Source organism: Marinobacter sp. B-21 (assembly GCF_056857895.1).
The window spans coordinates 56,538-114,208 of the sequence record NZ_JBSXNZ010000089.1; the positions used below are offsets into that span (position 1 = coordinate 56,538).

Below are 57,671 nucleotides of genomic sequence, written 5' to 3' on the forward strand. Positions count from 1 at the left end.
GAAGATACACCACCCTCCCGGGCGTGCATGATCGTGAAAACACTGCTGGAATCCAGCAACACTCACCTGGCCCTGGCCGCCCAGGCCAACAGCATTCTTGCTGCCATCGAGCAGTCCATTACGGAACTGCTGGAACAGGCCAGGGCAAGGGGCGAGCTGGTGCAATCGGTGGATTGCCGGCGCCTTGCCCGGCTGCTTCAGGCCCAGATTATGGGGCTCCGATCCATGGGTGAGCGCAAGCTTGAGGCCCAGACCATAAAGGAGCTCGGCGACGACATGGCAGCTATTCTGGACTGTTACCGCACCCACCACTAGGTTTACCGGCCCCGGGGGCGGGGCGGGGCTGAAGGTAGCGACACTGCGGTAGCATTAGCACCCTATCTTTCATCGGTTCCCCAGTGAGGACAGCCAAGCGTTTTGCCTGCAGAGCGCTTGGCTTTCTTCACTTACAGGTCTGATTGCTATGGACAAACTTCATCATATTGTTGTGGTTGGCGGCGGCGCTGGTGGTCTTGAGCTGGTAACCAGCCTGGGCGACAAACTGGGAAAGAAGCGCAGGGCCAGAATTACCCTGGTGGATGCCGGGCTCACCCATGTCTGGAAACCCCTCCTTCACGAAGTCGCCTCCGGTTCCCTGGACGCCAACGCCAACGAGATCAACTACCGCGCCCATGCCAGGAAGCATTACTACGAATTCCAGCTCGGGCGCATGAGCGGGCTGGACCGCACCGCCAAAAAACTGGTCATTGCTCCGTTTCACGACGAAGAAGGCGCAGAAGTGGTGCCCGAGCGCCACATCAGCTACGACACCCTGGTCATCGCCGTGGGCAGCACCGCCAATGATTTCGGTACGCCCGGCGCCCAGGACAACTGTCTGTTCCTCGACAGCCTGAAACAGGCCAGGCGCTTCCACAAGCTCATGCTCAATGCCTTCCTGCGCAAGAATCACAAGGCACTGCAAGGTGCAGAGCACACCCTGAACATCAGTATTATCGGCGCCGGCGCCACCGGAGTGGAACTGGCGGCAGAACTTCGCCTGGCGTCCCGGGAGCTGCCGGTGTACGGAATGAATCACCTGCAGGCATCCGACGTCTCGATCAGTGTGATCGAAGCCGCTGACCGCATCCTGCCGGCACTGCCAGCCCGGCTCTCGGCCGCGGCCACGCGAGAGCTGGAGCACCAGAATGTACAGGTACTCACCGGCCAGCCGGTCAGCGAGGTCCGGGAGGCCAGCATTATCATGAAGGACGGCACCGAGCTGCCCGCCGAGATGACCATCTGGGCAGCCGGAATCAAGGCCCCGGCGTTCCTGGCCGAGCTGGACGGCCTGGAGGTGAACCGCAGCAACCAGTTGGTGGTGGAGCAGACCCTGCAGACTACCCAGGACACCGATGTCTTCGCCCTCGGTGACTGCGCCGCCTGCCCGCAACCGGATTCAGACCGGCCGGTACCGCCCCGGGCCCAGGCTGCCCACCAGCAAGCCGACACCCTGTTCAAGACCCTGTGCAACCGGCTTGAGAACGGCGAAGCTGTGCCATTCGTTTACAACGATCATGGTTCACTGATCAACTTCAGCCGCTATACCACCGTTGGCAACCTCATGGGCAATCTGTCAGGCCGCAGCATGTATATTGAAGGCAAGGTTGCGCGCCTGTTTTATTTGTCGCTTTACCGGATGCACCAGGTGGCGCTGCACGGCATGCTCCGCACCGGCATCATCTGGCTGATGGACAAAATCAGCCGTGCCATGCACCCGCGTCTCAAACTACACTAGAAAGGAAACCGGCCGGAGAGGCAATGGAGCGGGTGAAGGGAATCGAACCCTCGTATGCAGCTTGGGAAGCTGCCGTTCTACCATTGAACTACACCCGCAAAACAATGGCCGCGTGAGCAATATAAGCGGTCAGCCCGGTTATGGGCAAGGATTCTGTCTGGAGAATAAATGGACCCCACCCTGACCCTGCTCGGTGCCCTGATGCTGGTCATCAGCATTGTGCTCAGCCCGCTTTCCAGCCGGGTGGGTATGCCTGTGCTGCTGATATTCCTGATCGTGGGCATGATGATGGGCGAGGACGGCCCGGGCGGAATCGAGTTCAATGATTTTGAACTGGCGTTCGTGATTGCCAACCTGGCCTTGGGCGTCATCCTGCTGGATGGCGGCATGCGTACCCGTTCAGAAACCTTTCGGGTAGGTCTGAAACCCGCCCTGGTGCTGGCAACGCTGGGGGTGGCCATGACAGCCGCGGGCGCTGCCGTTGTCGCCTGGTGGGTATTTGACCTGCACTGGCTGACTGCGTTGCTGATCGGTGCCATCATTTCCTCCACCGATGCCGCCGCCGTTTTCTCCCTGCTTCAGGGCCGCGGCCTGCACCTGAATGAGCGGGTCAGCGCCACCCTGGAAATTGAATCCGGCAGCAACGATCCAATGGCCATTTTTCTGACCCTGATGCTGGTTACCCTGATTGGCAATACCGGCGACCAGGCCGGCTGGGCAGCGCTGACCATGCTGGTCAAACAGTTCGGAATTGGAGGTATAGCGGGCATTCTTGGCGGCTTTGCCGTAGTGGAGCTGGCCAACCGCATTCGCCTGACACCCTCTTTATATCCGCTGCTGGTGGCCGCTGCCGGCATTTCGGTATTTTCCGCCACCAACGCCCTGGGAGGCAGTGGCTTCCTGGCGATTTACCTGACAGGTGTGGTGATCGGCAACCGCCATGTACGGATGATGCCGATGATCCTGCAGGTCCACGATGGCCTCGCCTGGCTGGCACAGCTTTGCCTGTTCCTGATGCTCGGCTTGCTGGTCAATCCGTCCGATCTGATTCCGCTGGCCGGTGGTGGCCTGGTGCTGGCACTCGCCCTGATCTTTGTCATTCGCCCACTCACGGTTATGCTCACGCTCTGGCCGTTTGCCTTTAACCGGCGGGAGCTGATTTTTATCAGCTGGGTTGGCCTGCGCGGGGCGGTTCCGATCGTCCTGGCCCTGTTCCCGATCATCGCGGACCTGCCGGAGGCGCAGCTGGTGTTCCATGCGGCCTTCTTCATTGTCCTTGTTTCCCTGCTGGTTCAGGGAACCACCATGGCGCCCCTGGCCCGTAAACTGCGCCTGGAGGTTCCTGCCGGAGAGGACCCCTATCGCCGGCTGCCCCTGGATGCCCCTGCGGCGGGTGATCACGAACTGATGCTGTTTCCCCTGCGCGGCAAGAGCTGGGAGACACCGCGCCGTCTGAGCCAGCTGCGATTTCCGGAAAACACGGCGGTGGCCGGTGTTTTCCGCAATCGGGTCTGCCTGCAACCAAAAGGGGATCTGGAAGTGGCCAGTGGCGATATGGTGGCGATGTTTGCCACGCCCGGCGTGTTGCCGGAGCTCGGTAAGGCACTCAGCGGCCGCCATGCCCCCAAATACCTTGCCGAGCGGGCATTCTTTGGTGATTTCGTTCTCAATGGCGATGCCCTGCTGGGGGACGTGGAGCAGGTCTACGGCATCGAGTTCGACGAACTGCCCCCGGAACTGTCCCTGGCCGAGTGCTTCACCAGACGGACCAAGGGGCACCCGGTTGTTGGGGATATCGTAACCCTTGGGCCGGTTACACTGGTTGCCAGGGCTACCAGTGCCGACCAGGTGACCAAGGTGGGTCTTAAAATGGACAGTTCACAAAACAGCTGAGGGACGACCCGGATAGCTAAAAAAGTTAACAAAACCCCTTAACAGATCGCTGACAGGCTATGGTATAAAACGCCTGTACAAAGATTAATCATTGGTAAGTTAACGATATGCTGATTACTCGCGCTGCTTTCTACGCCTTGGTCCTGTTCTGGCTGGCAATGACACCTCAGGCTATGGCCACGGAGTTGCTGGCCAAAGCCGACCCCCGGATGCCTGCAGAAACCGCATACACCCCCGTCGATATTCAGGATGTCAGCAAGGTCGTGGTTCGCAAGGGTGAACGGCGCCTTTACCTCATGAGCGGGGATCAGGTGGTGCGCAGTTATCGCATTTCCCTGGGCGACAACCCGGAAGGCCATAAGCTGTATGAGGGTGACGAACGGACCCCGGAGGGCGACTACACCCTGGACTGGCGCAACGCCGAAAGCGATTTCTACAGATCCATCCACATTTCCTACCCCAGCGAGCGGGACCGGGAGCTGGCTTCTGCCTGGGGGCTGGATCCCGGTGGCAGCATCATGATTCACGGCTTGCCGAACGGCGAGGAAGACATGGCGTTTGCCTACCGCGGCCTGGACTGGACCGACGGCTGCATCGCCGTTACCAACGAAGAGATAGACGAAATCTGGCAACTCGTGTCCAACGGCACCCCGATCAGCATTCATCCCTGAAGAAAGTCTGGCAACAGCATTAAGTTGTTGTCATAAGCTAAGAATATTTACCTATCCTGAGTTAACATTTTGCCTTACAGTGTTTTACACTGTTTAACGACTCCGGTAGTCGTTGCCTATTGCACCTATCGGGCAGGTTGACAGGAAGTCGTCTATACTGACTTTCGGATCACAGGAAATAACTCGACCAATAAGGGGATTTACAATGCGTAAACTGACGATCGCCGGGCTTGCACTGGCCACTGTTCTGACTGCAGGCTGTGCCACGACGGATCAGGGTGCCGTCGACGAAGCAAATGCAACAGCAAGCTCCGCTGAGAGCACTGCTAAAAATGCACTGAGCACCGCGAACAGCGCTGCCGGCACTGCCCGCTCTGCCCAGCAGACTGCGCAAGAAGCACTGGCGGCAGCCAAGGCAGCTCAAAGGGCTGCTGACGAAGCCAACGAGCGTGCCAAGCGTATGCTCGAGCGCTCAAGCATGAAGTAAGGCTCACGCCGATGATGCTGAAAAGGCCGGGTTTTCCGGCCTTTTTTATGCCTCGGCGTCCGGGTTTTCCGGAGTCACCGATTTGTTCTCCTTCAGGAACGTTGTCATCAGTTCCATCGGCAGCGGAAACACGATGGTGGCCGTATTGGTATTACTCATGTCCGCCAGCGTCTGCAAGTACCGGAGCTGCATCGACCCCGAATTCGCTGACATCACATCCGCCGCTTCTACCAGTTTCTTCGACGCCTGCAATTCGCCTTCGGCGTGAATGACCTTGGCCCGCCGCTCACGCTCGGCCTCTGCCTGACGGGCGATAGCACGAATCATGGATTCGTTCAGGTCCACATGCTTGATTTCCACATTGGCCACCTTGATGCCCCACTCCTCCGTCTGGGAATCGATGATCTCCTGAATGTCCGAATTCAGCTTGTCCCGCTCCGAGAGCATTTCATCCAGATCATGCTTGCCCAGCACCGAACGCAGTGTCGTTTGCGCCAGCTGGCTGGTGGCCGAGTCGAAATCCTCAACCCGGATGATCGCTCGCTCCGGATCCACTACCCGATAATAGAGCACGGCATTTACCCGAACCGTGACGTTATCCTTGGAAATCACGTCCTGACTGGGCACATCCAGTACAATGACCCGCAGGTCAACCCGCACCATCTGTTGTATACCCGGGATTATGATGATCAGGCCCGGGCCTTTCACCCCCTGAAACCGGCCCAGAAAAAACACCACACCACGCTGATATTCCGGCAGTATCTTGATGGCCGAGCCGAGAATCAGTAATAACACCACGATAGGTGCAAGGTAAGGAATCAGTTCGCCAATCATACGGCCTCCTTGTTTTGCCGTTAGACTCTGTTTGCCGGATCAGCCGTTTTCCGGGATGACCCTGACGGTTACCGTTAAACCCTCGATTGCTGCAACACGGACCCGGTCGCCCTCTTTGACGGGCTCCTCGCTTATGGCATTCCACCGCTCACCGCTGAGTCTGACGTGCCCCCGGTAGTGACCATGTTCTCCTGAAAAATCGTCCAGCGACACGCCCTCCTCGTGGGTTAACTGCTCGGTGCCACTGACCGGAGACCTGCGGCGCAGACCAATGAACCGGGTGACCGTCCAGAGGATAAACCCGGCCGCAACCACGGCGGTGCCGCCAATGGTCGGCAGGGAGATATCCCGGTGGCTGCCATCCATCAGGATGACCGATCCGGTCACGAAGGCGACAATCCCGCCGACACCCAGTATTCCGAAACTCGGCACAAAGGCCTCACCCACGATAAACGCCAACCCGAGCAGAATCAGCGCCAGACCGGCGTAATTCACCGACAGCACCTGGAAGGCGAAGAGTGCAAGAATCAGACTGATGGCGCCAATCACGCCGGGCACCACGGCACCGGGATTGGCCAGTTCGAAAATAATGCCGTAAAACCCGATAATCATCAGGAAATAGGCGACGTTCGGATCGGTGATCACGGACAGCAGGCGGGTGCGCCAGTCTGGCTGGGAGCGGACAATTTCAAGATTTGCGGTTGCCAGCGTCATGTCTCCCGACGCCATGCCAACCTGACGGCCGTCGACTTGCTGAAGCAGATCCCGGAGATTCGGAGAAACCACGTCTATGACGTTCTTCTCAAGCGCTTCGGCGGCACCAAGATTCACCGCTTCCCGCACCGCCTCTTCTGCCCAGTCGGCATTGCGGCCGTGGCGCTCTGCGAGCCCGCGAATGTAACTGACGGCATCTTCCAGCACCTTGCGCTCCATGGCGGTGGTGCCACGACGTTTGTTGCTCTCTTCCCCGGCATTTTCTTCGGCAGCAGGCGACTCAGCTCCGGACTCAGCGCCCTCCTTGGCATCAGCGTCTTTGGGTGCAGGTTCACTGGCCGGCTCCTGACTTCCCGGCAGGCCGCCCATCTGCACCGGGGTTGCCGAGCCCAGGTTGGTTGCCGGTGCCATGGCGGCGATGTGACTGCCATACAGAATGTAGGTGCCGGCGCTGGCTGCCCGGGCGCCCTGGGGAGAAACATAGGTAGCCACGGGCACTTCGGAGGCAAGGATGACCTTGATGATGTCCCGCATGGAGTTCATCAGGCCGCCGGGTGTGTCCATTTCGATAATAACGAGGCCGGCGCCTTCGGACTCAGCCCGGCGGATGCCTCGGGTGACATAGTCCATGGTCGCGGGGCCGATGGCGCCCTCAACGGTGAGTACCAGGGCGATGCCGGACGACTTCTGCTGGGCAAAGACCTGGTGCGCCAGAGAAGCCAGTGCCAGAAGCACACCGGTCAACAGCACCAGGGCCCAGAGCCGCAGACGGGCGGGATTCTGTGATCGCATGGCACGGTGTACCTGCATAACGCCTCCCCGGATGCGGAAGAAATTCAGAATATTCGGGCGAGCACCGAAACCGGCAGACGCCGAAGCAAAAATCCGATCGGAGTCCAGGGCCAGGTGGGCACAAAACACTCGTCCTTACCCGACTCAATCGCCTTGACCATGGCCCTGCATCCTGTTTTTGCATCAACAATAAAGGGCGTGTTGCGGACCTTCTCGTTGATCTCGGTTCGAATATACCCTGGGTACAGTGTAGTCACCTTTATCGGGGATTTCGCTTTCGCGAGGTCCACGCGCAACCCCTCGGACAGAGCCGCAATACCAGCCTTGGTTGCCGCGTAGGTGGTAACATTCCCTGGCAGGCCCCGCACGGCTGTTACTGAAGATACGGTGACCAGATGGCCCCGGTTCTGTTCCCGGAAGAGCTCCATGGCCGCTTCCATCTGGGCGAGGGCCGCCACGAAATTGGTCTCCGCCGTCTGCCGGTTGGCATCGAACTTGCCGGTGCCCAATGGCTGCCCCTTACCGATTCCGGCGTTGACAATAATCCGCTCCAGGCTACCGAACTCGTCACGAAACGCCCTGAATACCGAAAACACCTGATCATGATCGTTCACATCCAGAGCCCGAAGACTCACCGTGATGCCTGGGTACTCCCGGCCAAGTTCCTCCCTGAGCTTCTCCAGGCGATCGGTGCGCCGGGCGCACAGGGCCAGATTGTCGCCGCGGGCCGCGAATTCGCGTGCCATGCCTTCCCCCAGGCCGGAACTGGCGCCGGTAATCAGAATGGTTTGACTCATGGACACTCCCTGTTTTTCATTATTGTGGGGAACTGGACTGGCCGCAAGCTCCCCCTCAGAAGTAAAGCCGCTGTTCCGGTTCGCTCTCGGATTCGGGCGTTTTCTCGTCAACGGTCCTGTCCGCAGCCATCCGGGTAACCCGTTCACCAATCATGGTGGGCAGGCCATCGGCCTGATCCACGGCAAGCTCAATGGCGCTGCGCTTCACCTCTACCCCCGGATGGTTTGCCCGGAAAGACTCAACTTCGGCAAATACCTGCTGCCACAAACGGTCCCGGTCCTGACTATTGTAGTCCTCATGGGGGCGGTGCACTTCGAGCCAGACCTCGCCATCGGAAAACCCGATCTTGACGGCATCATGCACTACCTGAACCGGCGTGCCTTTTTCAACCTGGTAAACGAACCTTGAAATGTCTTCGTTATACATCCGGAAACAACCGTGGCTAACGGGCATACCCACACCAAACTTTTTGTTGGTGCCGTGAATCAGATAACCCTTCTCACTCAGCAACAGGGCATGAGTACCCAGGGGATTCCCCGGACCAGGGGGAATCATTCGGGGCAGATAATCACCAGATGCCTCGTACTCGGCCCGGATACTGGCCGGCGGATACCAGGCAGGGGATTCCAGAGGCATGGTCACTTCCGCATCGGTCAGGGGTGAGGGATTTTCCGCGGTACCAACTCCGACCGGGTAAACCTGCACGCCCTGGTCGGTAAAATAATAGAGGCGATATTCGGCCAGATTAATGACAATCCCCTCACGCCGGGCATCCGGCAAAACGTACCGGCGCGGCAGGGTAATGGTGGTGCCTTCGCCGGGCAGCCAGGGGTCAACGCCGGGGTTGGCCTTCACCAGCTCCAGATACCCCATAGCCAAGCGGTTACCAATAGCCGCAAAGGTATCCTCGTAACTGGTTTCATAGACTCCCAACTGTCCCGCCAGGTCACCCTGGACCGGGAAGGTCGGAACACGGGGGCTTCGGTCCGGCGCTTCCGGGCTTTCGGGATCGCCGGCATTCTCTCCACCCTGTGCAGACACACCTTCTGCAGGTTCCGCAGCCTGAAGTGCCGGTAGCATCAGGAACTGCGCCAGGAAAAACACCACTAGAGATCTCAACCACATAAACAAAGTTCCGAAAGCATCAGGGGCACCCGGGTAATGACAGCAGGTACCTTCAGGAGTTCACGTAGGTCAGGAGTTCACGTAGGTCGCCCATACCGTGACTACAGCAAGCGCAATAAACAGAACGCCCGCACCAGTTCGCGCCGTGGCCAGGGGCAACCGTTCCGTCAGCCAACGCCCCGTCATAATAACCGGTATGCTGGCCAGCAGCATCCCCACCGTGACTCCCGGGATAACCCAGCGGGTCTTGCTGACACGAGCAGCGAGCACAACCGTCGCCACCTGGGCCTTGTCACCGGTTTCCGCTATGGCAACTAAACCCGCATCCGCCATACCGGTATCGCCGCGACCGCCACAAACACCGCCACCAGCCACCAGGCCGAATGGAAGGCGTTGACCGTGGGCATTCCCGCACTGTGTTCACCAAACTCAATGGTCAGCGCCACCAAGTTGACGCCGAAGGCGCCGCCCAGCTGTCGCATGAAATTGAGAGTACTGGAACCGGCACCCAGCTCCTGCGGTTCCAGCGGATTCAGGGCACCCGTTGACAGTGCCGGAAGCATAAAGCCGATACCGATCCGGCCCAGCACTGCCCATAGGGCCAGCCAGCCAAAGGCCAGATCCAGATCCGAAAGGGCGAACAGCGCCGCCGACAGGGCAAATACTGCAATGCCGAAGATAACCAGCTTGCGGGCGCTCTGCTTGTCCGCCAGACGGCCCGCCAGGGGGAAAATCATGCCCAGGACAATGCCGGCCGGCAACATCAGCAACCCGGCTTCTGTCGCCGTGAACCCCAGGGCGGTCTGTACAAACAGGGGAATCAGGTAGGTGGATCCGAACAGGGCAAGGCCCAGTGCCATAGCACCCAGACAGGCATAGAGAAAGGCCGGCTTGCGCAACAGGCTAATGTTCACCAACGGGTGCCGGATGCGCCGCTCCCGGAAGATGAAGAGCGACAGGGTTGCTATCGCCAACAGTGCCTCAGCCACGAGCCATGCCTGCTGTCCGTCCGCCTGCTGCAGCCTGTTCAGGGTGTCGAGTGACAGTGCGATGGTAAACCCGAGCAACGCCAGGCCGGGAAGATCAAAGGGGTAGGGAGCCGGCCGCGACACTGGCAGAGGCAGAAAGCGCCATGCCATCAGGACACCCACAAGCGTCACCGGAGCCGGGGCAAACATCACGTATCGCCAGCTCAGCTGATCAACCAGAAAGCCGCCCAGTACCGGACCCAGAGCCGGCGCCAGGATCACGCCCATGCCATAGATGCCCATGGCCTGACCACGCCGGTTCCGGGGAAAAATACGGAACACCAGGTACATCCCCATGGGTTGCATCAGACCGGCCATGGCGCCCTGACCAATCCGCGCGACAATCAATTGCTCCGGCGAGCTGGCGAACCCACCGGCAAGGGAAATCAGCGTGAACAGGAACATGGCCGTGGCCAGGGTTTTTCGAACCCCGAAATGATCCAGCAACCAGGAAGAGGCGAGCATGGTGGTGGTCATGGCGGCGATGAATCCGGTTGCCAGCCAGTGCACCTGGCCCTGACGGATACCGAACTCCACCATGATGTCGTGAAGCGCCACGTTGACCACAGTGGCGCTGAGAACAGTGGCCATGGTGCCCGTAACCACCGTAGCCAGTGCCAGCCAACGCCAGCGATCCCCGTAGCGGGCCTTCAGGCCCTCAACCGAGTTATCAGCCAAGGATTACTTCTGCTTTTCAGCGTTTTCCAGGATCTTGTGGAAAACCTTGACGGTACACTCGATCTCTTCGTCGCTGATGCCCTCAAGCATTTCCTCCCGAAGTACCTCGGCTCGCCCGGAAAGCTCATCCATAAAGGCACGGCCGGCGTCCGTCAGGTGCAGGCGGCGGGCCCGGCGATCGTTCGGGCAGGGCCGGCGTTCAATCAGCCCCTGCTGTTCCAGGCTGTCCAGCAGCCGAACCAGGGTCGGATTCTCGATAGCCATGAGGCTGGCCAGTTCACGCTGGGTCAGGCCTTCACCGCCCTTCTCCAGATACACCATGGTGCTCCACCGTGCCTGGGTTACGCCAAGATCCTTCAGGCGCTCATCCAGCATTTTTCTCCAGCGGCGGGTAACCCGGGCTACCGCAAAAGGAAACTGCTCTCTCATTTGTCGTCACTCCGTTCAAAAAGGGACAAGGTCAAGCCTTCGGAAAGACCGGCAATCAGCCAATAAGCCACATATCGGAAAGTTACCAATAGTATGCTAATCATTGAAATAAAAACAGATGTGGAAGTAAAAACAAAATCGGGGAAAACCGAGAGCTGCGTCAGCCGGCCTGACGCAGCTCGTCCTGCATCTCATCGACTTCAGGAGACTGGTGGAACTCGCTATTCCGTGGATCCAGCTCGGTAAGCACCGGAGACGTTTCCGGCATGGCCGGCACAAAGTGCTCCTGATCTTTCACCGCAACATCCTCGGTATGACTGATCCGATAGCTGGTGATAACCGCCAGCACCAGAAGGAAGCCGGCATTGCCCAGAAACAGCCCTTTCGGCCCAAGCAGATTGATCAGTTCGGCCATGGCGACCGGCCCGATGACACTGCCAACACCGTAGCTGAGCAGCAGCGTGGCGCTGGCAGCAACAATGCGGGTACTCTCCATGCGGTCATTGGTGATGGCCACCGCAATCGGATACAGGGTGGCAGACAGGCCGGTAAACAAGCCCACCAGCAGGGTCAGCAACCAAGGGTTAGACGCCCCCAGAACCCCGATACCGCCGGCCGCGGAGGCCGCAAACACAGCCACCCAGAACATCACCCGACGACGTTCAAACCGGTCACAGAGCCGGCCCAGTGGCCAGGCCAGTATCATCGCGGCCACGATGGCACTGGCCATGAAGGTGGATGTCCTGGCAAGGTCCAGCCCGACCAGCGTGGCGTAAACCGGGCCGAGGGCATAAAAGCCGCCAATCATGATGCCACAGACCAAAGCACCGGCGACGCCGGTAAAGGACTCACGGGCCAGAGTAAAGATGGAGATACGCTGAACCTGTTCAATCACCGGTGCTTCCATACGGGTCATCGCCAGCGGAACCAGGGCCAGCGTCAACAGAATCGCTGCAATCGAGAATGGCATGAAGTTGGCCGGGTCGCCGATGTTGACGATCAACTGGCCACCGGCGGCTGAGAGGTAAAATACTATCTGGTAAACGGCAAACAGCGCGCCCCGGTTGGCGTTGGTTGCCCGGCTGGAAAACCAGCTCTCGATAACAACCAGAACCCCGGCAATGCTGAAACCGGAAAGCACTCGCAGTGCCGCCCAGAAAATCTCGGAAATGGCCATCGGATAGAGCAGGGAAGTCACGGCAGCAATCGCAGCCAGCACCGCAAAGGCACGGATGTGGCCAACACGACCTATAATCCGGTGGACGTATAGGGTGCCAAGCACAAAACCGATGGAGTAACAGACCAGAATCCAGCCGATAATATCTGGCGATATGGCCTCAATGCTGAGGCGGATACCCAACAGGGTCATCAGGAACGCATTACCGCTGACCAGCAGAATGATACTCAGAATCAGGGCAGACAGGGAGGCGACCATTCGGGTCATTACAGCAGCTCCGGGCGTTACAGGATGTTTTCGGGGTGATGGAACTCAAAGTAGCAGCAAGCACCGGACCTTGCCGGCTACGTATTAGATCAGGAGCCTGAAGTAAAACCACTAAGCACTTCCCGAAACCCGTTAACTGCGTCACAAAAACCCGCAAAGGCCGCTATATTGCTGTTTAACAGAGTTTTACATTAATGTGCCGTAACAGACCCTGCGTGTCGGAGCGGGTAACATGAAATCAAGCTATTCATTGGATCATGAGCGCCTGGTTATGAAAAAAACGGACTGGCCCATCCGCTGGGATCTGCTGCTTCGCTACCGACTGATTGAAACCATTGCCCTGTGGGAAGGTCGCCTGACCACCAACCACATCTGCCACAGCTTTGGCATTGGTCGTCAGCAAGCATCCAAGGACATCAATACCTACCTGCGTGAGCTGGCACCCGGCAATCTGGTTTACGATCGCCATCTGAAGGGCTATGTGCCAGCCGCGAAATTTCGGCCGGTGGTTACCCGGGGACTGGTGAACGAGTATCTGGACCTGCTTGCCCGCCAGCAGAGCCTGAGCAGCACCTTCAAGTCCCTGAACATCGGCCTGCCCGACAGTACGGTTGTCCAGGGCCCCAACCGGGTGATTGCGCCTGAAACCATGCGGACGGTGGTCGCGGCAACGCGGCAAGGCCGACAATTGCGGGCCAGCTACGCGTCCCTGAGCCGGCCTGAAGCCGTGGAAAGCATCCTTGAACCACACACCCTGGTTTGTGCCGGCAACAGCTGGCACCTGAGGGCCTGGTGCGATTCAAACCGGGAATTCCGCGACTTCGCCCTGAGCCGCTTCCGCACTTCCCCGGAAGCTCTGAGACCACGGGCAAAACATACTCGCGAGCAGGACGACGACTGGAACCGCGAAGTCACCCTGGTGGTGACACCGGATCAGCGCCTGACCGAGGCCCAGCAACAGATTATCGCCAGGGATTACGGCATGGAACGTGGCCGGCTGGAGATCGATACCCGCGCTGCGCTCGCACCCTACGTGCTGTCACGCCTGGGGATTACCTTCGATAACCAGCACCCGGACCCTCTGGTACAACAGCTTGAACTGGCCAACCCGGATCAGCTTGGTTTCGGCAGCAAACGCGAGCAGGCGCTCAAAGCCGTCGCCGGCCTCTGCTAGACTCCCGGTGTGAGCTCCAAAACCCGGTTTCTTCCCTTCCTCAGTTTTCTGGTTCTGCCGTTGCTGCCAATGGCAACAACGGCAGAACCAGGCTGTGGTGAACCGGCCACAGCTATTTCTGCTGTCCAGGGCGATGGCCCTGCCTCTGCCCTCACCGGCCAGACGGTGACGGTGGAGGGTATTCTTACCCTGGACTCCCGCTCAAAAGGCGGGTTCGGCGGCTTCTATCTTCAGCAGGCAGACCACCAGACCGACAACAACCCGGCCACCTCTGAAGCGGTTTTCGTCTATACCAACCGGGATACCGGAAAACCCGGCATGCGTCTGCGAGTAACCGGCAAGGTCAGGGAATTCCACGGACTGACCGAACTGGTCGCCGTACAGAACCTCCGGATATGCGGCCAGGAAGCGCAGCCAGAGCCGGCCACCATCGAGCTGCCCTGGTCCAGGGACCCCGAGAGTCTGGAAAACATGAGGGTGACCTTCCGCTACCCCCTGACAGTGGTGGACAACTACAACCTCACAAAATACGGCGAACTGGCATTGGCGGCATCGGATCAGGTCCAGCCCACCGAATACCTGGCCCCCGGGCAGCGGGCGCACCGACGGTCTGCCAGCCATCGGCAAAGCCGGGTGTTGCTGGATGACAACCGCTCCCAACGGGACCCCAGGCCGGTCCCCTGGCCGCCAACCGGCCTGTCGCCATCAGCCACCGTGCGGGCCGGTGATCAGATCGACCGACTCGCTGGCATCCTCGATTTCCGCTTTGATGCCTGGCGAATCCAGCCGGTGACTGAGCCCCGATTCGTCGTGACCAACCCGCGCAAAAAGGCGCCCCCACGTCCGCCAGGCGATGCTGTGCGGGTGATGGCCCTGAATCTCGGAAACTTCTTCAACGGAAATGGCCAGGGCGCTGGCTTTCCCACCCCGCGAGGCGCTGAAACCAGGGCTGAGTTTCGCCAACAGCGACAGCGTCTGATTCAGACTCTTCAGGCGCCAGACCCGGACATCCTGGCGGTTGCCGAACTGGAAAATGACGGTTATGCCGCCGCCAGCACAATCGCCGGGCTGGCCCGTTTTCTCGGGAGTCAATGGGAATTTGTCAGCACCCCGGGTAACGACGGTGGCGACGAAATCCGTACCGCCTTGCTATACCGCCGCGACCGGATAACACCAATCGGTTTACCCGAACGCCTGACCGACGGTGTCTTTCGATCCGGAGGCCGCCCCCCTCTGGCACAGGATTTTCGCCGTGTTGACGGTGAGCAGACAGTCAGGGTTGTTGTCCCTCACCTGAAATCGAAATCCTGCCGGGGCGCCGTGGGCGAAGATCAGGATCAATCCGACGGGCAGGGTTGCTATACCAGCCGGCGGGTTGCCGAAGCCAGGGCCCTGGCCAACTGGCCCGGTGCCTTTTCCCGGGACACCCGATCCGCCGGAACCCTGATTGTCGGCGACCTCAACAGTTACGCCCGTGAACATCCGCTTTCCGTTCTAACCAGGGCCGGCTTTACCAGCATGGTGCACCAGTTCCACCCCTGCACTCGCGCGACCTGCCCCCACTACACCTATCGTTACAAGGGTGAGAAAGGCACCCTGGATTACGCCCTGGCCTCCAAAAGCCTCCGACCACTGGTACTCCAGGCACAGACCTGGCTGATCAATGCCGATGAGCCCCGGGCGCTCGGCTATCAGGGCATTTCCCAATCCGATCAGCAAGGGCCCTGGCGATCCTCCGACCACAACCCGGTGATTATCGACCTCAGGCTCTGAGAACTGTCCCCCGGGTCAACGCTACCGATTGCCCGTCCGCCGGACCAGACCGGCAGTTGGCCTTTCGGGCCATTTTAATCCGTCAGCGAAGTCATGGGGGAATGCATCGGGAGTCGCCATAATCGGACACGCTATGCGATCCGCTAAATAACAACAACAGAACCCGACGAGGAAACCCCATGCGCGCCTCAGTATCAACGGCACAGGATCTTGGCATGCCGGCCATTTACCTGCACCTTCTGGCCGAACTGCTGAACACCATTGGTGTTGATGAGCAGGACCTTCTGCTCCGGGTCGGGCTGGACCCGGCCAGGCTGAAATCCACTGAACTCCGGGTCAGCCAGACCCAAGCCAGCGAGTTTGTCACCCGGGCCATCATCGAAAGCGGAGAGCCGGGACTCGGCATCATGCTCGCCCGGAAACTGAAGCTTCCGCTCCATGGTGCCCTGGGTACCGCCGTCATGAGCAGTCGCACCCTGGGTGACGCCATGGAGCTGATGACCCGGTACCTCACCCTGCGGGTACCTCACCTCCAGATCAGCAAACGCGAAAACGCCAACCTCGTCTGGTACATCGTGACCTGCGATATCGATCTCGGGCCGCTGCACGGCTTCATTATGGATGCCATGCTGTTCGGTTGCGTGTCCATGGGAGCCCAGTTGACCGGATCGGTCGTTGACGGCTTGCGGATCCTTCGACGGTGCCCGGAACCCGCTTATTTTCAGCGGTTTCGCTCACAGATACCGGTACCGGTGGAGTTTGGTGCCACCGACAACGCCCTGGTGATTCCCGTCTCCCGGCTGAGCCTGCCGGTGCGGTTCACCGACGACCAGCTGGCTGCTTCCTCCCGGGCCCAATGCGAAGAGGCGTTACGGCAGCTGACCGAGGACGCCGGATTCGCCTGTCGGGTACGGCGGGTTATTGAAACCAGCCATCCCTTTCCACCGAAACTCGCCCGGGTTGCCGGCACCCTGTTTATCTCCGAACGGACACTCAAGCGCCGGTTACAGGAGGAAGAGGCCAGCTTTCAGCAGCTGGTGGATCAGGTCCGCCTGGAGCGGGCGGGCGACCTGCTACGAAACACCACCATGAACCTGAGCCAGATTGCCGATGCCTTGGGTTACGCCGATGCCGCCAATTTCACCCGGGCCTTCAAGCGCTGGACCAATACCAGCCCAAGCCATTACCGAAACGCTTCGAGGACACCTGGCTCCGTGCCAGCGCCAACAGACCGGATACTGACAGCCGGGTAGTCAGTCGATACCGATGATCTTGTGCATTTGCAGGGTCAGACGCCATTGCGGGTGGGCCAGACAGTAATCCGTGGCAAGGCGGGTATTGCTTTGCCTGACGCCGTCAACACCACCTTCCGGCGCTGACGGCGATGCCATCGGGGAAAGAAAATAGTGACTGGCCCGAATGTGCAGGAACCGCTCCGGCGTGGCCAGAGGCTGCGGATACACCAGTTTCAGCTCGTCACAGGTTTCGATAACCACCGGCGCATCCGCCTTCGGGCTGACACACAGCCAGTCAATGCCAGCGGGGGCCGGCAGGGTGCCGTTGGTTTCCACACCGACTTCGAAACCCTCCCGGTGGAACGCCTCGATCGCGGCCGTGTCCAGTTGCAACAAGGGTTCGCCGCCGGTACAAACCACATAGGGTTTACCGGGCGCATCCGGCCAGAGGCTGCGAATGTGCCCGGCCAGGGCTTTCGGTGAGTCAAACCGGCCACCGTTCTGGCCATCGGTGCCAACAAAATCCGTGTCACAGAAATGACAGACCGCACTGGCGCGGTCTTTCTCCCGCCCGGTCCACAGGTTGCACTTGCTGAACCGGCAGAAGACAGCGGCCCGGCCGGCCTGGGCGCCTTCACCCTGCAAGGTATAAAAGGCTTCCTTGACCCGGTACATCAGCAGTTATCCTCGTACTCGATTGGATCTGGAACACCATTGGCAGCAAACGCCTCAAGCCGCTCCACACAGGAGCCACAGCGGCCACAGGCGCGCTCGCGACCGTTGTAGCAGGTCCAGGTCTGTGCATAATCCAGCCCCAGACGGAGGCCTTCGGCCAGGATCCGGCCCTTATCCATAGCCATGAAGGGCGCTTCGATGCCCACAGGCTCATAGTTGGCCACACGGCACACCGCGTCCATCCTTGCCACAAATTCAGGGCGGCAATCCGGGTAGATGGCATGATCACCACCATGGGCACCGTACCATACAGCCCTGGCACCCACCGTTACCGCGTATCCGGTGGCCAGGGACAGCAGGATCATGTTGCGGTTGGGCACCACGGTGGCCTTCATGCTGTCTTCTTGATAGTGACCTTCGGGCACCTCGAGTTCCGAGGTCAGCGCCGAGCCGGCCATCACCTCGCTCATGGCCCGGATATCAATCACCTTGTGGGGAATGTCGTGGGCTTCACACACTGAACGGGCACACTCCAGTTCGCGGACGTGTCGCTGCCCGTAATTGAAAGACAGGGCATGAACCCGGTAACCACGATTTCTGGCCAGGTGTAGCAGCGTGTAGGAGTCCATGCCTCCGGAATAGATTACAACCACGGTGTCAGTCATTCGGGCTCCCCGTATGGTGCGATTCGAGTTCGGCTGGTTTACTGTCGGGCCCGTTCCTGTTGCTGTCATCGGGCTTTTACAATGAATGGACATATTGTAACAGTACAGGCTCAGGTTGGGTTCGCGTCTCGGGTTCGGGGCGGGTAAACTCGGCTAAAAACAACTCATCATCTACACTGATCCCATGACTACTATCCGCCCGGCATTTATCGATTTCGAGGCATCCAGTCTTGATCTGATCGCAAGCTACCCGATTGAGGTAGGCATCTGTATGCCGGACGGCACCCTGCACAGCTGGCTGATCTGTCCCTACGTTCTGTGGCAAGACTGGTCGGAGAGCGCTGAACAGATTCACGGCATTTCCCGCCAGACGCTTGAGGCAGAGGGCATTGCGGCCAGTGAAGTGGCTCGGGCCCTGAATGAGCTGCTACCGGAACAGGTATTTTGCGATGCCTGGACCTTCGACAGTTTCTGGCTGCACCGGTTATTCAGGGCAGCCCGTATCAGGCCCGCTTTCCAGCTTGAATCTATCTCGGCGCTGCTGAACTCGCAGCAGCTACGGCAGTGGTCCGCCATGCGCCAGCAGGTGATTTCAGAACTCGGCTTGCCAGTGCACCGGGCGGCCAATGACGCCCTGATCCTCCACAAAACCTGGGAACGGATCGCCCTGCCAGAAGACTCCGCGATGCCACTGGCCGGCCACAGCCGCCAGGCCTGATCGTTTTATCGCCAGAGATGGGTCGGAAATCTGTACGAAGTAGTGGCTACGAGGTTTCCACTACGTTTTCACTACGTAAAAAAAACGCAGCCATAGAGGCTGCGTATAAAGGAGAGATCCATCGACTGCCTGGCGCGGCAGGCAGCCGGGATTGCACAACGTAAAACACGTGACGCTGGGAATTATGCCAACCGCCCATGGCGCCGTCTGTAGGGGTTTGCCGAAGATGCCGGCCTATTGCAAACGGCCCGTTAGCCTATACACTGATAGTCGAACCGAAACACAAGAGCCGGTATGACCAGAATGATTCCACAACTCATTGCTTACACAGCCGCAGGTTGCCATGCAGGGCAGTCTGTTCGCGCGATGGTGAACGACATCTGACGGCTTTCGGTCAGTCCCGGGAGCCTCTGTAGCGACCGGGTCAGCTTCTCCGCAAAACCCCGGTCGCCCTCGGCACCGGGGTTTTGTTTTTGCAGCCGCAAAACGACAAGGAGAACATCATGAAAAGACATCCGACAACACGAGCAGCGAACCAGCCCATGAACAATCGCCAGGGGCCGATCAAGCCTCCGGAGAAGCTGCCGCTGCTGGATGCGATCTGCCAAAAACTGAATCAGCGCGTCAACCTGGATGATGAGCAGCGGGTGCTGGGTGTGTACGAGCGTGGCTGGATCTTCAACGGCGTTCTGGGCAATCTGGACGGTGCCGAGGCCCGTTACGTCAGGGCACTGGCTAATCGCTATAACTCCTGGATTGCGCGTCAGGTCGCCTGACCGCCGTCTTCAGGGTTGGAACGTACAGGGCCTGAACCGGTCAATGGCGCCGGTTCAGGCCCTGCATCATGGCCATGTCTCCCCCGTGGACCATGGCGTAGTTGTTCACCACATCATGAATCTTTTCCTGGGAGTAGGGCTTCACCACATAACCGTTGGCGCCAGCACTGATGGCCCGCTGGATGCTTTCAATGGAATCATCGGCTGTCACCAGCACGATATGCTGCTGCTCCCGGCTGCGCTTGAACTCCAACATCAGCTCGTGGCCATCGCCGTCAGGCAGGCCCAGATCCAGCAGAATGATCTGAAACTCCTGGGCTTCAAAAGCCGCCCTGGCTGAGCCCGCATCCATACATTCGGCTACCTGCGTTGCCCCGGCCTTGTAGAGCATTTCCACCAGCCGCTCTCTCATCACCGGCTCGTCTTCTACTACCAACACTCTCAGATCTGTCATGGGTTGCTCCTGTCATACTGTTGGGTCGTTGCCCGTGCGCCGGGGCAGATCCAGTGGCGCAGGGCGGGGCTGGTCCGGCTCCCTGAGATCCGAGCTGGCCGATACCTCCTGCGGCCCGGTCAGTGATTCCTCCATACCAAATCGGGTCAGGATATTGCTGATGCTCACCGCCGTGGTGTACAGGGAGATGGCGATGATCAGGAGGATCGGCTGAACAAAGGTGACAAAGCCGGGCACATCGGAACTTCCCAGTATACTCAATATCAGAATGATTGCCGGGCCCAGCACCACAAACAGGGTCAGCGCGATAAAGAAAACGATGCGTTCCTTGTAGCGCCCCAGGTCCCGGTTGGTAACCAGCCCGAGCACAAACTTGCCAATGGCAAGACCGGCCAGAATGGCCGCCGCAATACTCAGATCCGGCCGGAGCAGGGTTTCGTAGAGCCGGCCTTCCCACAGCCGCTGCATACCAATGATCAGAAAGGGAAACAGGACGAACAGGATGTCTGCATAGGTCCCGTACATCATGCTGAGGGAATGGTGCTCTCGGCGTTCCGGCAGTTCACTCATTGCGTTGTTCCTGTTGGTTGTTCACGGGTCGAATCAGCCCGGGGCCTCCGAAGCCGTCAGGGCGCGGTCTATCATTTCACCGAGCCCTTCCAGTTCGCTGCGAACCCGATCCCAGTCCGGGTCAGTGGCTTTCAGAAGGTCTTCAAGCCTGCCCGCCTGGCGGGTCATCAGAGGATAGCCCATTGCCCCTGCTGTTCCCTTAATCTGATGGGCTTCCGTTCTTAAGACTTCCCGATCGCCATGGGCCAGCGCCTCTTCCATCCTATGCCGGCGATCCGCCAGACTGTCAAGAAACCGGGCTACCAGGCCGGCAACCTCGGCCTCCTCACCGGCCTCCGTAACGGAGGCCGGGCTGGCAACCAGCAGTCGTTCCAGCAACGATCGGAGATGCGACTGATCAATAGGCTTGTTCAAAACCCCATCACAACCGGCATCAAGCAGAGCATCCGTTTCCTGCTGATCGCCGGCGGTAAAGGCAATCACCGGCCGCCGGAACCCCGCCTGGCGGAGCAGCGCGGTGGCGGCAACGCCATCCATGCCAGGCATATGGCGATCCATCAGGACCAGATGGATCGTGTCTGAAAGCGCCGTCCGGACCGCTTCATCCCCACTGGTAACGGCCACCACGTCCACCCCTTCACGGCGCAGCATACGCTCCACCAGCTGGCGGTTTTCCTCGTTGTCTTCCGCCACCAGCACCTTGCCCTGATAACGCCGCGCGGGCCGTTGCGCACTGTCCGGGCTGACCACAAGATACTTGGCCAGGGTTTCGAAAAACCGCTGTTTGTCAATGGGCTTGGCCAGATGCTCATTACAGCCCGCCAGCCGGTAATCGGCAATATCCTCAGACATCACATTGGCAGTGAGGGCAATAACCGGCGTATTCACGCCGGCTTCGCGCAACGCCGCAGTCGCATCCCGACCATTCATGACCGGCATCTGGATATCCATAAGAATCAGATCGAAAGGTTCACGAATGGCCAGCTCCAGTGCTTCGGCGCCATTGGCCACATGCACCAGCTCTGCCCCGGTGCGAGACACCAGCAGGGACACCAGGCGCCGGTTAACGTCGTTGTCTTCGGCACACAGGATTCGGCCAGAGAGTCGCGGCGCCACCACCATGGGTATGGCTCTGCGACGCTGACTCAGCTCCGAGGCATCCCGCAGGAAATGCACCTGCTCCAGTGATCCGGTACGGATCGAAAGCTCAAACTCACTGCCCTCGCCATAGGTACTGTCTACCCGGATACTGCCCCCTAACATTTCCGCCAGACGTCGGGAGATGCTAAGCCCCAACCCGGTTCCACCGTATTGTCTGGAAATGGCGGCACTACCCTGGGCGAAGGGATCAAACAGCCGGCCCAACTGCTCCGGCTTCATGCCGATACCGGTATCGACAATCCGGGCCACCAGTAGCTCCTGATCGCGATCGCATCGTACGACCAGGGAAATCGAGCCTTTTTCAGTGAATTTCAGGGCATTTCCACACAGATTTATAATGATCTGGCGCAACCGGGTCGGGTCCGTCTGGATTTGTTCCGGTAACGGGTATTCACAGATAATGCTGAAATCGAGGCCCTTTTCCCGGGCCCGGGGCGCAAAAAATGCCCGGATTTCATCCAGCAGTTCCGGCAGGTTGACCGAGACGATATCCACGTCCAGTTTGTTGGCATCGATTTTCGAGTGATCAAGAATATCGTTGACCAGTTCCAGCAGATGGCGCCCGCTGCGCACCACTGTCTCGGCACTGCTTCGTTTCTCCGGCTCGCTCAGGTCCGGGTCAAGCAGGGTTTCGCCATAACCGATGATCGCTGCCAGCGGCGTGCGGATTTCATGGCTCATGTTGGCCAGGAACTGGCTTTTCGCCTCGGCCGAATTGCGGGCCAGCTCCTTCTCCAGGCGCTCCTGCTCTCGTTCCCGTTCGATGCGCTGCCGGTTATGGCTCTCCGTGGCATCGATGCAGGTTCCCTCCAGGTGCGTCGGTTCGCCATCGGCGTCGTACACCGTATGCAGTGAAATGGTGGCCCAGCGCTCATCGCCGTCCCGGGTCAGGTACCGGGCCTCGATACCCTTCACTGTGCCCTTTGCTTCCAACTGCTCCACCACCAACCGGCGCAGGCGATCATCGGCAATGCAGGTTTCCAGTACGTCCGGATTGCGCTTGAGCAGCTCCCGGCTGCTGTTATAGCCCAGCAACCTGGCCATCGCCGGGTTGGCAGTGACGAAACGACGGCCCGGGGACATCTGGAACACCCCCTCAATGGCATTGTCAAACAGTGACTGGTAGCGCTGCAGATTCGATAAGGCCCGCTGGCTCCAGCCCAGGGCCTCGCCCTGGACCTGCTTGATCCGGTCCGCCAGCGCAAACGAGAAGAGTATGATCTGGGCCGTCAGGCCGAACTGGGGTGAATAGGTGGTGAAGGTGTTCAGGGGCAGCAGGCCCATTACCGTAAAGGCATAGATCCCGAAGCCAACAAGCGCCAGGGTCCAGGCAAAGAAGTAGGAGCGGGCCGCCGGGTTGTAATAGCGCCAGGACAGGTAACTGACCACGATCATGATCAGGCTCAGCAGGATCGAGCCGACAACAATCCATTCCATTGCCACGTGATAGGGCAGGAACAGCGACAGTACAAACGTGGTGACCACGGCATAGAGACAAAGCCGGATAACCTGATCAAGATCCGCTGATCGCTCCCGGGTCTCCAGCAGCGACCGGGCCATCAGCAGGCCCCAGAACCAGGTCAGAGTGATCTGGAAGTGCAGAAACTGCTTGTTGAACAGGGCAGGCCGGTTCTCTAGTAACTGGATACCGTGGACCTGTTCGGTGAAAATAAAGACGGTCGCTGACACCAGATAGAGCACGTAATAGATATTACTGCGCTCACGGACCGAAACGGCGACAAAAAGGTTATAGGCCAGAATCGCCAGCACCGCTCCCAGCAGGATGCCCCGGACCAGTTCATCCACCGATACCTTTTCAATATAGCTGTCGGGGTGCCACAGGCTGATGGGCAGCCGGAAGGTGTTGGTGTTGATGACCCGCAGGTAAACCCGGTTCAGGGTATCGGGCGCCAGGGACAGTCGGAAGGTCGGGTTGGGCACCGCCAGGTCCCTCTCCGCCCAGTTATCTTTATAGCCGGCCCGCCGCTGCTCAACCAGGGTGCCGTCGCGAACCATGAACAGGGCGACTTCATCCACCAGGGGCAGGGCCAGTTCCAGAATCCAGTCGGTCTGGTCCGGGTTTTTGCCTGGACGCAGATCAAGGCGTACCCAGTAGGCGGATTCCGTGTAGCCAAAGTTCAGCACGCCGCCGTCGTGACGGGTGAACGCGCCAGGTTCAAGTTTGCGGACCTCATCCAGGGTCAGGGTCTGCCCCGGGTCCTCCAGGTACCAGATACAGCCCCCCAGATCCCGGATACTCTCGACACCCGCACTCAGGATAATCTCGCCATCACGGCAGGGTTCGGCCGCACCGGCCGACGCCGGCATCGTGATGGTGGCCAGGAACAGCAGGACCATCAACGAACGCGTCACCGCTGGGAGCGCCAATGTAAGCCGTTGCCGCAAAATGTGATCTCCGCGAGGGTAGATACCGGTTTTATGTTTTATTGTCAGCAGCCGCGCAGGGACATTCGCCCCGCGGTCATTCACTTTAGCGGTTTACACTGCTTTTCGCATCCCGGGGCCTTCTGAAATGAGACATTCCTACCTGTTCGCCGCAACTTCCATTGTGACCCTGGTTCTGGCAGGGTGCGACCCGGACACCTCCGGTGGTGGCTATCTGAACCCTGCAACCGACGTAGACCTGCCGTTGGAAACCTTCCGGCTGAGAGACACTGAAGGGCTGGACTCGGTTCTGCAATACACAACCTTCCAGGACCTCTACCGGGGCATGGAGCCGGCAACCGAGGGCAACGATAACGGAAGCGCCATGGCGATTCGAAATCATCTGGATAACTTCCTGGGTACAGAGCCGGATTCCGGAGGGTCCGATTACATCAGCTTGCGCAACCCTCTCGACCTCATCAATGAGGTGATTCGCTCAGGCCAGGTGGATAACTTCAATGAGGGGCGTCGCCTGATGCGGGACAGCATTGAAAGGGACGAAGCCGCAAGCTTTAACACTCCGGCCAACGACGCACTGATCCGGTTCACCGAAACTGGAAGCGAGGACAGCGCCTCACAAGCCGACAGCACCTGGATCTACGTGATGCTGGACTGGACTTACAACCCTGCGATGAAGAAAGTATTTCGTGCCAGCCAGTTTGTTGCCAGGCAACCGGCCGAGGATGACGAGAGCCCGGCAGAAGTAGCCAGCGCGGCCTGGAGCGGCCGATTCAGCTCGAATACGTTTGGCACCACCGGATTCAACCAACCGGAATTTTCCGCCACAAGTTATACCGGTCGCACCCTTGGCAATGTGGAGCTTCTTCAGGAATTCATGGAAACCCAACGCGATACCCTGACACTCACTAACGCCTCAGGAATTGTCATTAACGGGGACGAGCCGGATTGCGTGAAAGTCATAATAAATTACGGGGAGACGCGGGCCCGGGTTTTTACCTCGAAAGACGAACCCGCCATGCTGGAAGAGGGAGACGCAAGAACGCGCAATCCGCAGCATTGCGGAAACCAACGGAGTGGAGATGAAGCTTTTATCTACACTACGATCAACGTCGAAGATCGTCAGTGACCCTCTTCGCGCAGATCCCAGTTCCGCAGAAAACCCTTTTTCCGGTCGATCATCCGCTCATAGGTGGAAATCATGATCGCCGCGTGCGGGGCTTTAACTAAACGAAGCGTTTCAATCCGGCGCTCAAGGCGCTCTACTTCCGAACGCACCTGCTGATGCACATGATTGCGAACACTGTCATGATGATCCAGCCTGACCTCGCGGGAGACAGGCTGGTGGCTGGGTAGTGTGGGTTTGTCCATTCGGCCTCTCGTCCATTGAGTCGTGATAGATCCTTTTCCCATTTCGTAAGTCTGCACAACTGTCAGACAAAGCGCAATGAAAATGAATAGAGTTTCATTTTTAGGGTGATCGGATTATCTGGTTGATACATCAACCTACTGCTGGTGCATGCTTCCCTCGCTAATTCCAGCAAGAACCCCACACGCCTCAACTTCCCGGTCATCGTTGCAACTCGCTCTCAGTGAAACGAGTTGCTTCTCAAGCGCTTGCAGAGCGGTAATCTGCGACCGCACATGAGAGATGTGATCATCGAGCAAGGCGTTGACGGCAGTACAAGGCTGATGAGGGTCGTCCTGATAGCTCTGTAGTTCGTGAATCTCAGCCAATGAGAGGTCCAGGATTCTGCAGCGACGGATGAAGGCCAGCCGCTCACTATGCTTCTCGGTATAGACACGGTAACCGTTTTCCTGCCGATCAGGCGGCGGTAACAAGCCCTGCTGTTCATAGAAGCGGATCGTCTGTGTATCGACCCCTACTAACCGTGCCAACTGACCAATGCGCATCAGACTCCTCCTCAACGGATTCTCTCCGCTTTGTTGACCTTATAGTGGCTATATGGTTTTAAATGATAACCCAATAATGTTCAAGTGGAGTCGTATCATGAGCAAAACCTGTGGAGACGCCTGTGGCTGCGATGCAACGCCCCCAGCGGATACCGATATGCGGGACTCCTCCGAAGCATCGGGGAAATGGGTCAGCGTTTATGCCGTGCCGAAGATGGACTGTCCATCAGAAGAACGAATGATTCGCCTGGCCCTGAACGGCTTTGAAGATATTCGGACGCTGTCGTTCGACCTGTCGAACCGTCGGTTGGAGGTCGTGCACGACGGCGAGGTCGAGCCCATCACCGCGAAACTGACGACCTTGAGGCTAGGAGCCTCGCTTCAGGAAACTGTTGCTGCCGATCCGGAGACAATCAAGGCCGCCGAGTCCTCGGCAGCCTCTGCTACGCAAGAGTCCGGCACCCTGCGTTGGTTGCTCGGCATCAATGCAGTCCTGTTCGTGGTGGAAATGACTGCCGGTCTGATTGCCCAGTCCACCGGCCTGATTGGCGAGTCCCTGGACAATTTTGCCGATGCGGCAGTGTACGGGCTCGCCCTTTATGCCGTTGGGCATAGCGTGAAAATGCAGGTACGTGCCGCGCATCTTGCTGGTGTACTCCAACTGATCTTGGCTGTTGGCGTACTCGCAGAGGTGGTGAGACGCTTTTTATTCGGTAGTGAACCCGAATCGCTGATGATGATGGCTATCGCATTCGTCGCATTGATTGCCAATACCATTTGTCTGCTGCTGATATCCAAACACCGAGAGGGCGGGGCGCACATGAAGGCAAGCTGGATATTCTCGGCTAATGACGTGGTAATCAACGTGGGCGTCATCGCCGCTGGCGCCCTGGTCGCGTGGACCGGATCCAATTATCCGGATCTGATAATTGGTACCATCGCGGGGGTTGTCGTGCTTAACGGTGCCAGGCGTATTCTGGCGCTCAAGGGTTAAATAATGTCCATTATTGGCAAAAATCTCTCGCCGTATGCCCTGTTGTCCATATGAATACGTGGAGAAGGAATCTTTCAACCACCCCTACACCTTCGTGGCAGCCCAGACCGGCCTGGACGAGAAGACGGTACGGGAAATATTCAACGCCCGCGCCGAGTTCCTGGGTCGCTGGCACCGCTTCGAGACGCCCCGCATTTTGGGCATCGACGAGCTGTACCTGAACAAGCGCTACCGCTGCATTCTGACCAACATCGAGGAGAGGACCCTGCCCGATCTGCTGGCCACCCGCCGTCAAAGCCGTGCTGCCACAAGCCCGAATCGTCGTCGATAAGTTCCATCTGGTGCGCATGGCCAACGATGCCCTGGATGAGTGGAAAATCCGTATACCCCATTTTTATTTATGGGCTGGCAGAATCCGCATGCGGCTCAGGCAACAGAACCCCTGCTATAGTTCCCTGTAGACAAGAAATTTCCCACCCTTACAGGAGCTACCATGACCCAGACATCCGTGGCGGATACCCTGCGTGAATACCTGTCACTGCTGGAACTGCTGGACGATGCCTACTGGGAAGCCAGCAGCATTCATCACAAGGACATGCTGTATGACATCATCAGCATCTTCAGCCAGGAAGTGGCCGAGATCAACAAGCTCAGCATCCAGGATCACCACTATCCCTACGAAGTGATTACGGAAGGTATCAGGCGGGTTGTCCCAAAACTGGAACGGCTGGATGAAAACCGGGAGGACGTGATCCAGCGCACCCAGACACTGACCGATTTCCGCGACATACTGTCGTCTGTGCTGGGCATTCTGGAAGCACAGCTGCGAACCATGTGAGGCCTCCGCCTCAGGCGGCAATCATCGGTCGCCGGTGCTCCGGGATCAGTGGGAACCGGTTGCAGACAGTGTAGACAAACTTCCCCAGTGCCGGCAGGTGATGGCCAACAATCGGAAAGCCGGTGTTGAGCAGGCTGACCGAGATATCCCGGGCAGCATCGGCCCAGCACAGCTTGTTGATCAGACCAACATGGCCAAAGGCAAACCGGCTCTGCTGTCCCCAGAGACCCACCGGATTTCCGCCCAGCATCATGCCGGCACTGAACCGCATGGGCACCATCATGGTCCGGTCGATCTGGAGCGAGCCGAACTGCTGGATGGCACGACGAATGGTGAGCTCACTGCAGACCCGCCGGCCATTCCAGAGGCCCCCGTTCAGCATCATCTGGAAAAAACGCCCCATTTCTTCTGCTGTCCCACACAGGTTCCCTGCCGGGATCACAGCCTCCTGAAAGCGGGGGTCGCTGGCAACCCTCTCAACTGTCCGGATGTCGCCACCCAGGGCCCGGTTTACTATCCAGGAAACCGGGAACCTGGGCGTCGGACCGGTGGCGTAATTACTGGCCAGATCATTCAGGTGCTCGGGGGCAATGCCATAGGTAAACCATTTCATGCCCATCGGCCGGCGCAGGTGCCGGTCGAGATAGTTTTCGATGGTGTCCCCGGTGACACTCTCCAACACCCGCTGTAACACAAAGCCACCGGTGATGGCATGGTAGGCAACCTTGGCACCGTCCACTTCCACAGGCCTGGCCGCGCATAACAGGCGCCAGATCTCGTCGCGATCCCACAACACATCAATGGGCGTTTCCCTCGGAATGGCCGGAATACCGCCGCGGTGGGAGAGGATTTGATGGACCGTGATGGTCCGTTTCCCATTACTGGCAAACTCCGGGCAATAGTAGGACACCGGATCCATCAGGTTAACCAGCCCCTGTTCCGCCAGAATATGCATCAGCAGGGCAGTTACCGCCTTGGAGGCGGAAAAGTAGCAGATCGGTGTATCGGTGGTCATCGGAACCCGGACCGCATTCGGGGGGTCGTGCGGTCCGTTGCCGGTGGCGTGGCCAATGGCGCGATGCAGGATCTGTTCGCCCTGGTGGCGAACAGAAATCTGGATTCCGGGGTGCACTCCTGTCCGGTAAAGCCCCTGGACGCTGCGCCAGATCGTCTCGACAGTCTCTTCACTGACACCTGCGGCTGCCGGATTTTCACCCGCAGCGTCCCGGAAGGTGACGGTCTCGAGATCTCCGGGAATCTGGCAGGTGTGAAGCGCACGACGGGCAAATCGGTTCATCTGGTCAAACCTTTATCAAGATGGTTGTTTTTATTCTATCTTCAATTCAGCCGACACAAATGACATTGGCCGGATGGCGTCCGGGCCAGCGTCAACGACTCCCCCCGGCAAGGGCCTCAGGACTCATTATGAACCTGGTCGTGGAGGTGCGCCATGGCCACACAGTTACGGCCCCAGCCCTTCGCCAGATACATTGCCTTGTCCGCGGCGGCACACAGTGCTGCCCCGTTCTGGGCGTGTTCGGGGTAGACCGCGACACCGACGCTGATGGTCAGTGGCACGGTTTTTCCGTCGCCCAGTGGCTGTGGCGCCCCGGCTACTTTGCGGCGCAAACGCTCGGCGGTGTCACGTGCTTCGTCCAGACCCATTTCCGGCAATACAATCACAAATTCTTCGCCCCCGAACCGACCGATGGAATCGACACTGCGGACGCTGCCCAACAGCAGACGACTGATAGAACGGAGCACCGAATCACCCGCGGCATGGCCGTAGGTATCGTTAACGTCCTTGAAATGGTCAAAATCAATCCAGAGCAAAGCCATCGGTCGCTGGTAACGCCTGGCCCGCTCCAGCTCCTCCTCCAGAACCCTCGACATTTCCCGCCGGTTGAAGAGTCCGGTCAGTGGATCCCGGGTCGCCAGTTCCTCCAGCTCGGATTCCAACTCCTTGCGGTCGGAGATGTCCAGGACAATGCCCTCGAGCACGACCGTGCCGTCCTCCTCCTCAACACCCCGGCCACGCTCCCAGACCCAGATCCGGCTGCCGTCCTTACGGGTCAGGCCATATTCCAGTGAAAACGATTTGTCGTTCGCCAGTGCCGCCTTCACTTCGCAGAAGATACGCTCACCGTCCTCGTCGTCCATCAGGCTGGCATAACTGGTTACGCGGTTTTCTATCAGTTCCTCCGGCTCGTAACCCGTCAACCGGGCACAACCCCGGGAGACAAACAGCATGGTCCATTGGGGATCGTACCGGCACCGGTAGGCCATGCCCGGGAGGTTGTCCATCAACACCTGGAGCTGGCGCTCCCGTTTACGCAGCGCCAGACGCTGGCCGTGCTGCAGGGCCAGCAGCGCCCGGTCCCTGGTGAGCTGGCGGAAAAGCACCGAAAACAGCACCAGGCCGGTCGTAAGGACAAAAAAGAAGCCTTTCCAGGTCTGAACCATAGACAGGGTCTTCGGGTCCGGAAACCAGACCTCGGCAAGGGCATCGGAAAACATAATCCAGGCGAAGCCGGCGATCAGGTACACCGTAACTGCCCAGCCGGCCCGACGCAGAGGCGTCTGATTGCTGCTCAAAGTACTCATTCCCCGATGTTTCGCCCCTGAAGGCGCCATGGACACACTGTCACCAGCGTTTGGATTTTCATGATGTACGAAAAATAGTCATAAGGGGACTTCAAGTCGAGGGCCAAATGTCATTACCGGTAAAATCAGCGGGGTTCCTGTCCCTCTCCGCCCGCCAGCGAGCAGTTGTCGCTCTCGTCCTTAGCTGATCTAATCCCGGAATCCAGTCATTCCGAAGGAGCCGAGCATGACGCCGGGCATCAACGCCGCACGCAAGGCCAACGTGGCCCATTCCATTCACGAGTATGACCATGATCCGTCCAGCGAGAGCTACGGCACGGAAGCAGCCGAGAAAATGGCCGTTGATTCCGCCCGGGTGTTCAAGACACTGGTGGTCGCCATTGATGGCAAGGAGCTTGCTGTCGGCGTGGTTCCGGTGACCACCATGCTGAACATGAAGCTGATTGCCCGGGCAGCCCGCGGCAAAAAGGCCGCCATGGCCGACAAACAGTCTGTACAGCGCAGCACCGGTTACGTATTGGGCGGAGTCAGCCCCCTGGGCCAGAAAAGAAAACTCAAAACCTTTATTGATGCGTCCGCCCGGAATTTCAAAACCATTTTTGTCAGCGCAGGCCGCCGGGGTCTGGAAATCGAACTGGCACCGGGCGACCTGGCCCGGCTGACCGGAGGCACCTTTGCCCCGTTGCATCAGGAGTAAGCGATGAATCACGCCACGGGGTGGTTGCCATCGACGATGCATGGAGGGCAATTCTCTTCAGCGTGCTGCTGGTATTCGCCGAATGTTCATTTTGCCGCTGGTTATCGGCTCCACCGGCATAAAAAAGCCCGTAAGACCAACACAGTCTAACGGGCTCCCGACGGAGGGCCGGGCGTGATTCCGTATCCTTATTTCACAGACGCTCGCGCATCGGCAAGGATCTTGTTGAAGGTTTCGCTCGGCTGCATCACCTTGCAAACCTCCTCCGTCGGCGGATGGTAGTAACCACCGAGATCAGCCGGATGGCCCTGGATCACACTCATTTCCTCAAGGATCTTGTCTTTGTTCTCTTCCAGCTGTGTGGACAGCTTACCGAAGAACTCCTTCAGCTCCTTGTCCTCGTCCTGGTTGGCCAACTCTTCCGCCCAGTAACGAGCGAGGTGGAAGTGGGAACCACGGTTATCCAGCTCACCGGTAACACGGGACGGCGACTGGTTGTTCTCCAGCAGGCGCTCGGTGGCCTTGTCCAGGGTCTGGCCCAGCAGGCAGGCGCGATCGTTCTTCTGTTTCTCGCCCAGCTCGTCCAGGGATACCGCGATGGCCAGGAACTCACCCAGGGAGTCCCAGCGCAGGTGGTTTTCCTGCAGCAATTGCTGTACGTGCTTGGGCGCGGAACCGCCGGCGCCGGTCTCGTAAAGGCCTCCACCGTTCAGCAGCGGAACAATGGACAGCATCTTGGCACTGGTGCCGAGCTCCAGGATCGGGAACAGGTCGGTGAGGTAGTCACGCAGTACGTTGCCGGTCACGGAGATGGTATCCAGTCCGCGGATCAGGCGTTCCATGGTCCAGCGGATGGCGCGAACCGGCGACATGATGTGAATCTCGAGGCCTTCGGTGTCGTGCTCTTTCAGGTAAGTCTCGACTTTCCTGATCAACTGGGCATCATGGGCACGCTCATCATCCAGCCAGAACACGGCCGGCATGCCGGTTGCACGGGCGCGGTTGACGGCCAGCTTGACCCAGTCCCGGATCGGCAGGTCCTTGGTCTGACAGGCGCGCCAGATATCACCCTGCTCAACGTTGTGCTCGGTCAGTACGGTGCCGTCTTCGGTCACGACACGGACAATGCCGTCTTCCCTGATTTCGAAGGTTTTGTCGTGGGAACCATACTCTTCCGCCTTCTGGGCCATCAGGCCGACGTTCGGCACCGTCCCCATGGTGGTGGGATCAAAGGCACCGTGGGTCTTACAGAAGTTGATCACTTCCTGGTAGATGGTGGCGTAGGTGGACTCGGGCATCACCGCCTTGGTGTCCTTGAGCTTGTTATCCCGGGCCCACATCTTGCCTGAGTTACGGATCATCGCCGGCATGGAGGCATCGACGATCACATCACTGGGCACGTGCAGGTTGGTGATGCCCTTGACGGAATCGACCATGGCAATTTCCGGACGGTGCTCGTAGCACGCATGCAGGTCTTCCTGGATCTGCTCCTGCTTGGATTCCGGCAGCTGCTTGATCTTCTCGACCACGCTGGAAAGCCCGTTGTTCGGGTTAACGCCGATTTCGTCGAACAGGTCGCCGTACTTATCGAACAGGTCCTTGTAGAAAACCTTCACCGCGTGACCAAACACGATCGGGTGGGAGATTTTCATCATGGTGGCTTTCACATGCAGGGAGAACATGACGCCGGTCTTTTCGCAGTCTTCGATGGCATCTTCGAAGAACTTCACCAGGGCCTTCTTGCTCATGAACATGCCGTCCAGCACTTCGCCTTCCTGCAGCGGCAGGTCAGACTTCAGAACGGTCTGTTCGCCCTTCTTGTTCTCGAACACAATGCGCGCGTTGGTGGCCTTGTCCAGGGTCACCGACTGTTCACTGGAGTAGAAATCGCCACCGCGCATGTGTGACACGTGGGTACGGGAAGCAGGACTCCATTCGCCCATGGAGTGCGGGTACTTGCGGGCAAACGCCTTGACCGCGGCCGGAGCCCGGCGATCAGAGTTACCTTCACGCAGCACCGGGTTTACCGCACTGCCGAGGACTTTGGCATAGCGGGACTGGATTTCCTTCTCTTCGTCAGTCTCGGGGTGTTCCTTGTACTCGGGAACCTTGTAACCCTGTTCATTCAGCTCCTTGATAGCCGCACGCAGCTGCGGGATGGAGGCTGAGATGTTCGGCAGCTTGATGATATTGGCGTCGGGGTCTTTGGTGTAGTCGCCCAGTTCGGCCAGGGCATCCGGAACCCGCTGATCTTCTTCCAGGTAATCCGGGAAGGTCGCCAGAATACGCGCCGCGAGAGAGATGTCGCTGGTTTCAAACTCGATACCAGCCGGCTTGGCGTAGGTTTCCAGGATCGGAAGAAGTGACCGCGTCGCGAGGACTGGTGCCTCATCGGTCAGTGTGTAGACAATCTTGGCTTTGGATGATGTCATTTTCGTCCTCAGGCTAATGGGTGGGTTCAGGACGGTCATGGCGGGGCCAGGCGTCTCTTGAACGCCTGGCCTGAGCGATGACTGATTAGGAACTTTTGATAGACTGACTAAGATACCATTTTTTCGTAAATTTTGGTTACGATCTTAGTATAAGAACAGACTAAAAATGCCTGATCTTCGATTACAAGACGATGAAATGGCGGGAATTTACGAAACTTTCTAACATTGCCTTGGAGTAGACGCGGGGCGGGTAAAGCCTCCCAAAACACGCTCCTTGCGGCACATCCCTGTGGCGCTTGGGCTCCGCCATCCATGGCTCCGCACAGTTTTGGGAGGCTCCACCCGTCCCGCTGTTGGGCTATTCAGGTGAGTTCCGAAGGAAGAATCTCGCCCGTTTTCAGCGACTTATTGTCAACAAAACCAGCCTTATTCCGGCAACAACCCGACCGCAGCCAACCGCTCCCGAATATGGTCCAGGGCCTCGGGATTCCCAAGAGCATCCCGGTTGTCCGCCTTTTTCGAGCCGTTGATCAACCGCGCCACCGCCAGTTCCACCTTCTTGCCGCTGCGGGTGTACGGAATGTCATTCACCTGCACGATGTGCCTGGGCACGTGGCGTGGGCTGGCGCCTTCGCGGATCCGGCTCTTGAGCTGTTTCAGCAGGTCGTCGGTGATGGCCTGGTCTTCGGCAGGGACCACCAGCAGGACCACTTCCACATCGCCTTCGATCTGGCGGCCAACCACCAGGCTGTCTTTGACTTCGGCCACGGTCTCTACCTGACGGTAGATTTCCGCGGTGCCGATGCGGACGCCGCCGGGGTTAAGGGTGGCGTCGGAGCGGCCGTAAATGATGGCGCCGCCGTGTTCGGTGAATTCGATGAAGTCACCGTGGGCCCAGACACCGGGAAAGGTATTGAAGTAGGCGTCGCGGTAGCGTTCGCCCTCTGGGTCCTGCCAGAAGCACACCGGCATGGACGGCAGTGGCTGGCGGCAGACCAGCTCACCGCGGCCGTCGCTGACCGGCTTGCCGTCATCGCCATAGGCAACGGCATCCACCCCGAGGAAGCGACACTGGATCTCACCGCGGCGCACCGGCAGCAGCGGGGTAGAACCCACGAAGCAGCCACAGATGTCGGTACCGCCGGCGATGGAGCCGAGCAGCGCATCGGGGGCGCCATCGGTGTACATCCAGTCGTAATCTTCCGGCAGCAGCGGGGAGCCGGTGGAGAACACGACCCGCAGCTTGCTCTGGTCCAGGGTTTTCGCGGGCTGGAGCTCGGCCTTGCGGCAGCCGGCGATGAACCGGGCACTGGTGCCGAAGTGAGTGACCTTCTCCTCCGCCACGGTGTCCCAGAGGAAGCTGAGGCTCGGATAACCCGGGGAGCCGTCGACGGTAATCACCGCCGCGCCGGTCATCAGGGCGGAGGCCTGCCAGTTCCACATCATCCAGCCGCACGTGGTGAAGTAGAGGAACCGGTCCTCCGGGCCCACATCGCCGTGCAGCATCAGTTCCTTGGCATGATTCACCAGCAGGCCGGCGTTGCCATGGACGATGCACTTGGGTTTACCAGTGGTGCCGGAGGAGTACAGGATATAAACGGGATGGTCCGGTGGCAGCGGGGTGAACGAGGGCGGCTTGCCAGCACCGAAGGTCAGAGCGTCTTCCCAGGTGGTAACCAGGTCACCCGAAACAGGCGCTTCGTCCGGCAGTTGCTGGACACTGACGACGGTTTTAAGCGTCGGCAAGCCGTTGACCAGCCCGGCAAAGTCCTGCTGGCGGGCAAAGACCTTGCCGCCATAGCCGTAGCCGTTCACCACGATCAGTGCGGCGGGTTCAATCTGGCCAAACCGGTCGAGAATAGCACCCACGCCGAAATCGGGCGAGGCGGAACTCCACACCGCACCAAGGCTGGTAGCGGCCAGCATGCCGACCATGGCTTCATAACCGTTGGTCACGACACCCGCGACGCGATCCCCCTGGCGGATACCCCTGCTTCGCAGGAAGGCCTCCAGGGCGCCGGCGTCTGCCTTGAGCCGGGCATAACTGCGGCGCAGCACCGGCCGGGTTTCGCAATAGGCCACCACGGCCTCGCGGTCCGCATGCTCACCATCCGCCAGCCGGAGCAGGTTGGCGGCGAAGTTGAGTTTCATGCCCGGGAACCACTGGGCACCGGGCATATCGCGCTTGCCCAAGACCTGGTTAGCCGGGGTATCGCACACCAGGCCGCAGTAATCCCATACCTTCTGCCAGAAGGTATCCAGCTCATCAATCGACCACTGATGCAGGGCATGGTAATCCTCGAAAGGGCCGAAGCCCTGCTGCTCCAGCCAGGCCTTGAACTGGCCCATGCGGGAATTTTTCAGGGTGTCTTCCGAGGGAGACCAGACTACCGGTGATTGCTCTGTGTGACTCATCCGTCTCTCCTGTTACTCACTGCATGTGCCAGCCATGGCTGACCACGATGGATTGGCCGGTCAGCGCCGCGGACGGGAAGGCCGCCAGGTGCACGGCCAGTTCAGACACGTCCTCCAGCGTGGTGAACTCTCCGTCCACCGTATTTTTCAGCATCACCTTGCTGATGACCTCTTCCTCGGAAATGCCCAGTTCCTTTGCCTGTTCGGGAATCTGTTTGTCCACCAGTGGTGTGCGGACAAATCCGGGGCAGATGATATTGCTGCGTACCCCGTGTTCCGCGCCTTCCTTCGCAACCGCCCGGCACAGGCCCAGCATGCCGTGCTTGGCGGCGACATAGGGTGACTTCAGTGGAGACGCCTCCAGGGAATGCACCGAACCCATGTAGAGCATGGTACCACCGCCATTGGCGTACATCTGGTTCAACGCAGCCCGGGTGACCAGAAAGGCACCGTCAAGGTGCACGCTCATGACCTTCTGCCAATCGGAGAACGCCAGTTTGTGCACCGGGTCGATATGCTGGATGCCGGCGTTGGCCAGGGCGATATCCAGGCCGCCCCACTTTTCAACAATGGCGGCGACACCATCATCAACTGCCTTTTCATCGGTGACATCCATGGCCAGGGCCATGGCGGTGCCACCGGCCTTTTCGATGGCATCAACGGCTTCCCGGGCACTCTCCAGGGTCAGGTCGGCAACCGCAACCCTGGCGCCCTCGCGGCCATAATGTTCGGCGATGGCCCGGCCGATGCCGCGGCCGGCACCGGTAATCAGGGCAATCCTGTTTTCCAGACGCATTGTTATTTTCTCCTTAATCGTAAGCCACGCTCGGCAACCAGGTCGCGATTTCCGGTACCAGGAACACGATAGCCAGGGCTGCCAGCTGAATAATGATGAACGGCACAACGCCACGATAGATATCCGTTACCTTGATCTCCGGCGGCGCCACACCCTTGATGTAGAACAGCGCGAAGCCCACCGGCGGGGTCAGGAACGACGTCTGCAGGCACATGGCAAACAGGATGGTGAACCACACCAGGTCAAAACCGAGCTGCTGTACTACCGGTGCCACCAGGGGCAGGATGATCAGGGTGATCTCGACCCAGTCCAGGAAGAAGCCGAGCAGGAAGACAGCAAACAGGATGGTGAGAACCACGCCATAGGGGCCGAAAGGCAGGCCCAGCAGGGCGTCCTCGATCACCTGGTCGCCACCCAGACCCCGCAGTACCACGGAGAACGCGGTTGCACCCAGGAAAATGGCAAAGATGAACGCCGCCGTGCGGGTTGTCTGCTGCATGGAGGAGTTGAGCACTTCCAGGTTCAGTCGGCCAGACATCAGGGCCAACAGCAGAGCGCCCAGTGCGCCGACACCGGAAGCCTCCGTTGGTGTCGCTATTCCGGCAAAGATGGAGCCCAGCACACCCAGAATCAACGCGGCCGTCGGTACAACGGCCTTCGCCACTTCCCAGACGATGCCCCATGTCACTTTCTCCGTACCCTCCGGCACCGGCGCAATGTGCGGTTGCAGCATGGGACGGATAATGGCGTAGGTCACGTACATGGCACCCAGCATCAGGCCGGGGAAGAACGCCCCCATGAATAGGTCGCCGACCGACGCTTCGGGAACCGCCAGCCGGTCAGCCATCAGCACCAGCATGATGGAAGGCGGAATCAGGATACCCAGGGTCCCGGTGGCACAGGCCGTGCCCACGGCAAACCCCTTGTCGTACTTGTTCTCCATCATCACGGGCAGGGACAGCATGCCCAGCAGCACCACGGACGCACCGATGATACCGGTGGTCGCTGCCAGCAGTACGCCGATGACAATCACTGTAACCGCATAACCTCCGCGAACGGCGCCAAACAGTTTTACCATGCTGTTCATCAGCCGCTCAGCCACGCCAGACTGGTCAAGCATGATGCCCATGAAGATAAACATGGGCAGGGCGACAAGGGTCTCGCTGTTTACGACCTTCCATATCCGCTCAGGCACAAGCCCCATGGAGGAGGAATAGTCAAACCATAGATTGGCGCCAAAATTTTCGACCGCGATTACACCGATGACTGTCCAGATAACCGCGGTGCCACCCAACACCCACGCAACCGGGTAACCGGTCATCAACAGTGCCCCGAACGTGAGGAACATGCCGATTACAAACAGGGTTTCAAGCTCCATCAGGACGCATCCTCTTTCTTATTATCCCCGGACTCGACCCGGATTGGCTTCGGAAAGCCAAAAAGCAGGGCAGTGACTTTCAGCAGACGGGACAGGGCAGCGATAATCAGCAGCACAAAAGACAGTGCCAGAACGCCCTTGAGAATCCAGCGATAAGGAAGCCCGGCAGGTGCCTGGCTGGTTTCGCCCTGCTCCCAGGAACTGACGGCATAGGGGACCATTTCGTAGACCGCCAGCCCGAGAAACGGCAACAACAGGAACACCAGGCCAAACAGTTCAATCCAGGCCTGGCCTTTGAGCGAAAGACGCTCATGGATCACATCCACCCTGACATGATCATCCGTCACCAGGGTGTAGCCCAGCCCCAGCAACCAGCCTGCACCGGCGAGATGCCACTGAACTTCCTCCAGAGTCACCGACCCCGAGCCAAAGGCATAGCGACCGACCACGGCATAGATGATTACGCCGGTAACCACAACCCAGAGCCAGGAAGCACTCTTGCCTATGGCAGAAATCACAGCGTCCATGACCTGACTGAGCCAGGTTGTCGGAAACTCCGTGTGATGGTGAATAAACTGACCGGCGTCCGACGCCGATGCGTGCACACCTGGCGGTGAGCCTTTATCAGACACTGCCATACAACAGTTCCTCGTTCAGAAAGCATGCCATGAAACAGGGATGGCCCCGCAGGGCCATCCAGACTGGATCAGAGAGCACCGGATTATCTTCCGGTGCTCAGGGTCAGGTCAGCCCCGAACCTTACAGGTCCGCCGGAACATAGGCGCGGGTATCCCAGATCTTGTAGGTTTCCATGAACGCCTGCTGGCTTTCGTACACACGCTTGAAGTCGGCATCCTTGGACGCTTCTTCCTCAAGCACTTCCTGAGTCACGTCTTTCAGCTTGAGCAGAACGTCGCGGGGAATCTGGTCGGCCTGAACGCCCTTGTTCTGGAACTCGGCCAGAACCTTGCCATTCTTGTACTCACCCTCGGCCAGGCCACGGGTGGTGGCAGCGGTACAGGAGGCCTCAACCAACGCCTTCTGCGCCTTTGTAGCCTTGTTCCACTCATCCTTGTTGATCAGCATGTACTGGGCAGTAAATTGCTGGTGCCAGCCCGGGAACAGGTTGTACTTGACCACCTGATCAAAACCAAGGATCTGGTCAATGGCGGGCATGGAGAATTCGGTCGCATCAATGGTGCCTTTCTCCAGCGCCTGGTATAGCTCGCCGCCGGGCATCATGGTCACGGAAGCGCCCAGCTTTTCGAGCACCTTGCCACCCAGACCGGCGAAGCGAATCTTCAGGCCCTTGTAGTCTTCCAGTGTCTTGATGGGCTTGGAATACCAACCGGCTGTTTCAGGCCCGATAATGCCGCACAGCTGCGCATACACATTGAAGCCCTTGTTGGCGTAGGTTTCCTGCAGCATTTCGTGGCCGCCCCCGTAGTAGTACCAGCCAATGTAGGCCGGCGGCTTCATACCGAAGGGTACGGCCGCAAACAACGGAATCGCAGGCACCTTACCCTGGTCGTAGCCGATCCAGGTGTAACCTGCCGAAACCTTACCGTCGGACACCGACTGAAGAATATCGAAAGGCGGGACCAGCTTGCCCGGCTCATATACGCGGACCTGAATACTGCCGTCAGACGCAGTGGTCAGGTTGTCGGCAACCCAGGCAGCGGGAGCGCCGAGACCGGGAAGGTTGGTCGCGAAGGCAACCGGCATTTTCCAGCGCAGATCTTCTGCGAAAGCGGAACCTGTGGTAAGGGCGATCGCACCGGCCACACCGGCGAGAACCTTAAGAAGTTTCATTGGCAAGTCTCCTAGCGTTGTTATTGTATCTGGCCTGGCGGCGTACAACCTGAAAGGCCTAGTCTGAGTAAAGACAGAAATGCAGGAAAAGACGGACAGGGCAAAATCGGGAGTCCAACGGTTGGCGCCAGTCTTCTTCTCTGCATTGTTCTGACGTCTGCCACCGGACAAAGGCAGGCATCATGCCAAAAATAATTTTTTAATTAATTTCATATAGTTAGAAATATACAGAAGGCTCCAACAGAAACAGATCGTCCGATAATCCGGACACATTTAGACATCAGTCGTAGGTGATTGTACGGACACCAGGACAATTGTCCGTATTTCAGGACAATCTGGCGAGCTTTTCATACAGCACCGACCGGGAAATGCCCAACAGTTTCGCGGCCCGGGTACGGTTGCCGCGGCTGGCAACGAGAGCTTCTTCAATGGCTTGGGCTTCGGCCTCGGCCAAAGTCTTGGACAGCGGCCGGACAGGTTGAGGGGTCAGGGAGGAGGCCGGGCGGCTACCATTGCGAGGGAGCACCTTGAAGATGGCATCCGCATCCAGCAGACCACCATCCTCGCCCATGGTCAGAGCCCGCTCCAGAACGTTCCGCAACTCCCGGATATTACCAGGCCAGTCATAACTGCGGAGGGCTGACACACCCGCATCGGTGATCTCCCCACGCAACTCCAACCCTTCACAAATGTCTTCCAGTAGGGCCTCACAAAGCACACCCAAATCCGCCAGCCGGTCCCTCAGAGGCGGAATCGGAATCTCCAGGACGTTCAGGCGGTAATACAGATCAGAGCGAAAATCACCTTCGGCAATCATCACTTCCAGATTTCGGCTGGTGGCAGCAATCACCCGGACATCCACCGGCAAGACCTTGTTGGAACCCAAAGGTTCAATCTCCCCTTCCTGCAACCCCCGAAGCAGTTTGGCCTGCAACGGCAGAGGCATATCACCCACCTCGTCCAGGAACAGCGTACCGCCATTGGCAAGCTGAAACTTGCCTTCCCGGGTTCTCCGATCCGCGCCGGTATAGGCACCCGGGGCCACCCCGAAAAACTCCGCTTCCAGCAGGTTGTCTGGAATGGCGGCTACATTGACACCCACAAACGGCTTTTCGGCACGGGCGGAAACCGAATGAATGGCCTGGGCCAGAACTTCCTTGCCCGTTCCGGTTTCCCCAAGCAACAGCACCGGCATGTCCCGTCCGGCAGCCAGGCGAGCCCGCCGCTTGACCTCAAGTGCGGCCGGGCTGGCACCGACAAAATCGCCCAGGCTGTACCGGGTTCCTCGCGCCTTCCTCGCCAAAGCCTTGCGGGCGGCAGCCAGATCCTGATGAAGTCGCCGGTATTTAGAAACCAGCGGCGTCAAGGGTTGCAGATCGTCATACAGGACAAACGCGACCGCGCCGACAATCTGTCCTCCCTCATCGTAAAAGGGGAGCCGGGTCACCACCAGCTGTTGCTGGTTGTGCTCCATGATATCCAGCAGCAGAGGCTTGCCGGTTTCGACCACCTCCGGCATCCGGGTCTGGGGAATCACCTGACGCACCGGCTTGCCAATGACCCGCGAAGGATCTCCCAGGCCCAGCAGGTGAGAATAGCTGGCGTTGATCCAGGTAATCCGGGCGTCCCGGTCCACGGCGATGGCACCGGCACTGGCCTCCTCAAACATCGGAAACAGGGCTTCAATCAGGTCCCGGGTCAGGCCACTCTTGTTCTTATCGGTAAACAGCTCTGTCATGTACCGTGCACCAATGGGTTGGGTGTCATTCATGGTAAAAACCCCGGCACCCGGCACGCCGGATGCAGTCACGGAAGTATATGGGGCCCCCGGAGCGGGGGCAAACAAAGCCGGCCCGACACCAGCCCGGGCCGGCGAGCGGCGCGGTTACTCCGGGATCCGGAGCTGGTTATCCGCAAACACAATGCGGTCACCCTGGTCCGGGGCAGGATTGATTGCCGGCAGATTCACTTCCGCCAACGGTGTTGTGATGGCACCCCGGGGCACGGTCCGGACCACCTGACTCGGTGGCAACGGCTGCTTCTCCGTCAGATTCGCCCAGACCAGATCCAGCGCCTGGAAGTAGTAGTGGTGCAGCGGAACATAGCGGTCGGCAACGCCCGGGAAACCGTTGAGCACGTCCAGATGATGGGCGTTCAGGATTTCGTAGTACCGCAGGTTGCCCTTACTGCCTTCCACCCGCTGGTTCAGACCAAAGTAGGGCCGGGAGGTGTGATTAATCGGCAGGATGGCATCGGCGCGCCCGGTAACGAAAACCGCCGGCTTACCCTGCAGATCACCGGTAGCACGCACTTCAGCGATGCCCTCGGCAATGACCGATGCCAGCTCGGCTTGCGGACCTGTCAGGGCCGCACCCGTCACCGCGTCGCTACCCTGGGCAAGGCTGCGCAGGCACAGCAGGGCATCAAGGCCGTAATCGGGCTGACTGGAACTGGGCGAGGCACTGGCTGCGAGGTTGGTGGGCTGGCCCTCAGCGCTGTCATACACAATATTCACCCCGGCTGACGGCGGAATGCCGTTACTGGTCGCAAACAGGGCCGCCTCGGCGGCGGGCGCCAGTTGCGTCACCGCCCAGGCTGAATCGGTGGCGGCCAGGCTGAGGTCACATACCCGGTCTTCAACACCGGCGCGGCCGTAGGCATTGGCGTAGGTCAGCGAAATGCTCTGGGCCACGGCCAGCCCGAAGTGCACCGGCGCCAGCAGGTTCTGCTCAGGCTGAACCCCGAACCCCTCGTTCAGTATGCGCAAGGCATCGGTGGCCCGGTCGTCCAGGGTGGCACCGGTCACCAGCCCCTTATTGGCGAGCGAGTTACAGATGTTCTCGCCGATCACCGGAGGATTGAACGCCGCGTTCAGTGGCGCGGTGTCACGAATCGCCGGCGCCTGGTTGGCGCAACCCTGGTACACGGCCAGGGCCGTGGTGTAGTCCAGCAGGCTTCGGCTGTGCTCGGTAATCACCGGGCCTTCTCCCTGGCGGATGGTAAAGCTCCGGTCGACCGCCGGATTGACGTTTGGCTCGGATACGGCGATGCCATCAATCAGGCCATTCTTATCCTGTTCGGCGGCACGAATTGAAGCACCGCCGCCGTTGGACACACTGGACGCGATCACCAGAGTGTTCTTCGGCTTGATGGTCCGCAGAATCTCGCCATTGCCCAGCTCCCGGCCAAATTTTTCATTCAGCACGTAAAAGCCGAACTCGATGGACTGCAGCACATGGCGGCCCCAGTCTGCTTCCGGATTGGCCTTGGAATGGGCGTGCTTCCAGGCAAAGCGATCCGGCCAGCTGCTCTCGAACGCGGCCCTCTCTGCGTCGGTAAGGTCTGCCCGGAACTGAACGGCCCCGTCCGTGGCGCTCAGGGTGCCATCAATGCGTTGTGCGCTGTTGGTGGCAAGGTTGTGCGCACCGGTTCCCGTACCCTTGTCGGTATACACCACGGCACAGCCTTTCTTCAGACCCCATTCCCCGGCCGTGCCAATTGCACCGTAAATGCCACGGGAACCGGAGGACGGTGCCGTTACCATGCACGGGCGATCCGGATCAAAACTGTCTGGCACCTGGGCCATCACGGTCACCGGTACATCGGTACCAGGCACGGACATAAAGGCAATAAACTCCTCACCGGGAATCAGACCTTCACCGCCGCTACCCACCTGAGGACCAAAGAAGGTGCCGTAGCCGCCGCCCGGCGCAGTATCGACCAAAGCCCGGTAGTTGTTGTAAATCGCCAGACGCCGGAGTTCGGCGGCAGTGGGGTTGAGGGGATCAGCGAACGCCGGTGCCGGGCTACTGCCAAGACCAGTGGCACCCAGTCCTGCCGTCAGCAGGTCATCGGTAATGCCATCGTAGCTGGATTGCTGAATATCGCCCTGGACGAAATCAGGAATTTCATTGAACGGGGACTTGCCGTCCTTGCAGGCAGTCAACGCAAACCCCGTGGCGCCGATCAGGGCGAAGAGCATCATTCGTTTCATGGTCGTTCCTTGTTTGTTGTTGTTAACGAACGGGCCAGGCCCTGAGCCAGGCCCCGGGGAACGCCATGCGGATCCTGTGCCAATCACCCAGGGCATTGATTTTAAATGACCATATTTGAAATCCGGTAGATAGAGAGAAAGAATAATCCGGATATCCGGACAGTCCGGAGTGGGAAATGACGTAAAGATAGTGGTAAATACGAGCCTGGGCCAAGGTGTCCGGAAAATTGGACACCGTATGGATTATCGGACAAACGGCAACAGGCTCAGCCCCATAACCACCAAAATCGCCAGGCAGGCGGCCAGGGTCCTTAGCGGATGGCGTCTGAACATAAACCAGACACCGCCGGACTCGCCCCGGGCCAGGTTCTCCTCATAAACCCGCCGCTGGGTTTCCTGACGCTGCCGATGATAGGCCTCGAGCAACGCCCGGGCGCGGGCTGCCTCGTCGTCATCGTGTACCCAGAAGCCTCCCATACTGATACCCCAGCGGCTTGCCGGTGTCTCGTAATAAACCACGTCATGGGCTTCAAAAAGAGCCCGAATTTCGTCGGCTTCGTCATCGGGCACATGGCGCAGGTTCATCAGATGGTGTGGCATGGCGGCTCGTTGTCTGGTATCGGAAGCGGGAATCCCTATATCCTAGCATCAAAGCATGATTGGCCGAATTCACCACCCGGGACACTGAATGACCGATAGCCCCCTCCGACTGCTGCTGGGTTTTGATGCCCAGGCCCAGCGGGACAAGTCACAGTCGCTGACCTTCCTCCATCGCCGGGACCGCAAGTTCGCACTGATCTGCGAAGAGCAGGGCGTTGACCCGAATGCGGCTCTTTGGCTGGCACACCTGAACCGTCTGAGCGGACCCGACACGACACCGTCAGCAGCGGACCAGACCCTGGGTTTCTGGCGCCGGGTCCATGCGGGTTTTGCAGCGGTCGGCCTTATCACAGGACTGCTTACCATGGCCGGACTGCTGTTTTACGACGGTGGCCAGCGTATCAATATCACCGTCTTGCTCGGCTTCGTGTTGCTCCAGTTGATACTCGCCCTGTTCACCAGCCTGCAGTCACTGGTCGGATGGCAGCCCTGGCGCTGGCTTCTTCGACGCTTCCGGACCAGCCCGGCCAACATTGTGATCAGCAGGCTCCATCCTTTGCTGATGGCCAGGGCCGCCCACATCGGCGGTCTTTGCTTCGCCATCTCGGGACTGGCCACACTACTGGTGCTGGTGGTGGTACAGGATCTCGCCTTCGGCTGGAGCACCACACTGGAGACGGCTGCCGCAAACTACCACCGGCTGGTGCAAATCATAGCTGTACCCTGGACCTGGTTGTGGCCAGCGGCGGTTCCGGATCTCGCCCTGGTCGAAGCCACGCGCTTTTTCCGGGCCGGAATAGATAATGCTAGCCCGGATCCCGGCCTCTGGGGCCAGTGGTGGCCGTTTGTCACCATGCTGTGGACAACCTGGGTACTGCTGCCGCGCCTGCTGATGTGGCTTGTGACTTCGGCCTTGATCCGGAACCGGGCTCGCCGGCTGCTATCCAGCCATCCGGCGATGCATGCGCTGTTGTACCGCATGGAAACGCCGGCCCTGGACACAGGCAATGAGCATAACGATGCCGACGACCTGCCGGATACCAGAGCCCGCGACAATCTGCTTCCGCTGCCTGAGAGCGACACCTTGCTGTGCTGGGCCGGAGCCGGCGAACCGGAACTGCCCGAAGCCCTGCGCTCAGGCAGGCACCTGATTCTCCGGGCCGGGGGCAGGGCCAGCCTCACAGACGACGAGCAGACCCTCAAGCAGGTGGCGGAGCACTGCCTGAAGACCCGTGGCAACGCCGTGATCCTGCTGACCCGGTGCTGGGAGCCGCCAACCGGCGAGCTTCAGGATTTCCTGGAATCGGCCCGCCGACTCTGGCCCGGTGGAATCCGGGTCGCGCTTGTACCCCTGGCGGCTGACACAAACCTCGAGCCGGATGCCCAACAGATCCAGCCCTGGCTCCGGTTCGCTGAGCGTGTCGGCAACGAGTTCGTGAGGGTGTCACTGCCACCGCTCCTGCGGCAGTTCCCTTACACGACCAGTGGGGAGCCCTCATGACACAAATACCCACCTTCGCCGTGGTCGGGCACCCGAACAAGGGCAAATCCAGCGTGGTAGCCACCCTGTCCCAGAACGATGCCATCGCCATTGCCCTGGAACCCGGCACCACCCGAAAACGCCAGGCCTATCCGCTGAAAGTGGACGGACAAACCCTGTACACCCTGGTGGACACCCCCGGCTTTCAACGCCCGAGACGGGTCCTGGAATGGCTGGAGGCCCACAGTGTGTCCGCCTCTGACCACGCCGACACCGTCAGGGCCTTTGTGACCCAGCACCAGGGCAATGGCCGCTTTACGGATGAATGCGAACTGCTGACACCGTTGCTGGAAGGCGCTGGCATTATCTATGTGGTGGATGGCTCGGTACCCTACAGCGCCGAACATGAGGCCGAGATGACCATCCTGCGCTGGACGGGCCGCCCGAGCCTGGCGCTGATCAACAGCATTGGTGCGGACGATTACAGCGACACCTGGCAGGCCGCGCTGGGCCAGTTCTTCCAGGTTGTTCGCAGGTTCGACGCCGTTCGCGCCCCGTTTGCACAACATCTCGGCCTGTTGCGGGCATTCGGCCAACTGGAGCCAGACTGGGAAAAGCCGCTTGAGCAGGCCACCGAGTTCCTGTCCGGGCAGCGGCGGCACCGCCGTCGGCAGGCCGCCGCGCTGGTTGCCAGAGCCCTGGAGGACATGATGTCGTTCCGGGAAAAACGCACCCTGACCGCCAGCCAGGCCGCCGAAACCAGCGACGGCTCACTGGCCGAACAGCTCCGCCAGCGCTGGTACCGTCATCAACGCCAGCGGGAACTGACCCTGCGTGTTGATATCGAGCATCTGTACCAGCACCAGCGCATCCGGCGCCAGGAAGCCGAGCTGGAGTGGCATAGCGAGCACGATCTGTTTTCCGAAGACAGCCGCAAGGCGTGGGCGGTCAGCAAACGCTACCTGGCAACTGCCGGTTTCGGCGCCGGAGCGGTGAGCGGAGCCGGCATCGACGCCCTGACCCTGGGTTCCTCCCTGGGAACCGGCGCCCTGGTGGGTGGGCTGATCGGCGCTGCCGGCAGTTATTTCTATGGCGACCGCCTCACCCTGCCGGCGCTGAACATCGGGGTGCTTCGGGACGGACTGAAAACAGCCACCTTCGGTCCTGTACAGGACAGCCAGTTCGGCTATGTTGTATTAGGGCGCGCGATTGATCACTGGTGGCACATCAGCCACCGGAACCACGCCGGCCGGGACCTGCTGGATCTGGAACCAGCGGGCCACCACTGGCTGGAAAGCCTTGATAAAAGCAGCCGACAGGACATCCAGCGGGCCTTCGACAAGTGCCGGAAACGGCGCCCCCTGGACCAGCGCCAAAGGGAGAAATTCACCGCAGCCATCGAGCAATCCATGGCGATCTACGACGACTGGCGGTTGAACCGGACCTGACAGGGATGTTTATACTGAAAGGCTGTTCCATCACACAATGGGGAATGCGAATGAAAATTGTACGAGTGCAAGACATCATTGGTACCGAGCGCGAAGTCACCGGTCCGGGCTGGACCAGTCGCCGGATGTTGCTTAAGAAGGACGGTATGGGTTTCTCCTTCCACGAAACCATCATTCCGGCCGGCGCAGAGCTCAACCTCTGGTACAAGCACCACCTCGAAGCGGTTTACTGCGTGGCGGGCAACGGCAGCATTCTGGACAAGGCCACTGGTGAAACCCACCAGATCACCGACGGCACCCTGTATGCGCTCGACAAGCATGACCAGCACACCCTGCGCGGTGGCACCGAGGACATGCGCCTGATCTGTGCCTTCAACCCGCCGGTCACCGGCCGTGAAGTGCACGACGAAGACGGCGCCTACCTGCCGGATACCAGTGAAGGCTGATTCGCTGATCCGTGGCTGAACACCAGGCCGCAACCACGCCGCCACCGTCAGCCAGGCTGCTGCCGGTGGCGGTGTTGCTTTGGCTCGCCGGCATTTATCTGCGTATACCCGTGCTGGTGGCCCCACCTCTGGCGCCGTTTATCAGTAATGAACTGGCACTGACCCAGGCCCTCACCGGGGCACTGACCACGCTGCCCATTCTGATGCTGGCCATCGGCGCCATGCCTGGCTCCCTGGCCATCGCCCGCATTGGTCCCCGGAACACCCTGGCTTTGGCCATGGTCATCATGGTGATCGGCTCCGCTGGCCGCGCCCTGGTACCCGACACCCTCACACTGATGCTGGCCAGCGCCGTCATGGGGTTTGGTGTGGCCATGATGCAACCGGCCTTGCCGGCACTTCTGCCGAGATGGCTCGAGCCCCACCACCTGGCCCTGGGTTCCGCCATCTACATGAACGGCATGCTGATGGGCGAGTTCATCAGCGCCGGTATGACCCTGCCAGTGCTCATGCCCCTGTTCGACAACAGCTGGCGCGCCACTCTCCTGGCCTGGTCACTACCGGCCCTGCTGGTGGCTGCTGCCCTCTACCTGCCCAAAAGAGAACAGGCAAAACCCGTGGGTAAAGTCGCCTGGCTTCCGGACTGGAGCAACCCGCTTACCCTGAAAATCGGCCTGCTTCTCGGCCTGTCCGGCTCCATGTTCTTCGGCCTCAATGCCTATATGGGCAACCTGCTGGAACAGCAGGGTCAGTTCGGCAAACTCTCCGACGCCCTGTTCTGGTTCAACCTCGCCCAGGTCCTCGCGTCCCTGATCATGCTCAAAATGGCCCGGGCCTGGGTCGGCCGCCGCTCCACCATCATCGTTACCGCTGCCCTGAGCATCCTGGGCGCCCTCGGCGCCATCACCGTCACCGGCTGGTGGTCCATCGTCAGCGCGACCCTGATGAGCCTGACCTCAGGCATCCTCCTGATCCTCCTGGTCGCCGTGCCACCCCTGGTCACAATCTCCCAGGAAACCGGCCGCCTCTCCGCCGGCACCTTCCTGGTCGGTTACACCCTGGCCTTCTCCATCCCCATGCTCGGCGGCCTGGTCGCCGACTGGACCGGCGACGCCAGACACGCCATTCTCACCATCATCGCCTATAGCCTGCTGGTTCTGCCCTGGGCCTTCACGCTGGACCTGAAACACAGCCCGGAAGCTGATCCTTTAAAAGCTGAAAATGGGGTCAGGTGAAAATGGGGTCAGGTGAAAATGGGGTCAGAAGAAAGCTTTCTTCTGACCCCTTGGCCAGACCCCAAACCTAGATGTAGTAGTCCTTCAACGGGGGAAACCCGTTAAATTCAATAGCGCTATAGGTAGTCGTGTAAGCCCCCGGTAGAGAGCCAATACATCCGATCCCCAATAGCGAGATTCAAAGGCAGCGGATACTTGTGGTGCTCATACATGATATCGGCACTGTCACAGGTGGGCCCGGCAATCACGCAGTCCTCGCCTTCGCCCACCTTCTCCGTCCAGATCGGAAACTTGATCGCCTCATCCAGGGTCTCGATCAGCCCGGAAAACTTGCCCACATCGGTAAATACCCAGCGGTGCAGGGCCGTTCGCGATTTCCTGGAAATCAGCACCACCTCACTTACCAGCACGCCGGCATTGGAAATCAGCGAGCGGCCAGGCTCAATGATGATCTCCGGCAGCTCGGCACCGAAATCCTCGTGCAGGAACCGGGCAATCTCCTCCGCGTACACCTTCAGTTCATTGGTGCGAGTGATGTAATTGGCCGGAAAGCCGCCGCCCATGTTGATCATCTTCAGCTCGATGCCATCTTCTTCCTTCAGGCGCTCGAAAATCACCTTCACCTTGTTCAGGGCCGCGTCCCAGGCGCCGATTTCCCGCTGCTGGGAGCCAACATGGAAGGACACACCGTAAGGTACCAGGCCCAGATCACGGGCCAGGATCAGCAGATCCATGGCCATATCGGTCTGGCAGCCAAACTTGCGGGACAAGGGCCAGTCCGCTGTCAACGTGCCTTCGGTCAGGATACGTACGTACACCCTTGAGCCCGGTGCCGCCTTGGCAATATTGCGTAGATCCGCCTCGGAGTCGGTGGCAAACAGGCGCACGCCCTTCTCGTAGAAGGTGCGGATGTCCTTGGCCTTCTTGATGGTATTGCCGTAGCTGATGCGCTCTCCGGTCACACCCAGGGCCATCACCTTGTCCAGCTCATACACCGACGCAATGTCGAAACAGGCACCCTTGTCACGCAGCATGGTCAGGACCTGCGGGGCGGGGTTGGCTTTCACCGCGTAGTACACCCTGGCGTAGGGGAAGCCTTCCACCAGCTCATCGTACTGGCGATCAACCGTGGCGGTATCAATCACCACGAACGGGGTTTCCCTGCCATCTGCAAAGTCTTTGATACGTTTGAACGTCTCGGCGCTGTAATAATCGGCGATGTTAGCGTTGGCTGACTCGGTCATGGATGGTGTTTCCCTCCACAGGGCAAACAGGCATAAAAAAAGGCGCCACAGCAACGCTGCAGCACCCGTTAGATGGCGCGATCATCAGGCTTTTTTTCAGGCCCGGATATGAGCATATCTACCCATGCGTAATCCGTGAAAAGCGACAGGCCAATGGCATGAAAGTTGGCGTGAAAATTCTCTGACAGCCACTGGCCACCAAGGCGCCGGCTCCACCGGGCCATCGGACAAATGCTTCAGCCGCTGCTACCCTTGAGCTGAACGATGCCCGGGACAGACAGTATGCAGGAGCTGGATACAAAGGCGGAGACTCTGCTGGCCGGTGTGCGGGAGGATTACCAGTCCGGTGCCACTCAGTTGGCCAGTCGCACGCTCAATGAACTGCTTTGGTACCTGGATGACGTCAACCCCGACGCTGAAACCCTGTCTCGCCTGATATCCGAACTTCGGGCCGCCCGTCCCAGCATGATCGTCATTGGCAACGCCCTTGGCATGGTCCGGGAACGCTGGGCAGAGGCCCCGGACCGACCCCGGCAGGCGATTCTGGACACCCTCCGACAACTCGAAAATGCGGGCATGGCGATCACCCGACACGCGCGAAGCCAGTTACCTGAGAATCCCGTGTTAATGACCCACAGCGCCAGCTCGGTGGTGCTCGCCCTGTTTCGGGCGCTGGCCGACGCCGGTGAGCCCTTTTCCGTCATCTGCACCCAGAGCAGCCCCGGGTTTGAGGGGCATATCCTGGCCCGCGCGCTGAATGACCTGGCGGTGCCTGTCACCCTGATTACGGATGCCCAGATGGGCGTGTTTGTCGCCAGCGCGGATGTGGTCATCACCGGGTGCGACACCTGGCTGACAGACGGCTATTTTGTGAACAAGGTCGGCACAGGGCCACTTGCACTGGCGGCACAGGCCGCCGGTAAGCCATTCTGGGTGCTGGCGGACAGCTTTCGCAACAGCGATGCCAGCCACAATTCGGCCACCCTTGAGGAAATGCCCGCCAGTGAGCTCAAGGCCCCGGAGGGGCACTGGATAACCCCGCGCAACGTGTATTTTGAAACCGTTCCGCAGCAACTGGTCGGCCTGCGGATCAGCGAGCAGGGCGTTTTTTCGCCCCCGGCTGGGCCTCGGCGGTAAACGGATCGACCGGACTCCGGTATTATGGCGGTTTTACTCTTGAACTCTTATAGTTGCCGCCCCACCCACAGATCGATTATCAGGGAGTCCGGTCATGCCCGCCATTCTGGTTGCTGTATGCCTGTTGCTGCTGTCCGGTTGTGCCGAAAACACCTCGGAATCCACCGGGAAGCGAATACTGCCGGCCCCGTCGCAGCAACCGATTGCCTTCGAGGCCGATGTCCAACCCATTCTTGAGCGCAAATGCCTGGCCTGCCATAGCTGCTACGACGCCCCCTGTCAGCTAAAGATGGAATACGCCGACGGCCTGATCCGCGGGGCTCATCCAAAGCCGGTCTATAACAGCGCTAGACTGCAGACCCAGGCCACCACCCGCCTGGGTATCGATGCCCAGACCGAACAGCAGTGGCGGGATCTGGGCTTTTACTCGGTGCTGGCGCAGGGCAACAAAACCCGTAGTCTGTTTGAAAACATGATCCGCCTGGGCAAGCAGCACGAGTTTGCCCCCAACAGCAAACTTCCCGGGGACATCGAACTGGGTATCGGGCGTGTCAACCAGTGTGTGACCAACGCGGAGTTTGGCGATTACGCCGACGACCATCCCTATGAGGGCATGCCCCTGGCGGTGACCGGCCTCACCGACGACGAATACGCCACCCTCGCCGGCTGGCTCAACCAGGGCGGCGCTATCCACCCTCACCAGGTTGAGGTGACCCCGGCGGAACAGCAGCATATCGAGCAGTGGGAACAATGGCTGAATCAGCCAGAAAACCACCAGCAACTGGTCAGCCGCTGGTTGTACGAACACCTCTATCTGGCCCACCTGTATTTTGTGGACGACGGTGCCAACACCCGCTTCTTCGAACTGGTTCGCTCGCGCACGCCGCCCGGCGCGCCCGTTGAGCTGATTGCCACCCGCCGTCCCAATGATACGCCCGGGGGCGCCCTTTACTATCGGCTGCGCCCGGTCGCCGGCAGCATTATCCACAAACGCCACATCACCTTAGCGTTTGGCCCCCAGCAACGGCAGCGGACACAACAGTTATTCTTTGGCCGCGACTGGCCGCTGGCCACCCTTCCGGGTTATGGTGCCGATGAACGGGCCAACCCCTTTGCCACCTTCGCCGCCATCCCGGCACGCGCCCGCTACCAGTTCATGCTGGACAACGCCGAGTATTTCACCCGCACTTTCATTCGCGGGCCAGTGTGCCGTGGGCAGGTTGCCACCGATGTGATCCGCGACCAGTTCTGGGCCGTGTTCCAGGCCCCCGACGACGATCTGTATGTCACCGATCCCGGTTATCGCCAACGGGTAACGCCGTTGCTGGCCCTACCCGGCCAGGACAGCGACCTGCTGGACTTTGGTGATAACTGGAGCACCTATAAGGCCAAGCGTAACGAATACAGCAGACTGCGCTCGACCGCTTATCGCCTTGCCTATCCGGATGGCGCCGGGCTGGACCAGATCTGGGATGGTGACGGTTACAACACCAATGCCCTGCTCACCATTTTCCGCCATCACAACAACGCCTCCGTGCAGCGGGGCCTGATTGGCCAGGTGCCGACAACAAGCTGGTGGATGGACTACCCACTCTTTGAGCGCACCTACTACGAACTGGTGGTGAACTTCGATGTCTTCGGCAATGTCGCCCACCAGACCCAGACCCGGCTCTATTTTGACCTGATTCGCAACGGTGCTGAGCAGAATTACCTGCGCCTGATCCCGGCCGGAGAGCGCAACCGGGTGCTGAAACGCTGGTACCAGGGTGCCGGCAAGCTCAAACTGGGTTACAGCTATGCTGACATGGATGACCGCACCCCCTCCCAGGTACCCTATGTCACCAGCGCCCACAATGAGGAGCTCGGGGCCAGGTTGCTGCTCACGTTTCGCGACCTGAACGCCGAACGGAACGATCCGATCAACCGCTGCGGTGGTAGCAGCTGTGGTCGCCCTTATCTGCCTGAGTGGATTCGCAGCACCGACCAGACGCTGTCCCAACTGGCGTCGACCCGCGCCGAGTTCCTGCCGGCGATTACTTTCCTGCCGGAGGTCAGCTTCCTGCGGGTACGTAACGAAAAGGGTGAACGTACCGTTTACACGGTGATCCGGGACCGCGCCCACAGTAATGTTGCCTTCATGTTTGGTGAGGATTTCCGGTATCAGCCGGATGACGACAAACTGACCATTTATCCAGGCATCATTGGCAGCTATCCCAATTTCATGTTTGATGTACCGGCCGCGCAGGTGGCCCTGTTCACCAACACATTGCGGCGGCTGAAGACCCAGGAAGCATTCGACGAGCTGGTCAGCGTCTGGGGCGTACGCCGCACGCACCCGGACTTCTGGACCATCCTCCACGACATCACTGCCTGGCATCGGGAACACCAGCCGTTGCAGGCAGGCATCTTCGACATCAACCGCTACGAAAACCTCTGACGCGGTGGCCGACGTTTCCTGATGCCCGGCCAGGCCAGTGCGGGTAGGGCGTTACGAGGCCAAGCCGTACAACAACGAAAAGTCGGACTATTCGCAATGGGTAGATGAATATCTGGAGAAAGAGGGCGAGTATCTCCGGGAAAATGGAATCAAGCTGGATGGCTGGTAGGTGCTTAGCCTGACAGTTTGGCAGTTAGTCACCACATAACCCAAATGAGCCTTCAGATGGCGGGCGTTATATGGAGTAATCCTGCGCTGCCAGCCGACTCTCAACCCAACCCTTCAAACGAAGGCAACAGCCGCCCGGTCTTCAGGTTTTTCAAAGTGTTTATTTACCATAGAAGCAGATCAGCGAGCAGGGCGTTTTTTCGTTCCCTGCTGGGCCTCTGCGGTAAACGGATCGTCCGGCCACGGATGCTTGGGGTAACGACCACGCATGTCCTTGCGCACGTCCGGGTAAACATTCTGCCAGAAGCTGGCGAGATCGGCGGTCACTGCCAGCGGGCGCTGAGCCGGTGACAGTAAATGAATGACCACCGGGACGCGGCCGCCAGCCACTCGCGGGGTTTCAGTCCAGCCGAACAGGGCCTGGAGCTTGGCTGCCAGCACCGGTCCGTTCTCCGGGCCATAATCGAGCCTGACCCGCTGGCCTGTGGGGATGGTCAGGGCAACCGGCGCGAGCGCCTGGAGCTGTTGTTGTGCCGGATAACCCAGAAGGCTGTTGAGAGCGTTCAACAGGTCCAGACGGCCCAGATCGGACCAGCGACTCTTACCGGCCAAAAACGGCCCCAGCCACTGCTCCAGATTCGCCAGCAAGGCCCCTTCACTGGTATCAGGCCAGTCATCATCGGGGAAGGTTTTGGCCAGCAACCGGACACGGGCGCACCATTGGTGGCCGTCGTCCGTCCAGGGCAGGCTTTCCAGCCCCTTCTTCCGGATGGCATTGAGCAGACCCCGCTGGACCAGCACCGGATCCACCTGCGCCAGCGGTTTTTCCTGCAGCACCAGCTCACCCAGTTTCCTGAGGCGCCGGGCCACCACCCTGCCCCTGGCATCGTCCCACAGTGCCTCTTCGGTGTCGTGAATGTGGTTGGCCAGATCCTGCTCCAGATCCGGGATATCCACCGGCGCCGCCAGATAGATGGTCGCTTCCCGGGCCTTGCCATCCAGCTCCGCGGCAACCAGCCAGTCGTGTCTGGCGAGAGGATCATCCTCTCTCAGGACCGCCCCTTTGCCATTGCTGAGCTGATACCTCGGCGCCGTGCCTGATCGCCGGCGAGCAACGCGGTCCGGATAGGCCTGGGCCAGTAAACGTCCGATGTCGGTTTCTGTGGGCATTTCCCGACCACCAGGGTTAGCAGTACCACACAGCCGCTTTGCCGCCTGTCGCACAGCCTTGAGGCGGGCAGGGTCCAACGAACGATCGCGACGCTCGCCATGGAGCACGCGAATACGCTCGTGCATATCCGCCCCGGCGCCGGGGCCAAGCAGATCACGCTCCCCCAGCAAAGCGGCCAGTTCCGCAGCAGGCACCTCTAGACCGAGCTCTCTTCCGCGCAACACCATATGGGCCAGGCGGGGGTGAATACCCAGCTCCCGGGCGGCCTTGCCATGATCGGTAATGGCGCCATCCGCATCCAGCATGTCCAGCCATTGCAGTAGGGCCACAGCCTGCTGCCAGTGGGCCCGCGGCGGTTCATCGATCCACGCAACGCCGGCGGCCTCACGGGCACCCCACTGGGCGAGTTCCAGGACGAGCGGCGCGAGATCGGCCTCCAGAATCTCTGGCGGCGTGTACTCCGCCAGCCCGAACTGCTCCGATTCACTCCACAACCGGTAACACATTCCGGGCTCTACCCGTCCCGCCCGTCCTTTTCTCTGTTCCGCGGAGGCCCGGGACACCCGGCCGGTCACCAAGCGGGTCATACCACTGTTGGGGTCAAATACCGCCCGACGCTGCTGGCCGGTGTCAATCACCACTCTGACACCTTCGATGGTCAGACTGGTTTCGGCAATGGCCGTGGCCAGCACGACTTTACGCTGGCCTTCCGGCGCCGGCGAGATGGCCTGATCCTGTTGCTCCGATTTCAGGTTGCCGTAGAGGGGCGCGACACGCACCTTCTCCGCCAGCGTGCCCCGAAGCTGTTGCTCCACACGCCGGATTTCCCCGGCACCCGGAAGAAACACCAGCACGGATCCGGTCTGATCCGCCAGTGCTGCTTCCTGAATGACTGCCACCACCTGATCCACCACCCGGGCATTGCGGGCCAGCGGCCGATACAACACCTCCACTGGGAAGGCCCGGCCTTCACTGGAGATTACCGGCACATCCCCGAGCACCCTGGCAATCGGGGCGGTATCCAGCGTGGCCGACATTACCAATAGCCGCAAGTCCTCGCGCAGCGCCTGCTGGGATTCCCGGACCAGGGCCAAGCCGAGATCCGCCTGCAGGGAGCGCTCATGAAACTCGTCAAAAATGACGGCCGCATAATCTTCCAGCATCGGATCGGCCTGGATCAACCGGGTCAGGATACCCTCGGTGACCACTTCAATGCGGGTGACCGCCGACACCCTTGTATCCAGCCGGGTTCGGTAACCGACGGTCTGGCCGGGCTTCTCATTCAGCTGTTTTGCCATAAACCGGGCTGCGGACCTGGCCGCAAGGCGACGCGGTTCCAGCATCAGGATCTTGCCATCACGCCGCCAGGGTGCATCCAGCAGGGCGAGGGGAACACGGGTGGTCTTGCCGGCACCGGGTGGCGCCTGCAAAAGAGCAGTACTGGTCTGTTCCAGGGCGTTTTTCAGCTCTGGAAGGATGGCATCGATAGGGAACATGGGATTCCGGACTTCGGTTTTACGGCGGCGACCAGGGTTTGAACAGCGTCAGGAACGGGCCCGGTCACGATTGGCCTTCGCCCACTGGTAAATACGCTCGAAGGCTTCGGCCAGCTGTTCGGGATTATGAGGCGGCTGAATCACCGCAGCAAGTTCACCATCCGGGTTCAGCAAGGCGAAATGGCCGCTGTGGTCCACCAGCAACTCGCCATCCACCTCTCGGTGCACGAACACCGCGCTCAGGCTTTTGGCCAGCGCACGCAGGGTTTCCAGATCCCCGGTCAGGCCATGAAAGTGCTCGCCAAAGAAGTCGGTGTACTCCCGGAGCTTCTCGGGAGTGTCATGTTCCGGGTCAGCACTGACCAGCAGATAGTTGGGCTGAGGCAGCTCATTCGACAGAAGCTGATCGGTACGGCGCAGATTCGCCATCGCCGCCGGGCAGATATCGGGGCAGTTGGTATAGCCCACAAAAGCAAAGATCCAGCGCCCCTTCAGGCTCTCCCGGGTCACCGTCTCGCCGTTTTCATTAGTCAATGTGAACTCGGCCAATTGCCGCGGCTGGTCATATACATAGGTATTGAGCTCGGTCAGTTCCGGTGCGGGGATCGGTTCCTGGCTGCCGATCAGGAACACCTGCCGTCCCACGACAAGCCCGAAGATCAAA

The 57,671-nt window shown here is 59.6% G+C and carries 50 protein-coding genes, 1 tRNA gene and 2 pseudogenes (2 of these 53 cut by a window edge); 22 read left to right on the plus strand and 31 right to left on the minus strand.

All coding sequences use genetic code 11. The features are described 5' to 3' along the window. A protein-coding gene (locus AC13C0_RS20235; RefSeq protein ID WP_117618846.1) for a TetR/AcrR family transcriptional regulator crosses the window boundary here: on the plus strand, window positions 1-315 show its 3' portion. 291 nt of this gene lie to the left of the window's left edge; the window shows 315 of its 606 coding nt (coding positions 292-606); its start codon lies beyond the left edge, outside the window; its stop codon occupies window positions 313-315. Between the two features lie 148 nt (window positions 316-463). Further along, on the plus strand, window positions 464-1,774 hold the full coding sequence (locus AC13C0_RS20240; protein WP_341580890.1) for an NAD(P)/FAD-dependent oxidoreductase: 1,311 nt from the start codon (window positions 464-466) through the stop codon (window positions 1,772-1,774). Between the two features lie 24 nt (window positions 1,775-1,798). Here AC13C0_RS20240 and AC13C0_RS20245 read toward each other — a convergent pair. Further along, window positions 1,799-1,872, minus strand: a tRNA-Gly gene (locus AC13C0_RS20245). Between the two features lie 70 nt (window positions 1,873-1,942). Between AC13C0_RS20245 and AC13C0_RS20250 the strand changes: the two genes are divergently transcribed. From AC13C0_RS20250 to AC13C0_RS20260, 3 genes are all read left to right on the plus strand, one after another. After that, window positions 1,943-3,667, plus strand: coding sequence for a potassium/proton antiporter (locus AC13C0_RS20250; RefSeq protein WP_341580891.1), 1,725 nt, complete (start codon window positions 1,943-1,945; stop codon window positions 3,665-3,667). 107 nt (window positions 3,668-3,774) lie between these two features. Next, window positions 3,775-4,338 (plus strand): L,D-transpeptidase family protein, encoded by a 564-nt coding sequence (locus tag AC13C0_RS20255; RefSeq protein WP_341580892.1) that lies wholly within the window; start codon window positions 3,775-3,777, stop codon window positions 4,336-4,338. Between the two features lie 205 nt (window positions 4,339-4,543). Further along, window positions 4,544-4,825 carry an Lpp/OprI family alanine-zipper lipoprotein gene (locus AC13C0_RS20260; protein ID WP_117618850.1) on the plus strand — a complete coding sequence of 94 codons (282 nt, stop codon included), beginning with the start codon at window positions 4,544-4,546 and terminating at the stop codon, window positions 4,823-4,825. Window positions 4,826-4,870: 45 nt separating this feature from the next. Here AC13C0_RS20260 and AC13C0_RS20265 read toward each other — a convergent pair whose 3' ends face one another. The 8 genes from AC13C0_RS20265 to AC13C0_RS20300 all read right to left on the minus strand — a co-directional run bounded on the left by AC13C0_RS20265 (window position 4,871) and on the right by AC13C0_RS20300 (window position 12,667). Further along, the gene (locus AC13C0_RS20265) at window positions 4,871-5,659 is read right to left on the minus strand and encodes a slipin family protein (protein ID WP_341580893.1); all 789 of its coding nucleotides are present in this window, start codon (window positions 5,657-5,659) and stop codon (window positions 4,871-4,873) included. 39 nt (window positions 5,660-5,698) lie between these two features. Further along, on the minus strand, window positions 5,699-7,183 hold the full coding sequence (locus AC13C0_RS20270) for an NfeD family protein (RefSeq protein WP_341580894.1): 1,485 nt from the start codon (window positions 7,181-7,183) through the stop codon (window positions 5,699-5,701). A gap of 26 nt (window positions 7,184-7,209) precedes the next feature. Beyond that, window positions 7,210-7,962 carry an SDR family oxidoreductase gene (locus tag AC13C0_RS20275; protein ID WP_341580895.1) on the minus strand — a complete coding sequence of 251 codons (753 nt, stop codon included), beginning with the start codon at window positions 7,960-7,962 and terminating at the stop codon, window positions 7,210-7,212. A 55-nt stretch (window positions 7,963-8,017) separates the two neighbouring features. Further along, a complete protein-coding gene (locus tag AC13C0_RS20280; RefSeq protein WP_341580896.1) occupies window positions 8,018-9,088 on the minus strand; it encodes a L,D-transpeptidase family protein in 1,071 nt (356 codons plus the stop codon). Window positions 9,089-9,157: 69 nt separating this feature from the next. Then, on the minus strand, window positions 9,158-9,421 hold the full coding sequence (locus AC13C0_RS20285) for a TMEM165/GDT1 family protein (RefSeq protein ID WP_341580897.1): 264 nt from the start codon (window positions 9,419-9,421) through the stop codon (window positions 9,158-9,160). After that, entirely contained in the window at window positions 9,403-10,794 is a 1,392-nt protein-coding gene (locus AC13C0_RS20290; RefSeq protein WP_341580898.1) for an MDR family MFS transporter, read from the minus strand. Before AC13C0_RS20290 ends, AC13C0_RS20285 begins: the two co-directional genes overlap by 19 nt. 3 nt (window positions 10,795-10,797) lie before the next feature. Next, window positions 10,798-11,223, minus strand: coding sequence for a MarR family transcriptional regulator (locus AC13C0_RS20295; RefSeq protein WP_341580899.1), 426 nt, complete (start codon window positions 11,221-11,223; stop codon window positions 10,798-10,800). 160 nt (window positions 11,224-11,383) lie between these two features. Further along, window positions 11,384-12,667, minus strand: coding sequence for an MFS transporter (locus AC13C0_RS20300; RefSeq protein ID WP_341580900.1), 1,284 nt, complete (start codon window positions 12,665-12,667; stop codon window positions 11,384-11,386). Between the two features lie 271 nt (window positions 12,668-12,938). Between AC13C0_RS20300 and AC13C0_RS20305 the strand changes: the two genes are divergently transcribed. The 3 genes from AC13C0_RS20305 (at window position 12,939) to AC13C0_RS20315 (ending at window position 16,867) form a co-directional block, all read left to right on the plus strand. Beyond that, window positions 12,939-13,841: a helix-turn-helix transcriptional regulator gene (locus AC13C0_RS20305; RefSeq protein ID WP_205422338.1), complete on the plus strand. Its 903-nt coding sequence runs from the start codon at window positions 12,939-12,941 to the stop codon at window positions 13,839-13,841. Between the two features lie 9 nt (window positions 13,842-13,850). After that, window positions 13,851-15,614 carry an ExeM/NucH family extracellular endonuclease gene (locus tag AC13C0_RS20310; protein WP_341580901.1) on the plus strand — a complete coding sequence of 588 codons (1,764 nt, stop codon included), beginning with the start codon at window positions 13,851-13,853 and terminating at the stop codon, window positions 15,612-15,614. Window positions 15,615-15,793: 179 nt separating this feature from the next. Further along, a complete protein-coding gene (locus AC13C0_RS20315; RefSeq protein WP_341580902.1) occupies window positions 15,794-16,867 on the plus strand; it encodes an AraC family transcriptional regulator in 1,074 nt (357 codons plus the stop codon). Here the strand turns inward: AC13C0_RS20315 and queE are convergent, their stop codons facing one another. Together queE and queC are read right to left on the minus strand one after the other, a co-directional pair. Then, window positions 16,868-17,524, minus strand: a complete 657-nt coding sequence (gene queE, locus AC13C0_RS20320; protein ID WP_341580903.1) for a 7-carboxy-7-deazaguanine synthase — start codon at window positions 17,522-17,524, stop codon at window positions 16,868-16,870. Beyond that, entirely contained in the window at window positions 17,524-18,189 is a 666-nt protein-coding gene (gene queC / locus AC13C0_RS20325; RefSeq protein WP_341580904.1) for a 7-cyano-7-deazaguanine synthase QueC, read from the minus strand. The genes queE and queC overlap by 1 nt, the downstream gene beginning before the upstream one ends. A gap of 184 nt (window positions 18,190-18,373) precedes the next feature. Between queC and AC13C0_RS20330 the strand changes: the two genes are divergently transcribed. Next, complete coding sequence (locus tag AC13C0_RS20330) at window positions 18,374-18,907, plus strand: 3'-5' exonuclease (RefSeq protein WP_341580905.1); 534 nt, start codon at window positions 18,374-18,376, stop codon at window positions 18,905-18,907. 503 nt (window positions 18,908-19,410) lie between these two features. Next, a complete protein-coding gene (locus AC13C0_RS20335) occupies window positions 19,411-19,683 on the plus strand; it encodes a hypothetical protein (RefSeq protein WP_341580906.1) in 273 nt (90 codons plus the stop codon). A 40-nt stretch (window positions 19,684-19,723) separates the two neighbouring features. Here AC13C0_RS20335 and AC13C0_RS20340 read toward each other — a convergent pair whose 3' ends face one another. The 3 genes from AC13C0_RS20340 to AC13C0_RS20350 are packed head-to-tail and all read right to left on the minus strand — an operon-like array spanning window position 19,724 to window position 24,226. Beyond that, window positions 19,724-20,137: a response regulator gene (locus tag AC13C0_RS20340; RefSeq protein WP_341580907.1), complete on the minus strand. Its 414-nt coding sequence runs from the start codon at window positions 20,135-20,137 to the stop codon at window positions 19,724-19,726. Window positions 20,138-20,149: 12 nt separating this feature from the next. Then, the gene (locus AC13C0_RS20345) at window positions 20,150-20,707 is read right to left on the minus strand and encodes a hypothetical protein (RefSeq protein ID WP_341580908.1); all 558 of its coding nucleotides are present in this window, start codon (window positions 20,705-20,707) and stop codon (window positions 20,150-20,152) included. 33 nt (window positions 20,708-20,740) lie between these two features. After that, window positions 20,741-24,226, minus strand: a complete 3,486-nt coding sequence (locus tag AC13C0_RS20350; RefSeq protein WP_341582802.1) for a response regulator — start codon at window positions 24,224-24,226, stop codon at window positions 20,741-20,743. Between the two features lie 175 nt (window positions 24,227-24,401). Here AC13C0_RS20350 and AC13C0_RS20355 point away from each other — a divergent pair, with 175 nt between their 5' ends. Then, window positions 24,402-25,400 (plus strand): hypothetical protein, encoded by a 999-nt coding sequence (locus AC13C0_RS20355; protein WP_341580909.1) that lies wholly within the window; start codon window positions 24,402-24,404, stop codon window positions 25,398-25,400. Here the strand turns inward: AC13C0_RS20355 and AC13C0_RS20360 are convergent. After that, window positions 25,394-25,642, minus strand: coding sequence for a hypothetical protein (locus tag AC13C0_RS20360; protein ID WP_341580910.1), 249 nt, complete (start codon window positions 25,640-25,642; stop codon window positions 25,394-25,396). The genes AC13C0_RS20355 and AC13C0_RS20360 overlap by 7 nt on opposite strands. Before the next feature lie 135 nt (window positions 25,643-25,777). Next, complete coding sequence (cadR, locus tag AC13C0_RS20365) at window positions 25,778-26,185, minus strand: Cd(II)/Pb(II)-responsive transcriptional regulator (protein WP_117618870.1); 408 nt, start codon at window positions 26,183-26,185, stop codon at window positions 25,778-25,780. Between the two features lie 97 nt (window positions 26,186-26,282). Between cadR and AC13C0_RS20370 the strand changes: the two genes are divergently transcribed. The 3 genes and pseudogenes from AC13C0_RS20370 (at window position 26,283) to AC13C0_RS20380 (ending at window position 28,017) form a co-directional block, all read left to right on the plus strand. Beyond that, window positions 26,283-27,179, plus strand: a complete 897-nt coding sequence (locus AC13C0_RS20370; RefSeq protein ID WP_117618871.1) for a cation efflux transmembrane domain-containing protein — start codon at window positions 26,283-26,285, stop codon at window positions 27,177-27,179. A gap of 31 nt (window positions 27,180-27,210) precedes the next feature. After that, a pseudogene (locus AC13C0_RS20375) lies at window positions 27,211-27,547 on the plus strand (transposase); the annotation flags it as partial. Between the two features lie 125 nt (window positions 27,548-27,672). Next, a complete protein-coding gene (locus tag AC13C0_RS20380; RefSeq protein ID WP_099618196.1) occupies window positions 27,673-28,017 on the plus strand; it encodes a hypothetical protein in 345 nt (114 codons plus the stop codon). A 10-nt stretch (window positions 28,018-28,027) separates the two neighbouring features. Here AC13C0_RS20380 and AC13C0_RS20385 read toward each other — a convergent pair whose 3' ends face one another. Together AC13C0_RS20385 and AC13C0_RS20390 are read right to left on the minus strand one after the other, a co-directional pair. Continuing rightward, window positions 28,028-29,314, minus strand: coding sequence for a serine hydrolase domain-containing protein (locus AC13C0_RS20385; RefSeq protein ID WP_117618872.1), 1,287 nt, complete (start codon window positions 29,312-29,314; stop codon window positions 28,028-28,030). 116 nt (window positions 29,315-29,430) lie between these two features. Next, complete coding sequence (locus AC13C0_RS20390; protein WP_482954919.1) at window positions 29,431-30,621, minus strand: sensor domain-containing diguanylate cyclase; 1,191 nt, start codon at window positions 30,619-30,621, stop codon at window positions 29,431-29,433. A 226-nt stretch (window positions 30,622-30,847) separates the two neighbouring features. Between AC13C0_RS20390 and ybaK the strand changes: the two genes are divergently transcribed. Further along, on the plus strand, window positions 30,848-31,318 hold the full coding sequence (gene ybaK, locus AC13C0_RS20395; RefSeq protein ID WP_117618874.1) for a Cys-tRNA(Pro) deacylase: 471 nt from the start codon (window positions 30,848-30,850) through the stop codon (window positions 31,316-31,318). 188 nt (window positions 31,319-31,506) lie between these two features. Here ybaK and AC13C0_RS20400 read toward each other — a convergent pair whose 3' ends face one another. From AC13C0_RS20400 to AC13C0_RS20440, 9 genes are all read right to left on the minus strand, one after another. Then, window positions 31,507-33,750, minus strand: a complete 2,244-nt coding sequence (locus AC13C0_RS20400) for an NADP-dependent isocitrate dehydrogenase (protein WP_341580911.1) — start codon at window positions 33,748-33,750, stop codon at window positions 31,507-31,509. A gap of 426 nt (window positions 33,751-34,176) precedes the next feature. Next, a complete protein-coding gene (locus tag AC13C0_RS20405; RefSeq protein WP_117618876.1) occupies window positions 34,177-36,165 on the minus strand; it encodes an acetoacetate--CoA ligase in 1,989 nt (662 codons plus the stop codon). 16 nt (window positions 36,166-36,181) lie between these two features. Beyond that, entirely contained in the window at window positions 36,182-36,961 is a 780-nt protein-coding gene (locus AC13C0_RS20410) for a 3-hydroxybutyrate dehydrogenase (RefSeq protein ID WP_117618877.1), read from the minus strand. Between the two features lie 13 nt (window positions 36,962-36,974). Beyond that, entirely contained in the window at window positions 36,975-38,339 is a 1,365-nt protein-coding gene (locus tag AC13C0_RS20415) for a TRAP transporter large permease (protein ID WP_117618878.1), read from the minus strand. Further along, window positions 38,339-38,977, minus strand: a complete 639-nt coding sequence (locus tag AC13C0_RS20420; protein WP_482954920.1) for a TRAP transporter small permease subunit — start codon at window positions 38,975-38,977, stop codon at window positions 38,339-38,341. Before AC13C0_RS20420 ends, AC13C0_RS20415 begins: the two co-directional genes overlap by 1 nt. Before the next feature lie 121 nt (window positions 38,978-39,098). After that, on the minus strand, window positions 39,099-40,151 hold the full coding sequence (locus tag AC13C0_RS20425; protein ID WP_482954921.1) for a TRAP transporter substrate-binding protein: 1,053 nt from the start codon (window positions 40,149-40,151) through the stop codon (window positions 39,099-39,101). A 325-nt stretch (window positions 40,152-40,476) separates the two neighbouring features. Next, window positions 40,477-41,922, minus strand: a complete 1,446-nt coding sequence (locus AC13C0_RS20430; RefSeq protein WP_482954922.1) for a sigma-54 interaction domain-containing protein — start codon at window positions 41,920-41,922, stop codon at window positions 40,477-40,479. Between the two features lie 114 nt (window positions 41,923-42,036). Beyond that, on the minus strand, window positions 42,037-44,145 hold the full coding sequence (locus AC13C0_RS20435; RefSeq protein ID WP_341580916.1) for a 3-hydroxybutyrate oligomer hydrolase family protein: 2,109 nt from the start codon (window positions 44,143-44,145) through the stop codon (window positions 42,037-42,039). A 243-nt stretch (window positions 44,146-44,388) separates the two neighbouring features. Further along, the gene (locus tag AC13C0_RS20440) at window positions 44,389-44,745 is read right to left on the minus strand and encodes a DUF6164 family protein (protein WP_117618883.1); all 357 of its coding nucleotides are present in this window, start codon (window positions 44,743-44,745) and stop codon (window positions 44,389-44,391) included. Window positions 44,746-44,833: 88 nt separating this feature from the next. Between AC13C0_RS20440 and AC13C0_RS20445 the strand changes: the two genes are divergently transcribed. From AC13C0_RS20445 to AC13C0_RS20460, 4 genes are read left to right on the plus strand one after another with little or no spacing between them, the layout of a single operon-like run. Further along, window positions 44,834-46,246 (plus strand): DUF2868 domain-containing protein, encoded by a 1,413-nt coding sequence (locus AC13C0_RS20445; protein ID WP_117618884.1) that lies wholly within the window; start codon window positions 44,834-44,836, stop codon window positions 46,244-46,246. Further along, window positions 46,243-47,673 (plus strand): GTPase/DUF3482 domain-containing protein, encoded by a 1,431-nt coding sequence (locus AC13C0_RS20450; RefSeq protein ID WP_117618885.1) that lies wholly within the window; start codon window positions 46,243-46,245, stop codon window positions 47,671-47,673. Before AC13C0_RS20445 ends, AC13C0_RS20450 begins: the two co-directional genes overlap by 4 nt. 50 nt (window positions 47,674-47,723) lie before the next feature. Beyond that, window positions 47,724-48,119: an ectoine synthase gene (locus AC13C0_RS20455; protein ID WP_117620386.1), complete on the plus strand. Its 396-nt coding sequence runs from the start codon at window positions 47,724-47,726 to the stop codon at window positions 48,117-48,119. 11 nt (window positions 48,120-48,130) lie between these two features. Beyond that, window positions 48,131-49,354 (plus strand): MFS transporter, encoded by a 1,224-nt coding sequence (locus tag AC13C0_RS20460; protein WP_341580917.1) that lies wholly within the window; start codon window positions 48,131-48,133, stop codon window positions 49,352-49,354. Between the two features lie 67 nt (window positions 49,355-49,421). Here AC13C0_RS20460 and AC13C0_RS20465 read toward each other — a convergent pair. Together AC13C0_RS20465 and AC13C0_RS20470 are read right to left on the minus strand one after the other, a co-directional pair. Further along, window positions 49,422-50,598: pseudogene (locus tag AC13C0_RS20465) on the minus strand (type III PLP-dependent enzyme). A 68-nt stretch (window positions 50,599-50,666) separates the two neighbouring features. Next, complete coding sequence (locus AC13C0_RS20470) at window positions 50,667-50,822, minus strand: hypothetical protein (RefSeq protein ID WP_341580918.1); 156 nt, start codon at window positions 50,820-50,822, stop codon at window positions 50,667-50,669. A gap of 58 nt (window positions 50,823-50,880) precedes the next feature. Between AC13C0_RS20470 and AC13C0_RS20475 the strand changes: the two genes are divergently transcribed. The 3 genes from AC13C0_RS20475 to AC13C0_RS20485 all read left to right on the plus strand — a co-directional run bounded on the left by AC13C0_RS20475 (window position 50,881) and on the right by AC13C0_RS20485 (window position 54,341). Then, window positions 50,881-51,735 (plus strand): eIF2B alpha/beta/delta subunit family protein, encoded by an 855-nt coding sequence (locus AC13C0_RS20475; protein ID WP_117618888.1) that lies wholly within the window; start codon window positions 50,881-50,883, stop codon window positions 51,733-51,735. Between the two features lie 94 nt (window positions 51,736-51,829). Next, window positions 51,830-54,172, plus strand: a complete 2,343-nt coding sequence (locus AC13C0_RS20480) for a fatty acid cis/trans isomerase (RefSeq protein ID WP_482954923.1) — start codon at window positions 51,830-51,832, stop codon at window positions 54,170-54,172. Window positions 54,173-54,209: 37 nt separating this feature from the next. Further along, window positions 54,210-54,341 carry a hypothetical protein gene (locus tag AC13C0_RS20485; protein ID WP_341580920.1) on the plus strand — a complete coding sequence of 44 codons (132 nt, stop codon included), beginning with the start codon at window positions 54,210-54,212 and terminating at the stop codon, window positions 54,339-54,341. A gap of 179 nt (window positions 54,342-54,520) precedes the next feature. On the opposite strand, the gene hrpB is transcribed toward AC13C0_RS20485, so the two are convergent. Together hrpB and AC13C0_RS20495 are read right to left on the minus strand one after the other, a co-directional pair. Then, window positions 54,521-57,007, minus strand: coding sequence for an ATP-dependent helicase HrpB (hrpB, locus tag AC13C0_RS20490; RefSeq protein ID WP_482954924.1), 2,487 nt, complete (start codon window positions 57,005-57,007; stop codon window positions 54,521-54,523). 48 nt (window positions 57,008-57,055) lie between these two features. Further along, a protein-coding gene (locus AC13C0_RS20495; protein ID WP_482954925.1) for an SCO family protein crosses the window boundary here: on the minus strand, window positions 57,056-57,671 show its 3' portion. The gene runs 50 nt beyond the window's last position; only the last 616 of its 666 coding nucleotides appear in the window; the start codon falls outside the window, past its right edge; it ends in the stop codon at window positions 57,056-57,058.

Bases quoted from the DNA above. Each gene is read 5' to 3' on its own strand.
- AC13C0_RS20270 (WP_341580894.1), bottom strand. From the start codon at position 7,183: ATGCAGGTACACCGTGCCATGCGATCACAGAATCCCGCCCGTCTGCGG.
- AC13C0_RS20410 (WP_117618877.1), bottom strand. From the start codon at position 36,961: ATGCGTCTGGAAAACAGGATTGCCCTGATTACCGGTGCCGGCCGCGGC.
- AC13C0_RS20265 (WP_341580893.1), bottom strand. From the start codon at position 5,659: ATGATTGGCGAACTGATTCCTTACCTTGCACCTATCGTGGTGTTATTA.
- AC13C0_RS20450 (WP_117618885.1), top strand. From the start codon at position 46,243: ATGACACAAATACCCACCTTCGCCGTGGTCGGGCACCCGAACAAGGGC.
- AC13C0_RS20370 (WP_117618871.1), top strand. From the start codon at position 26,283: ATGAGCAAAACCTGTGGAGACGCCTGTGGCTGCGATGCAACGCCCCCA.
- AC13C0_RS20350 (WP_341582802.1), bottom strand. From the start codon at position 24,226: ATGGTCCTGCTGTTCCTGGCCACCATCACGATGCCGGCGTCGGCCGGT.
- AC13C0_RS20305 (WP_205422338.1), top strand. From the start codon at position 12,939: ATGAAAAAAACGGACTGGCCCATCCGCTGGGATCTGCTGCTTCGCTAC.
- AC13C0_RS20355 (WP_341580909.1), top strand. From the start codon at position 24,402: ATGAGACATTCCTACCTGTTCGCCGCAACTTCCATTGTGACCCTGGTT.
- AC13C0_RS20260 (WP_117618850.1), top strand. From the start codon at position 4,544: ATGCGTAAACTGACGATCGCCGGGCTTGCACTGGCCACTGTTCTGACT.
- AC13C0_RS20475 (WP_117618888.1), top strand. From the start codon at position 50,881: ATGCAGGAGCTGGATACAAAGGCGGAGACTCTGCTGGCCGGTGTGCGG.
- AC13C0_RS20390 (WP_482954919.1), bottom strand. From the start codon at position 30,621: ATGAGTACTTTGAGCAGCAATCAGACGCCTCTGCGTCGGGCCGGCTGG.
- AC13C0_RS20405 (WP_117618876.1), bottom strand. From the start codon at position 36,165: ATGAGTCACACAGAGCAATCACCGGTAGTCTGGTCTCCCTCGGAAGAC.
- AC13C0_RS20360 (WP_341580910.1), bottom strand. From the start codon at position 25,642: ATGGACAAACCCACACTACCCAGCCACCAGCCTGTCTCCCGCGAGGTC.
- AC13C0_RS20480 (WP_482954923.1), top strand. From the start codon at position 51,830: ATGCCCGCCATTCTGGTTGCTGTATGCCTGTTGCTGCTGTCCGGTTGT.
- AC13C0_RS20300 (WP_341580900.1), bottom strand. From the start codon at position 12,667: ATGACCCGAATGGTCGCCTCCCTGTCTGCCCTGATTCTGAGTATCATT.
- AC13C0_RS20240 (WP_341580890.1), top strand. From the start codon at position 464: ATGGACAAACTTCATCATATTGTTGTGGTTGGCGGCGGCGCTGGTGGT.
- cadR (WP_117618870.1), bottom strand. From the start codon at position 26,185: ATGCGCATTGGTCAGTTGGCACGGTTAGTAGGGGTCGATACACAGACG.
- queC (WP_341580904.1), bottom strand. From the start codon at position 18,189: ATGACTGACACCGTGGTTGTAATCTATTCCGGAGGCATGGACTCCTAC.
- AC13C0_RS20295 (WP_341580899.1), bottom strand. From the start codon at position 11,223: ATGAGAGAGCAGTTTCCTTTTGCGGTAGCCCGGGTTACCCGCCGCTGG.
- AC13C0_RS20250 (WP_341580891.1), top strand. From the start codon at position 1,943: ATGGACCCCACCCTGACCCTGCTCGGTGCCCTGATGCTGGTCATCAGC.
- AC13C0_RS20400 (WP_341580911.1), bottom strand. From the start codon at position 33,750: ATGACATCATCCAAAGCCAAGATTGTCTACACACTGACCGATGAGGCA.
- AC13C0_RS20435 (WP_341580916.1), bottom strand. From the start codon at position 44,145: ATGAAACGAATGATGCTCTTCGCCCTGATCGGCGCCACGGGGTTTGCG.
- AC13C0_RS20430 (WP_482954922.1), bottom strand. From the start codon at position 41,922: ATGAATGACACCCAACCCATTGGTGCACGGTACATGACAGAGCTGTTT.
- AC13C0_RS20470 (WP_341580918.1), bottom strand. From the start codon at position 50,822: ATGGCCCGGTGGAGCCGGCGCCTTGGTGGCCAGTGGCTGTCAGAGAAT.
- AC13C0_RS20330 (WP_341580905.1), top strand. From the start codon at position 18,374: ATGACTACTATCCGCCCGGCATTTATCGATTTCGAGGCATCCAGTCTT.
- AC13C0_RS20345 (WP_341580908.1), bottom strand. From the start codon at position 20,707: ATGAGTGAACTGCCGGAACGCCGAGAGCACCATTCCCTCAGCATGATG.
- AC13C0_RS20385 (WP_117618872.1), bottom strand. From the start codon at position 29,314: ATGAACCGATTTGCCCGTCGTGCGCTTCACACCTGCCAGATTCCCGGA.
- AC13C0_RS20315 (WP_341580902.1), top strand. From the start codon at position 15,794: ATGCGCGCCTCAGTATCAACGGCACAGGATCTTGGCATGCCGGCCATT.
- AC13C0_RS20255 (WP_341580892.1), top strand. From the start codon at position 3,775: ATGCTGATTACTCGCGCTGCTTTCTACGCCTTGGTCCTGTTCTGGCTG.
- AC13C0_RS20340 (WP_341580907.1), bottom strand. From the start codon at position 20,137: ATGACAGATCTGAGAGTGTTGGTAGTAGAAGACGAGCCGGTGATGAGA.
- AC13C0_RS20440 (WP_117618883.1), bottom strand. From the start codon at position 44,745: ATGCCACACCATCTGATGAACCTGCGCCATGTGCCCGATGACGAAGCC.
- AC13C0_RS20380 (WP_099618196.1), top strand. From the start codon at position 27,673: ATGACCCAGACATCCGTGGCGGATACCCTGCGTGAATACCTGTCACTG.
- AC13C0_RS20425 (WP_482954921.1), bottom strand. From the start codon at position 40,151: ATGAAACTTCTTAAGGTTCTCGCCGGTGTGGCCGGTGCGATCGCCCTT.
- AC13C0_RS20455 (WP_117620386.1), top strand. From the start codon at position 47,724: ATGAAAATTGTACGAGTGCAAGACATCATTGGTACCGAGCGCGAAGTC.
- AC13C0_RS20445 (WP_117618884.1), top strand. From the start codon at position 44,834: ATGACCGATAGCCCCCTCCGACTGCTGCTGGGTTTTGATGCCCAGGCC.
- AC13C0_RS20275 (WP_341580895.1), bottom strand. From the start codon at position 7,962: ATGAGTCAAACCATTCTGATTACCGGCGCCAGTTCCGGCCTGGGGGAA.
- AC13C0_RS20285 (WP_341580897.1), bottom strand. From the start codon at position 9,421: ATGGCGGATGCGGGTTTAGTTGCCATAGCGGAAACCGGTGACAAGGCC.
- queE (WP_341580903.1), bottom strand. From the start codon at position 17,524: ATGTACCGGGTCAAGGAAGCCTTTTATACCTTGCAGGGTGAAGGCGCC.
- AC13C0_RS20335 (WP_341580906.1), top strand. From the start codon at position 19,411: ATGAAAAGACATCCGACAACACGAGCAGCGAACCAGCCCATGAACAAT.
- AC13C0_RS20415 (WP_117618878.1), bottom strand. From the start codon at position 38,339: ATGGAGCTTGAAACCCTGTTTGTAATCGGCATGTTCCTCACGTTCGGG.
- ybaK (WP_117618874.1), top strand. From the start codon at position 30,848: ATGACGCCGGGCATCAACGCCGCACGCAAGGCCAACGTGGCCCATTCC.
- AC13C0_RS20280 (WP_341580896.1), bottom strand. From the start codon at position 9,088: ATGTGGTTGAGATCTCTAGTGGTGTTTTTCCTGGCGCAGTTCCTGATG.
- AC13C0_RS20420 (WP_482954920.1), bottom strand. From the start codon at position 38,977: ATGGCAGTGTCTGATAAAGGCTCACCGCCAGGTGTGCACGCATCGGCG.
- hrpB (WP_482954924.1), bottom strand. From the start codon at position 57,007: ATGTTCCCTATCGATGCCATCCTTCCAGAGCTGAAAAACGCCCTGGAA.